We start from the raw sequence: 56,359 nt of genomic DNA, 5'->3' as shown, positions 1-56,359 counted from the left end.
CCAGTCGCTTGAACAGTTGATCTTCGATGTACACGCCGCTGGCACTGTCGGAATAAGCAACCGAGCGGGCATCGAGCAGGGTCTTTTTCAGACCGTCGACGGAGCTGATGTCTGGCTTGGGAGCACCTTCGCGTACCACCAGCCCAATTCGCGAGTCCGCCAGTTCAACCCGAGAAGCCGGGTCGACTTTGCCCTGTTTGATCAGTTCATCCAGGGCGTAACCGACCATTATCACCACGTCGGCTTTCTCACCTCTGGCCAGACGATTCGGGATCGCTTCCGGGGCTTTGCCCATGGAAGGGCCGAGAGCGGTGTCCAGGGTATTACCGGTAGACTCGGCGAATTTCGGGCCGAGGATTTTGTACGCAGCAGTGAAACCACCTGAGGTCATCACGCGGATCTCTTCGGCCTGCGCGATATTACTCAGGCCAAGGCTGGCAGCCAGCGTCAGGGTTGCAAATTTCAATAGTTTGTTCATGTCCATGTTCTCGAAAAGGGCAGGATCAAGACACCGCCGGTTGCAGGCGACCGGTCGAACGGCGATACAGATACAGCGTTGCGCCCAAGGCGCAGAGTGCGGCGAAACTCATCCAGTAACCCGGCGCGGCCTTGTCGCCGGTGTACTGAATCAGAAACGTCGACATCGCCGGCGTGAAACCACCAAACACTGCTGTTGCCAGGCTGTAAGCCAGAGAGAAGCCGGCAACTCGAACCTCACTCGGCATGATTTCGGTGAGCGCGGGGATCATTGCGCCGTTGTACAAGCCGTAAATGAACGACAGCCATAACAGCACCAGCAACATGTGCATGAAGCTCGGTGCGTTCACCAGATAGGTCAGCGCCGGATACGCGGTGGCAAGGGTCAGCAGAGCCATGGCAATCAACACCGGACGCCGGCCTATACGGTCGGACAACGCGCCCCCGATCGGCAGCCAGATGAAATTCGAGACACCCACCAGCAAGGTCACCAACAATGCATCGGATGTGCTGAGGTGCAGCACGGTTTTGCCAAAGGTCGGTGCATAGACCGTGATCAGGTAGAACGCAGTGGTGGTCAGCGCGACCATCATCATCCCGGCGAACACGATGACCCAGTTCTGTGCCAGGGTACGGAACACATCAGCCATGCTTGGCCGGTGTTTGCGCGCAGCGAATTCCTCGGTTTCTTCCAGGTTGCGCCGAAGGAAGAAAATGAACGGCACGATCATGCAGCCGACGAAAAACGGAATCCGCCAGCCCCAGTCGGCGATCATCGCGGGCGCCATCCATTGGTTGAGCCCATAGCCCAGCGCCGCCGCAACGATGATTGCTACCTGCTGGCTGCCAGACTGCCAACTGGTGAAAAAGCCCTTGTTGCCGGGGGTGGCGATCTCGGAGAGGTACACCGACACACCACCCATTTCCGCTCCGGCCGAGAAGCCTTGAAGCAATCGGCCAATCAGCACGATGGCAGGTGCGAATAACCCGATGGTTTCGTAGCCGGGCACCAACACAATCAGAATCGTGCCGCTCGCCATAATCGACAGCGTGACAATCAACCCTTTGCGCCGGCCCACGTCATCGATGTACGCACCCAGTACGACGGCTCCCAGTGGGCGCATCAGAAAGCCTGCACCAAACACGGCGAAGGTCATCATCAAGGACGCGAACTCGCTGCTGGCGGGGAAGAACACCGCAGCGATCTGTGTGGCGTAAAAGCCGAAAAGGAAGAAGTCGAACTGTTCGAGGAAGTTGCCCGAGGTGACCCGGAAAATCGCACTGGCGCGGGAGCGCCCGGTCGGGATTGATGTTGTCATTGACGTGTACTCCACCGCTTTTATGACGTGCCCGCCTGGACGCGGAGCACGGTTCTTATTGGGGCGGATAGTGGAGCAGGAAGATCGATATGATAAGTGCATTGTTGGCATGCATTGATGCGCCAAACGGATCAATGCACTTGCGGGCGGTGCCGCTACAGATGGGCCTCGATGTGAGTAAACGCTTGCGCCACGTAGCCTTCTTTCTCACCCACGGGCGCGAAATAGTGCAGTACCTCGTGCGCCGTTTCAGTGCCCTTCAAACGTGCCAGCAACCACGCGACAAGGTACTGCGCCGACAAACAACCCCCCGCCGTGGCGACATTGCCATTGGCATAAAACGCCTGATTGACCACATTGACCCCGGCCGCCTGCACCCACGGTTTGCTGATGGAATCGGTGCACGCGGGGGCGTCGCCAAGCAGCCCGAGTTTTGCCAACAGAAAAGTGCCAGAACACTGCGCAGCCAGTAGCTGGCGGCTTGGGTCGAAGCGCAGTTGGTCCATGATCGTCGAATCCTCGGCCACTTCCCGGGTCTTCCTGCCACTGCCGACCAGCACCGCATCCGCCTGACAGGCCTCGGCCAGATCAATGTGCGCGTCGATGGTCAAACCATTCATCGACGTGACCCGCGATGTCGGCGAGGCAATGCTCACGTGCCAGTCCTTGTCGCCCAGCAGCGAAACCCGGCTGAGCATGCCGTAAGCAATCAGGGAGTCGAGTTCGTTGAAACCGTCGAAAGTCAGAATGGCGATGTGCATGGCGGTTGATCCCGGGTGTTTTTACGCAGCCTACGCCGACCCGGGGCGCAACTCCCGGTACAGTGCGGGACAGAATCATCGAAACAGTCAGGCCTGAAAGCGTTGAAGCGATTGTGGGCGCCATTCCAGTGAGGCATTTAGTCACCAGCAACAATTTGCCATGGAAGGCTATTTGAAATCGTCCGCCGTTCCAGTGAGGCTTTGGGTCGAATTTATTGACTGGATGTCAGGAGCCGCTCGTTGGAAAAGAAACCGCTTTACCGCAAGGAGAATACCCGCACGTGGGGCGTTCGGTGCAACGACCAAACCGGTGCCTACCGTCACCAACGAAACACCAAGGCTGAAGTTCTGAGTGACGCGTCACGGGGTTCGATGCACGGAACTCGCCGTTACGGGTTCGATTACACGCCTTTGTTTCGGTTTCTGTTGTCCCGCGTCGGCAAGCAATGGAATGAGGTTTTCAGTGAGGCGGTAGCCCGCCTCGACAGGCATGAACCGGTGTTCTGGATGGTTGCCCTGCGTGAAAGCGAAAGGCAGGAGACAGTTCGTCTGGGAGAGTCGAGCTATTTCAGTGGCCTATATGTCGACGACCAAGGGGATTTGCAGATCGTTAACCCGAAGCTGACGGCACAAGGCATGAAGGCGAAGTGTCAATGCTGCACCCACACGTTCAACGGCATTCTTTTTGGCCAGCGCCAAGACTGATCGGGTCATTCCACCCGGCTGTGACTGTCTATCTGATCGCCCAACCGATACTGATTATTGCCACTGCGCTTGGCTTCATACATCGCCAGGTCCGCAATATGAATCAACCGGTCCATGCTCTGTGCATGGTCCGGAAACACCGCGACGCCCAGGCTGGTGCCGATGTGGCGCTGATCGTTGCCGATGGTGATCGGTGGTGACAGTTCGACGAAGATTTTCTGAGAGATAGTGCGGGCTTCTTCCTGCAGGCAGATGTTTTTGGACAAGCCTTGAAGGATGACCACGAACTCGTCACCGCCAATGCGGGCGACGGTGTCGGTTGAGCGCAAGATCGTCTTCAAACGTGTGGCGGTGGTGATCAGGACGCGGTCGCCGGCGGCATGACCGTAGTGGTCGTTGATCGCCTTGAAACCATTGAGGTCGACAAACACCAGCGCAATCCGGGTGGCGCTGATGCGTGCTTGTTCCAGCGCTTCGGACAAGCGTTCTTCGAGCACCAGGCGATTGGGCAGGCCAGTCAATGGGTCGTAGTGAGCCAGGTGTTGCAGGTAACTGGCGGAGGCTTTTTCCTCGGTGATGTCGCGCACTACACCCATCATTTTGATGGTGGCGTCGTGGTCGTTCTTGACCACATTGCCGGTTTCCCGCAGCCAGTGAATGCTGCCGTCGGGCCAGACCACGCGGTATTCTTCGTCATGGTTTTCGCCGGTTTCCAGGCAGCGCAACTCCCCGGCACGCACGCTGGCCCGGTCCTCCGGGTGTACGCAGGAACAAAACAGGGCGTAGGAGGGCGTCACTTCGCCGATCTTGAAGCCGAACATGCCGTAGATCGCATCCGACCAGTAAAGTTTTTCGGTGTCGACGTCCCAGTCCCAGGTGCCAATGCGGGCGAAATATTGGCTGCGCTTGAAGCGTTCGACATCGCCATCCTGGCGCACAGAAGGGCCCTGGGACAGGCTGGCGATCAGCGTCCGGCATTCGGCCAATTGCTTTTTCAGCGAACGTTCCCGATGGATCATCGCGATGAGCAGGGCAAGCAGGACTGAGCCGATGGCTGCGCTGGTCCAGAGCGGATTCATTCAGGGATCGCCATCATTGGGGTGTTAAACCGAGGAGGATTAGGTGTTTATGTTAGTTCACCCGGTCACCGGGTTACAGTCGCTTTCTTTGCAGCCAGCGCTAGACTTGATTGGCACGCCCTCAGCTTCGTGATCATCCACCTGCTGGAGATCATCAGCATGTCTCAGGTCAGTACTTCGCGGTCGAGGCGAAGCAGAAGGAAGACAAGAAAGTCGTGGAAATGTTGTCTCACCGAGATTAAGGCGCCTGAGTAGTTGCCAGCCGGGTGATTTTCTGGGAAAACCACGCCCCTCGAATTCCGCCAACAGATGAAACATCGTCATGAATGAAGAACTGCAAATCATCGACCTCCAGCCAGGCGACGGCAAAGCCGCTGTCAAAGGCGCGCTGATCACCACCCAATACCGTGGCTGGCTGGAAGACGGCACTGAATTCGACTCTTCCTACAGCCGTGGCAAACCTTTCCAGTGCGTGATCGGCACCGGTCGGGTTATCAAGGGCTGGGACCAAGGGATCATGGGCATGCAGGTGGGCGGCAAGCGCAAGCTGTTGGTGCCGGCGCATCTAGGCTATGGCGAGCGTTCGATGGGGGCGATCACGCCGAATTCGAATTTGGTTTTCGAGATTGAACTGCTGGAAGTGCTGACGCGGGATGATTGATTTGTTGGGTGTGGGCTGAAATGGCGAACCCCGCCATCTCTGTTAGAAGAAATGGTGGGGTTTTTATGTGTTGGGAGGGTGATTTCTGGTTTTGATTTAGCGAGTCAGGTGAACATTTCAATATCGTCGAGCGTGTCAGCAACTGTGGCTTCAAGTGCAGGGAATTTTCCTTTTACGGAATCAAGGGCGGGCATCACGGCTTGCATTTCAAGCTCACCGAATCTGCGGGCTACATGGCCGAGTGCGGTGATTGCTGCCGCAGCCACCGACTGAGTGCCACTCTCGAGATGTTTCAGGCAAATGGTCTGAGCCCAGGCACTGTCTTGCTCATTTAATCCGATGGAAATCAGCGCGGTGACAATGTTCCTTTCTAAGCCGCTATCAACGAGACTGACTGCTTCGTCATGGCTAATCGACGGATCGTGGTAGATAAGACTCACTGTTTAGCTCCCAGGATGTTTCCCTTGGTGTCGGCTTTTTTTGCCTTGATCAATACATTTTTCATATCTTGATGGAGTTTATTCCATGCTCTGACATGTCCGTGGTAATCGTCCCCTCCCGTATGATCAAAGACGACAAACTCGTTCGTTTTGGGATCAATACCAATCCTGCGTTCCGATGTAGGTTTTACCTGTACTGAATTATCCAAAGCATCCTGGCCATTCTCGGGACCCTTACTTTTAACTGGTGTATCCGTCTTTCCATGGTACCTGGCAGCATCGAATCGCAGGGAAAAGACAATGTAAAGAGGCTTGATGCCGGAATCAGCCGGAAAAACAAGGATGAAGTCCTTGTACTCAGGCGGGTAGATCGGGTTAACAATGATGCTGTCAGCCGCTGGTGTAGGCGGATAAATCCAGATTTGCGGAGCTTGTGGAGCTCCTTCTAGCGGCGGGATTCCCGAAGTGCTCGACGGATCTACGGCTGGTGTCCATATCAGCGTTACCCCGTTACCAAAGTCAGCCACTTGCTGAGAGCCTTGAGCTACAAACTGCACGACAGGAATCATTTCCCAGTCGCTGCGCTTTTGAGTGTTGTATCCGTATGCTTTCAAGGTGCCGTTGGCCTGTTGTTCTATATGCAGGCGAACTCGGGTGCGACCTTCTTTGAGTGATTTGAGCTGTTCTTCCGAATACAGAGAACTGTCCCCGAGCGTCGATGGCCAGAGCAACGCAACGACTCCCGCCAAAGCGCCAGCAACAACACCAGCCGTCACTACCCCCGCACCGCTTGCAGCCTCCCCCCGGAGCCAGCAGCTCCTACGCCACCCAAAATCAGTGTTCCGAATGAGCGAGGTAATGCGCTACCACTGATTTTTTTGAGAGGTATGTTTCCTGCTTCATCCCTTTCACTGCCATCTAAAAGCGAGAACTTTCCGTAGTCCGCCAATTTCTCGACCGGGACAAACCCGGTTGGATTGTCGTGGTTGATTACGCCGTCGGGGAGGTTGCAACTTTTGGCGAATACGCAACCCTTGGAGCTGGGCTGGTCATGTTGCTGAGGTTGCCTTATGAAACGGTCTTCATATGCCTGTTGTCGGGCCAACATGTCTTCATATGTTTTTTGCCTCGCGTCGCGTTCTGCCAGTTCGGAGGCGGTCATGTAGCGGCTGGTGATGTGGTGCCCGTCGCCTGACGGTGGGTTTTGAATCCTGGGTATGTCTGTTTTGCGGGCCATGAGCGTCCTTGTTTCATTTTTTGAAAGCGATGCGGACGCTATATCAAAGGGTATTTGAAAGATGTAGGACGGGTCCGAAGCTCCGGCTGTTGTTACAAATGGCGCTCTTCGCTGTAGATCAGTACCAACCTACATATGCAAAACTTGCGACCAAGGGATCATGGGCATGCAGGTGGGCGGCAAGCGCAAATTGCTGGTGCCGGCGCATCTGGCCTATGGCGAACGGACGATGGGCAAGATCACGCCGAACTCAAATTTGATTTTCGAGATTGAATTGCTGGAAGTGCTGACGGGGGATGATTGACTGGCATTGGGGTTGAATCGGCGTCGGTGGGTACGTTTGGAAAACCTACTCCCGCAGCCCGATGAAGAGGTCCAATTCAGTCGGTAGCTGCTCATTGAGCGCTATTGCGATTTGTTGGACCTGCCCGGCCGTCAGTAAACAGTCCCCGTCCTCGCTTTGATCAAGATTCTTCCAGCCCAGTACACACAGTATCGCGACTTCTGACTCAGGCGGAACGGTCAGTTCGTATTTTAGAAAGTCACCTGCCTGATCATCTTTTAAAAATCCGCTTATCCAAAAAAAATGAAGGGCGTCCTGAATGGTTTTCGGGTGGTCGTGGCTGTTACAGGCAGGGTGCCCGTCGACGGATGTCGGGCTTTGAACCAAAGGTGTCTCTGTTTTACGAGCCATTAGCGTTCTTGTCTCATCCTTTAAAAACGATGTAAACGCTATATCAATGGGCATTTGATAGATGTAGGAGAGTTCTGAGATTGCGGCCGTTGTTTCAATGGCTCACCCCTGAAACGCCTCCCTATACGCATACAACCCCGGCGCACCACCCGTCATCACAAACAGCACATTGTCCCCGCGCTGGAAGCGCCCGTCCCGGAGATCGGCCACTAGCCCGGCAAACGCTTTGCCGGAATACACCGGGTCGAGCAACAGGCCTTCTGCGCGAGCCATCAAGTGCACCGCCTCGCGCATGGCCGGCGTCGGGAGGCCGTAGCCATCGCCCAACTGACTGCCGTCGATGACAATATCTGAAGCCTGAACAGTGGCGCTGCTGCCCAGCAATGCCAGTATTTCCTGAGTCAGTTGCAGGGTTCGGGCCGCCGAAGTTTCTCTGTCTGATAAAACCGAGTAGGACTTCACCAGCGAGGCACTTCGATCCAGTAGCTCAAACCCGGCCGCGAGCCCGGCGTGGGTGCCGGCGCTGCCGTTCGGCACCACGACCTGGTTGAAGGTCAGGCCGAGTTCGGTTTCCTGTTGCGCGATCTCCGCCGCGCAGCGCGCATAGCCAAGGCTGCCCAGTGGTGTCGAACCACCCGTAGGAATCACCAGCACCTTGCGTCCGGAACCCCGAAGGTGTTCGGCACGATTCTCGGCTTCGGCGAGTGAATTGCTGCCGCCGGCAAGCACGCGGAGGGTGGCGCCGAATAATTGGTCGAGCAGGATGTTGCCGTTAAGTTCGTAGTCCACTTCTGTTTTGGGCACTGAACGGGTGAGGATCAGTTCGCAGGCGATGCCGAGGCGGGCGCATGCCGCGGCGGTCAGGCGCGCATGATTGGATTGAAGGCCGCCGATGGTGAAGACCGTGTCGACCCCTGCTGCCAGCGCTGCACCGAGATGAAATTCGAGTTTGCGCAGCTTGTTGCCGCCACCGCCAATCAGCATGTGGTCATCGCGTTTGACGAACAGGCCGATGCCTCGGGCCTTCAAACCCAACTGCTGTTCAAGGCGTTCAGCGCGCTGGATTGGCGTCGGGCCTTGCAAAAGGTCGGTCCGGGCAAAAGAACTCAGAGACGTGTCCAGTAGGGTTTGCATCAATGGCGCCTCGCGGGTTTTGTTGCGGTGACTCTAGGGAGAAAGCCACTCTCGATAAACGCATCGCAGGTAATTACTCCTTTAACCTGATGTAATTAATGCAAGGTAAGGTCAGAGGATTTTTCTGATCGATTTGGATAGGCTATGGCGCGTCGTATCACCAACGCAATGGCATGGGAGGGCGCGTGTCGCCAATCAACGAATACGCGGCTGTTCAGTTGCTGGACGAGGCTTATCGGCACTGGACCGGCCAGGGGCTGCCGGCCCCTGAATCACTGACCGGGCCGGAACGCTTGCATTGGTTGCACGAGCACGCGCCTTACAGCCTGTTAGCCCATGGCACTGAAGGCGATCCCCGTTTCTTCTACGCCAATGAACAGACGCTGGCCTGTTTCAAATACGATCGCGAGCAGTTCCTTGGCATGCCGTCACGGTTCAGCGCTTCGCCGTTGGACCGAGCCATGCGCCAGTCACTGCTGGAACAGGTCACGGCGAACGGAATTGCTCATGGCTATAGCGGCTGGCGGGTGGACAGGGACGGCCATGCCTTCATGATTTACGAAGGCAAGGTCTGGACCCTGATCGATCAGCACGGCGAGCATCGGGGGCAGGCGGCATTGTTCTGGCCGGATGCAGAGTGTGTCGGGTCGTTAATGGATTGACAGGTCTCATGGCGCGTCACGAAACACCGGAACCCGGCCATTCAGCGAAGGCCGATACGCCCAGGCAAACTGCTCCAGCGCAGGTCGATGCGCCAGAATCTCCCGCAGCGTCGCACTGGCAATCCCCAACGCCAATACGTGCCCCGGACAATGATGCCTTCCGGCGCCGAAGGTAAAACTGCGACGCTGCGGGCGATCCACCAGAAAGACGTCCGCACGATCATTGAGCTGCGGATCGCGATTGGCCGACGCCAACAGCAGAAGAATCACATCGCCCGAATCAAGGCTTACCCCCTCGATTTCACACGGCGCGGCGACAAACCGGCGAGTGTTCTGTACCGACGGGTCAAAACGCTGGGTTTCGGCAATCACATCTTCTGCGCGTGCCTCCAGTAGCAATGGATGTCGAATCACTGCCAATAGCGCATTACCGATCAGTCCTGCAGTGGCATCAAACGTCTGGGAAAACAATCCGATCAGATTGGCAAACAGCGTTTCGGGGTCACCCGTAAAGCGCCCGCGAATCCCGGCGAGCAGCGGGCTCTTGTTATCCGCATCGTCGAGAAGCTCAATCAAGTAACCCCGTAAATGTTCGGCGGCAGCCTGTGCGGCATTGAGTTGCGCCTGATCGCTGAGCGGTGACAGGCACGCAACAAACTCCGCCGTCAGCTCGCTGATCGCCCGACCCTGAGCCGGCGTGAATCCCAGCAACGCCGCCACTACGCACACCGGCCCGCGAAACATGGCGTTGTATAACCCATCGGCGTGCGGCGTGATCAACCGCGCGGCCACTAGCGAATTGACTTCATCCACATCAATCAGCGCTAACCCAGGCTCAATCGCCGACCTCGGACAGCGCTGCCGTTCGCCTTCATTCATGCGCATCAATTGCCCGAATACCTTGCCCGCCATACCACCGGCAATCGCCTTGGGCACCGGTTCTTGCGCCGGTCGGACATGACAATCGGGATGCGCCAGTACAGCGGCAACGGCTCGGGCAGTGCTGGCTACCCACATATTCAGTCGTTCGTGAAAAACCAGCCCGCCTTGTGCACGTAATTGCGCGTAATAGGGATAAGGGTCGGCATGAGTCGCAGCGATGATCGGGTCCATGGGCCACAGCCTTGTTCGTGTCGGGGAAAGTGTTGCTACTATCTCCAGTCCGAAAAGCCCTTGATTCGTCCGGGAGCGAAATATGAACGTAGAACAACACGACATCGGCGTTTCTCAGGTCGCGGCAGCCATCGCGGAGCCGGCCCGGACGAAAATCCTCTGTTCCCTGATGGATGGCCATGCACGCACCAGCACCGAGCTGGCGGCAATTGCCGAAGTCAGCGCCTCTACCGCCAGCGCGCACTTGGCCAAACTCAAGGAACTGGCACTGGTGCGGCTGCACGTGCAGGGCCGCCATCGCTATTACAGCCTGGCGGACAAGCGTGTGGCCCAGGCACTGGAAGCATTGATGGTGATTGGCCAGAACACTGCGCCGACGTTCAACTCGCGCACGCCGGATCGGCTGCAATTTGCCCGCACCTGTTACGACCACATGGCGGGGACGTTGGCGGTGTTGCTGCATGACCGGATGCTGGAGAAAGGCTGGTTGCTGGAAACCGATGAGCAGGCCTATCGGCTGAGCGACAGTGGCGAGGTGCTGTTCGAAGGATTGGGGATCGAGGTCAAGGACCTGAACACCTTGCGTCGTCGTTTCGCTTGCCCATGCCTGGATTGGAGCATGCGCCGGCCGCATCTGGGCGGCTCATTGGGTGCAGCGTTGCTGCAAACCGCGATCCAGCGCAAATGGGTGACGCAGGATCTGGACAGCCGGGCGTTGACGTTGACAGCGGTGGGGCGCAAGGCACTGAGTACGCGGTTTGACCTGATGTTACCGCCCTCAAGCGGATCGCCCGCTCCTGTTTATGAAACATCTCATGAAGTTGCTGTAAGACACTGATATATAAAAATATTAATAAGGTGCAGATGAAAAAAAGCCCGGTCATCCAATGGATGGCCGGGCTTTTTTACTCAAGCGTACTGCAACGTCAGATCAAACCTTGACGATCCAGCCCGCCGGCGCTTCGATGTCGCCAGTCTGCACACCGGTCAGCTCTTTGTAGAGCTTCTGGGTGACCGGGCCGACTTCGGTTTCACTGTGGAACACGTGCAGGTGATCGTTGTAGCTGATGCCGCCGATCGGGGTGATCACGGCAGCAGTACCGCAAGCGCCGGCTTCTTTGAAGTCCGAGAGCTTGTCGATGAACACGTCGCCTTCGATCACTTCCAGGCCCAGACGCGATTTGGCCAGCTCGATCAACGACAGGCGGGTGATGCCTGGCAGTACCGACGGCGAGTTCGGGGTGACGAACTTGTTGTCGTGGGTGATCCCGAAGAAGTTGGCCGAACCGACTTCCTCGATTTTGGTGTGGGTCATCGGGTCCAGGTAGATGCAGTCGGCGTAGTGCGCTTTCTTGGCCTGGGAGCCTGGCATCAGGCTGGCGGCGTAGTTGCCACCGACCTTGGCCGCGCCGGTGCCTTGTGGGGCTGCACGGTCGAAGCTGGAGATCAGGAAGTTGTGCGGGGTCAGGCCGCCCTTGAAGTAGGCACCAACCGGAATGGCGAAGATCGAGAAGATGAACTCGGGCGCGGTACGCACGCCGATGTTGTCACCCACGCCGATCACGAACGGACGCAGGTACAGCGCGCCGCCGGTGCCGTAAGGCGGGATGAAACGTTCGTTGGCGCGGACCACGGCCTTGCACGCTTCGATGAACTGTTCGGTTTCGACGAACGGCATCAGCAGACGTGCACAGCTGCGCTGCATGCGCAGGGCATTCTGGTCCGGGCGGAACAGGTTGATCGAACCGTCCTTGCAACGATAGGCCTTCATGCCTTCGAAGCATTGCTGGCCATAGTGAAGGGCGGTGGAGCCTTCGCTGATGTGCAGCACGTTGTCTTCGGTCAGGGTGCCTTTGTCCCACTCGCCATTGCGCCAGTACGACAAGAAACGCTTGTCTGTCTTGATGTAGTCAAAACCCAGCTTGTCCCAATTAATGCTTTCGTTACCCATGACACCCTCTATCACTGAACAACCGTCGAAACGGTTCAAGGCTTCTGACGTTTTTTGGATGGGGACAACAATACTTCATTCCGGACCCATTTCGCAGCCTGCAATTCGATCTCTGCGACCATCGATACGTCCCGGTGTAGCAGCTGTCGAGCCCCGCGAGGCAGCGTCCGGCGACGAAGTCGTCGTAATCCGGCTGGCTCGGTGTGCCTGACAGCACTGGGTCGCAGGTCTTGCGACGACTTCGTCGCCGGCCGCTGCCTCGCGGGGCTCGTCAGCTGCTACAAGGTATTGCGTACGGTTTTACAGGTGCAGCGCGTGGCCAAGGGCTCGCAACGCTGCTTCCTGCACGGCCTCGCCCAAGGTCGGATGCGCGTGGATGGTGCCGCCGATGTCTTCCAGGCGCGCGCCCATTTCCAGGCTCTGGGCGAAGGCCGTGGACAGCTCGGAAACCCCGACGCCCACCGCTTGCCAGCCGACAATCACATGATTGTCCCGACGAGCGACCACCCGCACGAAGCCGCTTTTCGATTCCAGCGTCATCGCCCGGCCATTGGCCGCGAACGGGAAGCTCGAAACGATGCAGTCCAGACCCGCCGCCTTGACCTCGTCCGGGGTCTGGCCGACCACCACCAGTTCCGGGTCGGTAAAGCACACGGCGGCAATGGCGGTAGGGTTGAACTCGCGGGTTTTACCGCTGATCAGTTCAGCCACCATCTCGCCCTGAGCCATGGCCCGGTGCGCGAGCATTGGTTCGCCGCTCAGGTCACCGATGGCGTACACGTTGCGCATGCTGGTCTGGCAGCGGTTGTCGATCTTGATCGCCGAGCCGTTCATGTCCAGGTTCAGCGCTTCGAGGTTCCAGCCCTGGGTGTTCGGTTTGCGACCCACGGCGACCAGCACCTGATCGGTTTCCAGGTTCAGGGTGTCGCCGTTTGGATCAAGAACTTGAATAGAATTGTTCGAGGAATCAAAGCCTTGAACGCTATGCTTCAAGTAAAGCTTCACGCCGAGTTTTTTCAGTTCGTCGTGTACCGACTGAGTCAGTTCAGCGTCGTAAGCCGGCAGGATCCGCTCCTGTGCCTCGACTACGCTGACGTCGGCGCCGAGCTTGCGATAGGCAATCCCCAGTTCCAGACCGATGTAGCCGCCACCGACCACGGTCAGTCGCTTGGGCACGGACGTCGGCGCCAGGGCTTCGGTGGAGGAGATGATCGGACCGCCAATCGGCAGCATCGGCAGGTTCACGCTTTTCGAACCGGTGGCCAGCACCAGGTGCTCGCACTGAATGCGCGTGTCGCCAACCTCGACGGTTTTACCATCGATCACCTTGGCCCAGCCTTGAATGACCTGGACCTTGTTCTTTTTCAGCAGCGCCGCGACGCCAGTGGTCAGGCGATCAACGATGCCGTCCTTCCACTCGACGCTCTTGCTGATGTCGAGGGTTGGTGCCGAAACGCTGATGCCCAAGGCTGAATGCTGGCTGTGGTGTTGCGTCTGGTGAAACTGCTCAGCGACGTGGATCAGCGCTTTCGACGGGATGCAGCCGATATTCAGGCATGTACCGCCCAGCGATTCACCTTCCACCAGAATGGTCGGGATTCCCAACTGACCGGCTCGGATCGCGGTCACATAACCGCCGGGGCCGCCGCCGATGATCAGCAATGTTGTGTTCAAAGTCTGCATGCCTTACTCCACAAACAGGGTAGCGGGTTGTTCGAGCAGGCCACGAACGGCCTGGATGAATTGCGCCGCGTCCATGCCGTCGACCACACGGTGATCGAAGGAACTGGAGAGGTTCATCATCTTGCGGATCACGATCTGGCCTTTGACGACCATTGGGCGCTCGACGATTTTGTTGACGCCGACAATCGCCACTTCCGGCAGGTTCAACACCGGGGTGCTGACAATGCCGCCCAACGCACCGAGGCTGGTCAGGGTGATGCTCGAACCGGACAGTTCATCGCGGCTGGCCTTGCCATTGCGTGCGGCGGTGGCCAAACGGGAGATTTCAGTCGCGCTGTCCCACAGGCTGCGGGCTTCGGCATGACGCACCACCGGCACCATCAAGCCGATGTCGGCCTGGGTGGCGATGCCCACATGCACCGCGCCGAGGCGGGTGATGACTTGGGCTTCGTCGTCATAACGGGCGTTGATCTGCGGGAAATCACGCAGGGCAACGACCAGGGCACGGACCAGGAACGGCAGCAAGGTCAGCTTGCCGCGAGTCGCACCGTGTTTTTCGTTCAGGTGCGCGCGCAATTCTTCGACGGCGGTGACGTCGATTTCTTCAACATAACTGAAGTGTGCGGCACGCTGGGTGGCGTCCTGCATGCGCTGGGCGATCTTGCGGCGCATGCCGATGACCGGGATTTGTTCTTCGTCGTTACGCTGGGCGTATGCAGAGGGCACGGTCGATGCATTCGACTGACCCTGCGCCAGATAGGCGTCGAGGTCATCGTGCAACACGCGTCCGGCAGGGCCGCTGCCACGCACCAGACGCAATTGAATGCCGAGGTCCAGCGCGTGTTTGCGCACGGCCGGGGAGGCCAGCGGGCGTTCGTCGGCCTCGCGTGCCACCATTGGGCCCTGGCAGGCAGCCACTCGCGGCGCTGCGGCAGCGACGGGTTTGCTGGCGATAACGGGTTCAACTTTAGGGGCTGCAACCGGTGCTTCTTTAACCGGGGCCGGCTGGGACGACTCTTTAACGTTGCCCGCGCCTTCCACTTCGATGCTGATCAGGATGCTGCCAACCGCCATGACTTCGCCAGGCACACCGCCCAGCGCAATCACCTTGCCGTGGACCGGGGAAGGGATGTCGACCATCGCCTTGTCGGTCATGACATCGGCCAATACCTGATCTTCGACGACCAGATCGCCGACCTTGACGTGCCACTGTGACAATTCAACTTCTGCAATGCCTTCACCAATGTCCGGCATTTTAATAACGTGCGTGCCCATTCAGACCTCCATAACCCGATGCAAAGCCGCGCCCACACGGGACGGACCAGGGAAATACGCCCACTCTTGTGCGTGCGGGTAGGGGGTGTCCCAACCGGTGACGCGTTCGATAGGCGCTTCCAGGTAGTGGAAGCAATGCTCTTGCACCAGGGCGACCAGTTCGGCGCCGAAGCCGCAGGTGCGGGTCGCTTCGTGAACGACTACGCAGCGTCCGGTTTTCTTCACCGATTTGACGATGGTCTCCAGGTCCAGCGGCCAAAGGCTGCGCAGGTCGATGACTTCAGCGTCGATGCCGGTTTCTTCAGCGGCCACTTGCGAGACGTAAACGGTGGTGCCGTAGGTCAGGATGGTCACGTCCTTGCCCGGACGGGCGATGGCGGCGACGTCCAGCGGCACGGTGTAGTAGCCGTCCGGCACTTGTGCGGCCGGGTGTTTCGACCATGGGGTAACCGGGCGGTCGTGGTGGCCGTCGAACGGGCCGTTGTACAGGCGTTTTGGCTCAAGGAAGATCACCGGGTCATCGTTTTCGATGGAGGCAATCAGCAAGCCCTTGGCGTCGTATGGGTTGGACGGCATGACCGTGCGCAGACCGCACACCTGAGTGAACATCGCCTCGATGCTCTGGCTGTGGGTTTGGCCGCCGTAGATACCGCCGCCGCAAGGCATGCGCAGGGTCATCGGTGCGGTGAACTCACCGGCCGAGCGATAGCGCAGGCGGGCGGCTTCGGAAATGATCTGGTCCGATGCCGGGTACACGTAGTCGGCGAACTGAATCTCGGCCACCGGGCGCAGGCCATAGGCGCCCATGCCCACGGCGACACCGACGATGCCGCTTTCGGAGATCGGCGCGTCGAACACCCGGGAGGTGCCGTACTTGGTCTGCAGGCCTTCGGTGCAACGGAACACGCCGCCGAAGTAACCGACGTCCTGGCCGAAGACCACGACGTTGTCGTCACGCTCAAGCATCACATCCATGGCCGAGCGCAGGGCCTGGATCATGGTCATGGTGGTCGTGGTCATGGCAGTTTCCGGCTTGATATTGTTGTTGTGGTCGTTCATGTCAGATCCCCAACTCTTGACGCTGGCGCTTCAAGTGCTCCGGCATCTCTTTGTAGACGTCTTCGAACATGGTCGCGGCGCTTGGAATCTGGCCACCGGCGAGGGTGCCGTACTGTTCGGCTTCTTTCTGCGCGGCGATGACCTGGGCTTCCAGTTCGGCGCTGACGGCGGTGTGTTCCTCTTCGGACCAGTGACCGATCTTGATCAGGTGCTGCTTGAGGCGGGCAATCGGGTCGCCCAGCGGGAAGTAGCTCCAGTCGTCGGCAGGACGGTACTTGGACGGGTCATCGGAGGTGGAGTGGGGGCCGGCGCGGTAGGTGACCCATTCGATCATGGTCGGGCCGAGGTTGCGGCGGGCGCGTTCGGCGGCCCAGGCAGACGCCGCATAGACTGCGACGAAATCGTTGCCATCAACCCGCAGGGAGGCAATGCCACAACCGACGCCACGACCGGCGAACGTGGTGGCTTCACCACCGGCAATCGCCTGGAAGGTGGAGATCGCCCACTGGTTGTTGACCACGTTGAGGATCACCGGCGCACGGTACACGTGGGCGAAGGTGAGGGCGGTGTGGAAGTCTGATTCAGCGGTGGCTCCGTCACCGATCCAGGCCGAAGCGATTTTGGTGTCGCCCTTGATCGCCGAGGCCATGCCCCAGCCCACACCCTGTACGAATTGGGTGGCGAGGTTGCCGGAAATGGTGAAGAAACCGAAGTCTTTGACCGAATACATGATCGGCAGCTGACGGCCCTTGAGCGGATCGCGCTCGTTGGACAGCAGTTGGCAGATCAGGTCCACCAGCGGCACGTCTCGTGCCATCAGGATGCTTTGTTGGCGGTACGTCGGGAAGCACATGTCATCAACGTTCAGCGCCAGGGCCTGGCCGCTGCCGATGGCTTCTTCGCCGAGGCTCTGCATGTAGAACGACATTTTTTTCTGACGCTGGGCGACCACCATGCGGTTGTCATAGATCCGCGTCTTGAGCATGGCACGCATGCCCTTGCGCAGGATCTCGACCGGTACGCCTTCAGCCCACGGACCGAGGGCATTGCCCTGGTCGTCGAGCACGCGAATGAGCCCTTTGGCCAGGTCGGCGGTGTCGGCGGGTTCGACGTCGATGGAAGGTTTGCGCACCGTGCCGGCGTCGGTCAGACGCAGGTAGGAGAAGTCGGTTTTGCAGCCAGGACGGCCCGATGGTTCGGGAACGTGCAGTTGCAGCGGTTCGTACGCTTGGTTCATGGCTTCTACGCTCGATCTTGTGAATTTCTTGTAGTGAGCTGACCGTCATTCTTCTGTGGAAGAAATCTTGTCCTACAACAATCATAGGCCCGGCGAAGAAGAATATTTATCTCTGTTTCGTTGCACTGGAGATCATTTGGGGATAAAAAATCTGCATATACAAAAAAAACAGGTGGTTTTGTCTCATGCGCAAATTGGACCGTACCGATATCGGCATTCTCAACAGCCTTCAGGAGAATGCGCGCATCACCAACGCCGACCTCGCACGCTCGGTCAACTTGTCGCCGACACCGTGCTTCAACCGGGTCAAGGCGATGGAAGAACTGGGCTTGATTCGTGAGCAAGTGACGCTACTGGATGCCGATCTGCTTGGGCTGCACGTCAATGTGTTCATTCACGTGAGCCTGGAGAAGCAGGTGGAAGAAGCGTTGCAACATTTTGAGGAGGCGATCTCGGATCGCCCGGAAGTGATGGAGTGCTATTTGATGGCTGGCGACCCGGACTATTTGATCCGGGTGCTGGTGCCTACCATTCAGTCGCTGGAGCGCTTCATGATGGATTTCCTGACCAAAGTCCCTGGCGTTGCGAACATCCGTTCAAGCTTTGCCCTCAAGCAAGTGCGCTACAAAACCGCACTGCCATTGCCGGCCAACGGCCTGACCCTTTCGAGCTGACCCCGTCCCCGTAGCAGCTGACGAGCCACGCGAGGCAGCGTCCGGCGGCGCAGCCGTCGCAAACCTGGCCATCGAGTTTTGTCAGGTAAACCGCAGACGCAGCCTCGCGGTGCTCGACAGCTGCTACGAAGGGTGGGGAGTCAGCGTGGAAGTAATCGAACGTCAGAGTTTGTTGATGGGGATTTTCAGGTACGTCACGCCATTGTCCTCAGGCGGCGGCAGATTCCCGGCCCGCACATTCACCTGAATCGCCGGCAGCAGAAGGTTCGGCATGCCCAACCCGGCGTCGCGGCGCGTGCGCATTTCAACGAAGGCGGTCTCATCAATGCCGTCATGCACGTGAATGTTGCTTTTACGCTGTTCGCCGACCGTGGTCATGCACTGGGATTCGCGGCCTTCGGGCGGGTAATCGTGACAGATGTAAAGACGCACGCTGGCCGGAAACGCCAGCAATTTCTGGATCGAGGTAAACAACTGATTCGCGTTGCCGCCGGGAAAGTCGCAACGCGCGGTGCCCACATCCGGCATGAACAGGGTGTCGCCCACCAGAATCACATCGCCGTCGACCAGGTAAGCCATGTCCGCCGGCGTGTGGCCGGGTACGTGCAGGGCGGTGGCCTTGAGGTTGCCGATCATGAACGACTCATCCGGTGCGAACAGATGATCGAACTGCGAGCCGTCAATGCGAAATTCCGGCTCCAGGTTGAACAGGTTTTTGAACACGCCCTGAACCAGGCTGATCGACTGGCCAATCGCAATGTTGCCGCCCAGCTCGCGGCGCAGGTAAGGCGCGGCAGACAAGTGATCGGCATGGGCGTGGGTTTCCAGCAGCCATTGCACCTGCAAATGATGTTCACGAACAAAGGCGATGATCTTGTCGGGTTGGGTGGTCGCGGTCCGCCCGGCCGCCGGGTCGTAATCGAGCACCGGGTCGACGATGGCGCAGTGGCCGCCATCGGTTTCATAAATCACGTAGCTATAGGTCGACGAGGCGGGGTCGAGGAAGGCTTTGATCAGGGCAGGCATGGTGAGCGTTTCTTACTGGGCGAGTGCTGAGGGTAGATTCATTTTCCCCGCATTGGCCAGCCCGGATTAATTCAAATGATGAAAAAATCTGCGCGGGCTCTATCCTGTCAGTCATCGATACCGGGCGGTCCCGGCTTTTTTTCGCAGATCACGAGTGGTTTATGTTGCTGGCGAGTTTTTTTGGGGTGGTCATGGGCCTGGTCCTCGGGTTGACCGGGGCCGGTGGCGGCATTCTTGCGGTGCCGGCCCTGGTATTGGGGCTGGGCTTGACCATGACCCAAGCGGCACCCGTCGCCTTGTTTGCCGTGGGCAGTGCGGCGGCGGTCGGGGCGATTGACGGATTGCGGCATGGCCTGGTGCGTTATCGCGCGGCGTTGCTGATCGCGTTACTCGGCGCGGTGTTTTCACCGGTCGGCATTTACTTCGCCCATCAGTTGCCGGAAAAAATCCTGATGGTCCTGTTCAGTATGCTGATGGTCATGGTTGCCTGGCGGATGCTGCGACGTGAACGCAAGGACGAAGGGCCAAGCGATCACGGCCACGCCAACTGGGGCCAGAAAAACTGCATGCTCGATCAGCAGACCGGGCGTTTTTCCTGGACTGCCAAATGTACGGCGACCTTGGCCGCGCTCGGCGCGGTTACCGGTGTGGTGTCGGGGCTGCTTGGGGTGGGCGGCGGTTTTCTGATTGTCCCGGCGTTCAAGCAGCTCACTGATGTGCAGATGCGCGGCATCGTTGCCACTTCCTTGATGGTGATCAGCCTGATTTCCGCCATCGGCGTGATCGGTGCGTTTCATGCCGGCGTGCGAATCGACAGTCTCGGCGCAATCTTCATCGTCGCCAGCATCGCCGGCATGATCGTTGGCCGCAAGCTTTGTGCGCATGTGCCGGCCCGGGCGCTGCAGGTGGGCTTTGCCAGCATCTGCATGGTGATTGCGGCTTATATGCTGTTCAGAGTAGGCGTTTAGCCAGTACTGAGGTCTATGACTTCCAAGTGGGTCAACAGACCTACACCTTGAGTTCCGGGCCGTGCCGACGGCCGGTCTTACACCGTAGTTGTCATGCGTTCCCGGCCCTGCCAAAGCACTTGAGCACCGCTCCCAAGGCAGCGTATGGCGCCGCCGGTCACCTTTCGATAATCGCTTCCGACACCTCGTCCCCTGTCGCGGAGCGCGCCATGTACAACAATAAGAACGTCAAGCATCGCTTTTTACCCCTCTTCATCGCCAGCCTGTCCGGCCTTGGCCTGAGCTCAATGGCCGAGGCCGAGATCATGCTGTATGACAAGGACCAGACCACATTCTCGACCGACGGCTACATCAACGCATTTTATGTGAACAGCGATGTCGACCGTGCCGGTGATCAGTTCGACCGCCGACAGGCGCGGGTAAAGATGGGGTTTCTGCCCAACTACCTGGGCTTCAACATGGGCAAGCAGGTCGATGACCTGAAGCTCGGTGCCCGGGCCTCGTTTTGGGTGACCATCAACGACAGCCAAACCAACGGCACCGACACCGCCATCGATGTGCGGCAGTTCTACGGTACGGTGGCAAACGCTGAGTGGGGTGAAGTGCTGATCGGCAAGGACTTCGGCCTGTTTGCCCGCTCCAACATCCTGCTCGATGAAATGCTCGCCGGTTACGGTCAGGTCAGCGATACCTTGGGGTTGGTGGATGGCGGCGGCGTCTCGTTCGGCAACATCGGCACCGGGTATCCGTATCCGTTCCCGACATCGCAGATCACCTACCGCACGCCGGTCATGGACGGTTTGCGCGTAGCGGTCGGGATCATGGACCCGGTTGATACCAACGACAGCAGCCCGACGGGCAAGGCTTATCAGGAAAACCCGCGCACCGAGAGCGAGATCACGTACCAGTTCGACGTCGCCGGGGCGAAGATCTACAGCTGGGTCAATGGCAGTTACCAGACTTCGGACAATACCGACTCCACCGTCAACACAGTCACCTCTAAAGGGGTTGGCTATGGCGTGCAGGCGAAGATGGGCGGGTTGTCACTCACCGGGTCCGGGTTCCAGGCCAAAGGCATCAATCCGTTCTTCACCAACAACGCCGGCGAGCCAACCTTGCGCAACGTCGACAGCGACGGATACCTGCTGCAAGGCTCCTACAAACTGGGCAAAAACCGCCTGGCCCTGTCCTACGGCAAGACCAACGATGATGGCAATGGCGTGGTCGGCAGTGGCGCGGACTACGAAACGCGCGGTATTGCGCTGTTCCATGACGTGAATGACAACCTCAAACTTGTCGCCGAGTACAACCAGTTCGAAATCAACGGTCATGACACCAGCGCCCAGAACGAAAACACCGATACCGTTGCGGTGGGGGCCGTGTTGACCTGGTAACCCTTGGTCGTGACCCTGGCTGTGCGCATCGCAGCCGGGGTCTCGACCCTTCTCATCCCATCGAAGTGGTTACCCGCTACCCAAGTAGCATTCGTTACGACCCACAGGCTTCGTACACTCATGCCTCATATCTACGCACCTGCGGGGGGCGATCATGGAGCAGGCCCAAGGCGCAGGCATTGTCAGCGCAATGTCCCAAGCCACCGATGCCCGGCAAGTGGCGCAAGAACTGGCGCGGCAATTGTTGCACCCGCATCTGGGTTTCGTGCTGTTTTTCTGTTCCGCCGAGTATGACTTGCAGGCGCTAGGGCAGGCCTTGCAACACAGCTTCGGCGGTATTCGTCTGGTGGGTTGCACCAGCGCCGGGGAAATCACCCCGCTGGGCTATGGGCGCAATTGCGTGACGGCAGTGGGTTTTGATCATCGGCACTTCTCCATTGCGGTCGAGCTGATCGACGAAATGGAACACTTCAGCCTGATCGATGCCCAGCAAATGGTCGAGCGTCTGGTCAGTGGCTGTCGCAGTAACACCCTGGCCCCGATCAAGGGCAACAGCTTTGCCCTGACGTTGCTCGATGGTTTGTCCAGCCGTGAAGAAATGGTCCTCGCGGCGCTCAGTGCCGCGTTGGGCGACATTCCGCATTTTGGCGGTTCGGCCGGTGACGACAATTACCTGACCCATACCCACGTTTACTTCGACGGCGAATTCCACAGCGGCGCGGCAGTGGTGGTGCTGGTCAATACCTGGCTGGATTTTGAAGTGTTCACCACCCACCACATTCTGCCCAGGGCCGAAAAACTGGTGGTCACCGGGGCCGACAGCGCCTCGCGCCGAGTCTATGAACTCAACGCCGAACCGGCCGCCGCCGAGTACGCCAGGCACATTGGCGTTCCGGTTGATGAGCTGGATCACCGGATCTTCGCTGCACACCCCTTGGCCGTGCGCATCAACGAACAGTATTACGTGCGCGCCATTCAGCAGGTGCACCCGGACTTGAGCCTGAGTTTTTACTGCGCCGTGGAGAACGGCATCGTGCTCACCGCCATGACCCCAGGCCCGATGTTGCCGAACCTGCAAAACCTGTTCGAGGGGTTACAGGAGCGCTTGGGCGACTTGTTGCTGACCATCGGTTGTGACTGCTTTCTCAGGCGTCTGGAGCTGGAAGACGACGGCAGTCTCGACGCAATCGGAACGTTTTTGCGCGAGCAGCGGGTGATGGGTTTCAACACCTACGGAGAACAGTTCAATGGCATGCACATCAACCAGACCTTCACCGGCGTTGCCATTGCCCGAGGCCGGTCCCCGGGGCACCGCTGAACTCCAGGCAGAAGTCGCCAGCCTGCTGCACGATAACCACAAACTTCAACGCATCAACGCGGCGCTGATCGAGCGCATCGAGTCCGGCATCACGCGCGGCAACGATCCATATGCGGCGTTCCAGCACTCAGTGGTGCTGGCCGAGCAGGTGCGTGAGCGCACCGATGCCTTGAACCAGGCCATGGCCGAACTCAAGGCTGGCAATCATTTGCTCAGTGAGGCACGCCTGCGCGCCGAAACGGCGCATCGACATCTGATCGATGCCATCGAGAGCATTTCCGATGCCTTTGTATTGTTCGACGCCGACCAGCGAATTGTCTTGTTCAACAGCCGCTTCAAGGCGTTCTGGAGCAACAGCCGGGTGCGGATCAACGCGGGCATGCGCCTGACCGAGGTCAAGCGCCTGATGATGAACAACGGGTTGTTCACCGAAGAACCGCGCGGCAATGCTGACGAGAGCCTGCTCTATCGCCTGCTGAACGGACGTTGGCTGCAGGTCAGCGAGCGGCCGACTCAGGAAGGCGGGCGGGTCATCCTGTTCACCGACATTACTGACGTCAAACTCAGCGAAACCGTGCGCCGCGAGCAGGCCGTGGCGCAGAAATCGCATTTGTTGCAGCGGGCGGTCGATAACCTGTCCCAAGGGGTCGCCATGGTCAACGCCGACGGCATCCTGGAGTTGTGGAACCGGCGTTTCCTCGAATTGAGCGGCCTGGCACCGGTTGCTGCCCATCGACCGTTTGCCGAAGTGATTGCCGACACGGAGTTGAATTTGCTCACCCCGGCCAGTCGCGATGGCAACGGCCGGCCTGTACAGGAATGCGAACAACGCCTCTATGACGGCCGGGTCCTGGAGATCCGCACGCATCCGCTGCCCACTGGCGGATTCGTCAACACCTTCACCGACATCACCGAGCGCTACCAGCACGCCGAGGCACTGAGTGAAAGCGAGCGCTGGATTCGCCTGATCACTGACCACGTCCCGGCGCTGATCGCCTACCTCAATGCCGATCTGGTTTACGAGTTCACCAACAAAGTTTACGAAGAGTGGTACTGCTGGCCCCGTGGCGTGATGCTCGGTCAGAGCCTGCGTGAAGTGCACAGCGAACAGCATTACCAGCGCCTGGAGTCTTACGTGGCCCGGGCGTTGGCCGGTGAGAGCGTCACGTTCGAGTTCGCCGAGACCAACGTCAATAATCAGGAACGCTACATGCTGCGCTCCTATGTGCCCAATCGACTGGCGACAGGGGAGGTGGTGGGGATTTTCGTGTTGATTCGCGACATCACCGAACGCCGCCGTACCGCCGAGGCGTTGCACCAGGCGTACCAGAATCTTGAGCTGCGGGTGTGTGAGCGCACCGCAGAACTGACCACCCTCAATGACCAGTTGTTGCGTGAAATCGATGAGCGTCGTCGGGTGGAATCCCGTTTGCGCGAGGCCAAGCTTGAAGCCGAGCAGGCCAACCTGTCGAAGACCAAGTTTCTGGCGGCGGTCAGCCATGACCTGTTGCAACCGCTGAACGCCGCACGATTGTTCACCAGTGCATTGATGGAGCGGCGCGAGCCCATCTCCAACGAAATTCTGGTGCGCAATGTCAGTAACTCCCTGGAAGACGTGGAAAACCTGTTGGGCACGCTGGTGGATATTTCCAAGCTCGATGCCGGGGTGATCAAGGCCGATATTGCGCCGTTCGCCCTGAGCGAACTGTTGGAAAACCTGGCGGCTGAATACACCCAGGTGGCGCGCAGCGAGGGCCTTGAACTGCGCTTTGTTGCCTGTTCGGCCTTGGTGCGCAGTGACATCCAGCTATTGGCGCGCATCCTGCGCAATTTGTTGAGCAATGCGATTCGTTACACCTACAGCGGTCGTGTGGTTTTGGGCTGCAGACGCCATCACCAGCGGTTATTGATTCAGGTCTGGGACACGGGCATGGGCATCGCCGAACATCGCCTGGAAGAGATTTTTCAGGAGTTCAAACGCGGTGACGTGCAGCGTCCGGATCAGGATCGCGGCCTGGGACTGGGCCTGGCGATTGTCGAGAAAATTGCCGGCATTCTCGGGCATCGCATCCAGGTGCGCTCCTGGCCGGGCAAGGGTTCGATGTTCTCGGTCGAAGTGCCGTTGAGTGCAACAGCGCCCAAGCCTCAGCCGACATTGCAGATGAGCGAGCCGATGCTTGAGCGCTTGCGCGGCGCGCGGGTATGGGTGCTGGACAACGACGCGACCATTTGCGCCGGTATGCGCACGTTGCTGGAAGGGTGGGGTTGTCGGGTGGTCACGGCGCTGTCGGAAGAGGATCTGGCCCGGCAAGTGGACAACTACCACGCCGAGGCCGACCTGCTGATCGCGGACTACCATCTGGACAACGATCAGAACGGTGTCGACGCCGTCGCCCGGATCAATGCCCGTCGGGCTTCACCGATCCCGGCAATGATGATCACGGCCAACTACAGCAATGAACTCAAACTGCAAATCCGTGAGTTGGGCCATACCCTGATGCACAAACCGGTGCGGCCAATGAAACTCAAGACCGCGATGAGCCATCTACTCGGCAGGCCTTGAAGGCTTGCTCCCATAAGGGTCGCGTTGTACCTGTGGGAGCGAGCTTGCTCGCGATGGGGGCGACGCGGTCCATCGGTTGCCCCTAATTTCAACGCCGCAAATAAGACCCGAAATCAATATCCCCGGCACTCAAGATCGCCTGCACCCGGTTGTGCACGTTGAGTTTGCGCAGGATCGCCGAGACGTGGGCCTTGACCGTGGTTTCGGCAATTTCCAGGGTGTAGGCGATCTGTTTGTTCGACTCACCTTTGGTCATGCGCTCAAGCACCTGCAATTGCTTGCGGGTCAGGGCCTGGAGCAGTTCGGGCGGGAAGCTCGGGGTGTCGTTCATCCGCCGGTGAGTGCTGCTTTTGGTCGTGCGAATGATGTCCGGGGGCAGGTAGACATTGCCGTTGAGGATTTGCTGGATGGCGTCGGTCATCTGCGTGCGCGGCGAAGACTTGGTGATGAAGCCCACGGCGCCGTAAGTGATGGCTTGCAGGACGATCTGTTTGTCCTGCTCGGCGGAGACAATCACCACCGGAATGGTGGGCGCCTCGTTGCGCAGGTTGATCAGGCCATTGAGACCATGCATGCCGGGCATGTTCAGGTCGAGCAGGATCAGGTCCAGGTCGTCGTGTTCCTGAGTGAGCGCCAGGGCACTGTCGAGGTCGGCCGTTTCCATGACTTCGCTGTTCGGGAAACCATCGCTGATGACGTTATGAATTGCTTCGCGGAACAGCGGGTGATCGTCGGCAATCAGAATTTTGTACATAGCCTTTCACCTCATTATTTTGATTATGGTGTGGCAACAACACGCCAGCGTAAAGGTCAGGGGAAAGGTTCGGGCCGGGCGGGCTTCACGGGCAGGTTTGCCGCTTGCCAGGCGTCCAGGCCGTCGCGATACCAATACAACGTCTTATAGCCCATGGTGGCGGCACGTTTAACCGCGTTCCAGCTCAACCAGCAGTCGGAGCGGCAATAGAAGACCAGCGGTTGCGCCGGATCGCCGGCGGTCAATGCCTTCAGGTTTCGCGCAAAGTAAGCCTGCCAGTCGGGCGTCAGGTTGCCGTCGCCGGTATTGGCCAGCCAATGACTGCCGGGCAGGTTTTCATGGGGCTGGTCTTCGATAAAACGCCCTTGCAGCCATTGGCGGCGATAGACGTCGATCAGAATCGGGGCAGGGGTTTGACTGAGCAGGTCTTGCAGGGCAGGGGTGTCAATCAGCGTCGCGCCTTGCAGGCTGTTGGGCGTCGGGCTGCGGTACAGGTCGATGCGATAGCCATCGGGCGAAAACAGCGCTGGCTCAGCCTGCGCGGTGCCCAGCAACAGGCTCAGCGACAGCGCAGCGAGAGTAGGGCGCAACAGACAACGTCGGGCACGCGGCATGGGTTCAATCCTTATAGTTATGAACCTATTACATGCCAGTCGGGGTGCGTTGGGAATGAGACGATAGACAGGTAAACCCGTACTAAAGTAGTAATTTTGCCGTGTTCAATGAAGATCAACGGTGCGGCGCTGTGTCATTAGCCGGCTTTGCGCAAGGCCGCATGCTGCGGGTTGAAGGTGAGCACGGCGAGTAACGTGAACATCACGGTCAGCCCCCCACACACCGCCAGTGCGAGCGGATTGAAGCGTTCATAAAGGGCAAACCGCACCAGCTCCACCGCATGAGTGAACGGGTTCACCGCGCACAGCCAGTACAACCACTCGTTGGCCTCACGCATTTTCCACAGCGGATACAGCGCCGATGAGAGGAAAAATAGCGGGAAGATCACGAAATTCATCACCCCGGCAAAGTTCTCCAACTGGCGAATGGCGTTCGACAGCAACAGGCCCAGTGCGCTGAGCATCAACGCCACCAGCAACAGCGCGGGCAGGGCAATCAACAAACCCATGGCCGGTGGCTGCACGCCGTAAACCCAGGCAATCGCCAAAAAGGCATAGACCTGCAGCAGTGAAATCAGTGAAGTGGCCAACAGCTTGCTGCACAGCAGAAAGGTTCGCGGCAGCGGGCTGGTCAGCAGCACGCGCATGCTGCCCATTTCGCGGTCGTAAACCATCGACAGCGAGCCTTGCATGCCGTTGAACAGCAGAATCATGCAGGCAAGGCCAGGGATGATGTAGACCTCGTACGGAATGTAGGTGTCGTAGGGCTCGATGATCGCGATGCCCAGGGCCGCCCGGAAACCGGCGGCGAACACGAGTAGCCACAACAGCGGCCGTACCAGCGCACTGAGAAATCGCGTGCGCTGCAACACAAAGCGCAGCCATTCGCGCAACACGATGCCGCTAAAACATTGCCAGTAAGCATTCATCGAGCAACTCCTGTGGTCGCCAACGTGGTCAGGCGGGTGAAGACTGAGCCGAGGTCTGCGCCGTATTCCAGGCTCAATTCACTGGCCTGTCCGCTGGCCACCAACCGGCCCAGATGGAGAATCAGCAAATCGTCGCCGGCCTGCACTTCGTCCAGTAAATGAGTGGCCCAGAGCACGCTGATGTGGTGCTCGCGGCACAGGTTGCGAATGTGCTGGTTGAGCGCCAGGCGACTGGCGGGATCGAGCCCTGCACTGGCTTCGTCAAGCAGCAACAGGCGCGGCTCATGCAATAGGGCGCGGGCGATTTCCACCCGACGGCGATGACCGCCATTGAGTTCGCGCACCCGTTCGTGGCGGCGTTCAGTCAGGGCTTGACGGGTCAACTCGGCGTCGACACGAATGCCGGTCTGGCGCCGCGACAAGCCGTGCAACGCCGCGTGATAACGCAGGTTCTGCTCAACGCTGAGGTCCAGGTCCAGCGTGCTTTGCTGAAACACCACACCTAACTGCTTGAGTGCCGGGCGAGGTGCCTGGCGCAATGAATTCCCACCGACCCGGATGTCACCGTGTTGCAGGTCATAGAGCCGGGTCAGCAGGGCGATCAGGGTCGATTTGCCGGCGCCGTTGGGGCCCAGTAAAGCGGCGAAACGCCCCGGTTCCAGGCTGAAATTCAAATGGCGCAAGGCTTCCCGGGGGCCGTAGGCGAAGCTCAGGTCGCTGACTTCCAGGGCGTTCATGGCGTCACCACCACGCCCCACGGGTAGCGTCCGACTTTCACCGATTTGCTCACCTTCAGGCTGTCGACATCGATGATCGACACATCACCGCTGACGCCATTGGTGGCCAGCAGTTGTTTTTGGTCCGGTGTGAATGCCAACTGCCAGACACGCCGGCCCACCAGCAGGTAGTCGAGGATGTCGAATGTCTTGGCATCGATGACCGCCACATGATTGGCCGGGCCGAGTGCGACGAAAGCGTACTTGCCATCGGCGCTGAGCTTGATCCCCACCGGCTGGACCTTGTCCGGGTGCACGCCTTTGATCTGGAAGTTCAGGGTCTTGAGGATCTTGCGGCTGGCCACATCGAGAATCGTCACCGTGCCGCCAATTTCCGCTGAAGCCCAAAGCTGTGAACCGTCCTGATTGAACTCGACAAAGCGCGGTCGCTGGTCCACCAGGGTGCTGTCGGCGAGGGTCTGGGTGCTGGTGTCGATCCAGTGCAGCATGTTGGTGGTTTCGCTGGTGTTCACCGCCCACTTGCCGTCGGGGCTGACGGCCATGCCTTCGGGCTCGACGCCGACGTTGATCTGGCCGAGCACTTTGGAGGTTTCGGTGTCGATCACGGTGACCAGCGCATCGTCTTCGTTGGAGACGTACAACCAGCGGTTGTTGGGGTGCAGGGCGAATTGTTCGGGGTCTTTGCCTGAAGGCAGTTCCTTGATGATCTTGCGCGTGGCTACGTCCATCACCTGGACCCGGTCCGAGTCGCTGGCGCAGATGTACAGCAGCTTGTTGTCATGGGACAGCAGCAGGCCGCGCGGGCGCTGGCCGACGGGCAAGGTGTCGGTGACTTGCTGAGTCTGCATGTCGATCAGGCTCAGGGTGTTGTCCTTTTCGTTGGAGACCCAGGCGGTACTGGCAGCGGCATGGCCGGCGGCGAGCAGCAGGGCGCATGAAAGCAGGGTGCGGCGCATGGCGGATTCCTTGTTGTTGTAATTATCGAGTCAGGGAAAGCGGCAGCTGACCTCGGGCTTGTCGTAGCCCAGGCTGTCCATTTCGTTGAAGGGGTGCAGAAATCCGTCCTGCGGTGAGGTACTGACCAGTGCCCGGGGCTGGACGATGGGGATCGGCTGGCGCAATTGGCCGTTCCATGGGCGATAACTGAGCTTGCGTCCTTTGAAACCGTCCAGCGGCAGTTGATCGCTGATTTCAAGCGTCCGGATCGCCATCGGCTCGGTCTGCCCCAGTTTGCTCACGGCGCTGGCGATGCTGCGCACGGCGATCCACGCAGCGAAATCGCGGTCGTTCATCCAGCGTCCGGCCAGGGCTTCAAAACGCTTTTGCAGCTGCGCAGCGCCGTAGGTTTCCACGGTCTTGTGCCAGCCCACCGGGGTCAGGCCCTGAGTGCCGGCGACCGGGCGCGGGAACCAGGTCTGGTAGGGCACGTATTCACCGAAGTCGCCGCGTTCATCGGCCACCAGCACCACGTCATATTCGGCGGTCTGGGTGAAGAGCGGCATGTCGGCTTGGGCGCTGCGGCGTTGATCGTTATCGAAGCTCCAGGGTTTTTCCGCGACCAGTTGCAGACCGAAGCGCTTGGCGGCGCGGCGCAGGGCGGCGGCATAGGCTTGATCGTCAGGAGTCGGGCCGACAATCAGCAGCGCCCGTTGCCATTTGCGCACCACCAGAAATTGCGCCAGGGCATCGGCGAGCATCGCCCGACTCGGCAAGGTGTGCAGCACGTTCGGCAAGCAATCGGTGGTGCGCAAGCGGTCGTCGGGACTGCCGGCGTTGAATAGCAGGCTGTCGGGCAGGGCGGCGCTGAGTTGGCGCAAGGTGTCGACCGGAGCGTTCACCACAAACAGACGCAGGCCCTGTGCGTGCTGGTTTTTGGCCGCTTCAAGCAAGGCTTGCGGGTTGTCGACGCTGGCGCTGAGCAGGCTGTAACCATGGTTGAGAAAACGCCCGGTGCTGTTGCTGTCGGTGATCGCCAGTTCGGCGCCGCGCAGCCCGGCATCAGCCGGCTCGGGAATGACGTTCGACAACAGTGGCCCCGGATCGGGGCGATACCCCAGGTAGCCGATTCGCACCTGCAATGGCGCGTCTGCCGCCTGGCTGTGGGTGGCCACGCCCGCAGCGCAGGCAATCGCCAGCAGGTAGAGCAAGGCGTAAGGGGCAAGCTGGCGCATAGGGCACTCCTTTACAGGTAGCGCCAGCATAGGAAGCCCGTCGAGCTGGGGAAATATGCAGAAAGTACCGGTCGGCCAGTACCAAGGTAGTAACTCGCCCCGTGCGGCGCGGCTCTAGCATGGGCTGCAACGGTCATCGCCCGGGAGGAGAACGTCCATGCGAATTATCAAAGCGCTGCTCCTGCCTTTTTTGCTGATTTTGACCCTGATCGGCGTCGACCGGCTTCACGGCCCGCATCCACTGCCGTTACCCGTGTTGCCCACCACCCCGGGTCGCTAGGGCTGCTCCCGGTGTCGATCCATCGCCTTACTACCAAGGGACTAGGCGGCGAACACCAAAGCAGCATGGGGTGAATGCGAAGCCGTTTCTAAGATGGGTGCCATAGCCTCTGCCAAGAGGTTTTGCGTGCAATCCAGAGGGCATAACAATGACAACAAAACGCAACGCCTTACTTATCGCCGGGCTGCTGGCCGGTGTTATCAGTGCAGGTTCCGTATGGGCTCACGGCAACGTGGTGCCTCAAGCCGTGGAAACAAAAGGCCTGACGCCCATCAAGGACGCCGGTGTTCAGGTCGATGGCGATGGCTGGGCGGCAGTGAACCCCTACCGCACCTCCCCGGAGCACGACAAAGCGCTGGAAATCGGCTCGTCGGCCTACAACCAGAACTGTGCGGCGTGCCATGGCCTGGAAGCCAAGTCCGGCGGGATTGCCCCTGACTTGCGCATGCTGGATGTCGCTGAGTCGGGAGATGAGTGGTTTGTCGAACGCGTCCGTCATGGCGCAGTGCGTGACGGCCGGGTCTACATGCCGAAAATGGCTGACTACTTGAGCCAGGAAGCGTTGTGGGCGGTGCGCACTTATCTGGACAGCGTTCACGTCGAGGAGTAACCCCATGCGTCTGCTCGCGGTATTGATCAGCGCTGTGTGGCTGTGCTGCCAGGCGGTGCAGGCGCAGGTTCGCAATTACGACGAAATGATCGCCGCCGGGGAACTGAAAGTGGCGGTCTACAAAGACTTCGCCCCTTACAGTTTTGAGCAAGCCGGCCAGCCCCGAGGCGTTGATGTAGAACTCGCCGAGGCGTTGGCCAAGGCACTCGGTGTGCGCTTGACGCTGATGTGGGCGCCTGCCGGTGAAAAGCTCGACGACGATCTGCGCGATTACATATGGCGCGCCAGTGCTCTGCACAACCAGCAACTGGCCGACCTGATGATGCGGGTGCCCTACGACCGTGACTACGCGCAAAGGCGCAACGAATTGGGCGAACTGGAAAACGGCCATGTGGTGATGTTCGGCCCCTACCAGAACGAACAATGGCAAGTGGCTTACGATCGTCGCCGACTGGACAAGGTCGCCAGCGTTGCAGTGTTCGAGCACCACCCGATTGGCGTCGAGGTCGACAGCGTGCCGTCGTTCTACCTGACCTCGGTGTTCAACGGCATGCTCGCCGGCAAAACCCACCACTACCCAGGCGTACCCCAGGCATTTGCGGCCATGAAGGCCGGAGAGGTCGACGCGGTGATGGCCATGCGTGGCGAAATTGACTGGCAGGTGCATGAAGCGGCCGACCCGCAAGTGGCACTGGCGGAGAACGCCTATCCGAACATGGGCAAACAGCTTTGGGAAATCGGCATGGCGGTGCACGAAAGCAATCGGCAATTGGCCTATGCCGTGGAAGAGGCACTGGAAGGCCTCATCCGCGACGGCTCGGTGAAAACGATCTACAGCCATTACGGCCTGCGGTATGACGTGCCCGAGATGTATCAATAGGAGCAGTTGATGAGCTGGCGAGTGACATGTCTGTTGGCCTGCTGGTTTCCCTGGATCGTTCAGGCCGCGAATATCGATCCGGGCAAGGACCCGGTGCCGTCGGTGATGTGGGGCTTCTATCACAAGCAGATGCTTGGTGATGCCCCCTTTGTTTTTGATGAGCGAGTGAAGCTGCTGGCGCCGCCGTTTGCCGAAGATGCCCGGCAAGTGCCGCTGGAAATCGATGCCCGCTCGTTCAAGGGCGAGGTGGTGAAAATCCTCGCCTGGGCCGAGCTCAACCCGCTGCCGAAAATTGTCGACTTCCAGCCGCTGGACCGTGTGCTGCCGTGGCTGTCGGTGCGGATTCGCATCGAACAGGCCACGCCGTTGCGCGCGGCGGTATTGACCCGTGATGGGCTATGGCACGTCGGTTCGACCCTGATCGACGCGGCGGGCGGTGGCTGCACCGCGCCGAGCGTCGTGCGCACCCAGCCAGGCTGGGAGGACCACATCGGCGAAGTGCTGGGTGGCCGCTATCCACGCAGTGAGTTCAGCCGATTACGTGTGCAGGTGGCGCATCCGATGGACAACGGCATGGTCAGCGGTATCCCGGAATTTTTCATCAACCATGCCGAATTGAAGGACCAGGACGGTCAGGTGTTGGCCCGGCTTGAGTTGTTTCCCGCCGTCAGTGAAAACCCCAACCTGACCTTCGACATCGAAGGGGCAGGGCAGACACGCCTGTTCGTGCGGGACACCAGCGGCAACGAATTTGATGCGGCCATTCCCTGACCCAAAGGAGCGTTTCATGCGCTGGATACTGCTGATTGTGTTTAGCGTCAGTCTGTCGGCATTGGCCGACCTTGAATATTCACTCAAGCCCCGACAGATCGCCCAGGACACCTGGTTGCTGGAGGGCAGCACCGATAATTTTGCCAAGGATAACGGCGGCAACATCGTCAACACCGCCTTCATCGTCACCGAGCGCGGCGTGGTGGTCATCGACACCGGGCCGTCGAAACGTTATGGCGAAGCGATGCGCAAGGCGATTGCCGCCACCACCGATAAGCCGGTGATCCAGGTGTTATTGACTCACCATCACCCGGACCATGTGCTGGGCAATCAGGCCTTCACCGACGTGCCGATCGGTGCCTTGGCCGGCACCACCGAGTTGTTGCATCAACAAGGTGATGCGATGGCCGAGAACCTGTATCGAATGGTGGGGGACTGGATGCGCGGCACCGAAGTGGTGTTGCCTCGCCAAGAATTGACGCCGGGTCTCTACAGTTTTGGGAATCACGATTTGCGCTTGCTGAGCCTGGGTGGGCACTCAGGGGCGGATCTGGCTATTCTCGACCAGCAAACCGGCGTGCTGTTTGCCGGGGACCTGGTGTTTTATCAACGGGCCCTGACCACCCCCAACAGCCCCGGGTTGTCGGTGTGGCTGGCGGACATCGCCACGCTGCAGGACTTGCCATGGACACTGATCGTGCCCGGCCACGGCCCGGTGGCCAGCGACTCAGGCCCCTTTGAGCAAATGCGTGACTACCTCACCTGGCTCGATCAACTGCTGCGCGACGGCGCGGCTAACGGCAGCGACATGGCCGAGATCATCCGCAGCCCCATCCCTGAACGTTTTGCCGGGATCAATCTGAGCCGTTATGAATTGATCCGCAGCGTTAGTCATTTGTACCCGCGTTACGAGCGTGGGCAGATGACCCGGGTCGATTCCGGCGCAAGCCGGTAAGGCCTGTACGAATTCGACCCGCTACTAAGGGATTAGGAATCTCCTTATTGCGGGTAATTGTTGTCGCGGCAGTGGCGCCCAAGAATCTGCACTACACCGGGAAACTTTCCCGCTAATAACAAAAACCGCAGAGGTAGCCGTCATGACTCAACCCGTACGTCGCCAGCCCTTCGTCTTGAGCCTGCTGCTCAGTGCCATGCTGTTGTCCGGCCAGGCATTGGCCGCCGTCTCCGACCAGGACATTCTCCAGGACCCGAAAAACCCGGAGCAAGTCGTCACCAACGGCCTGGGTGTCCAGGGGCAGCGCTACAGCCCGCTGGACATTCTCAACGTCGATAACGTGAAGGAATTGCGGCCGGCCTGGGCGTTTTCCTTCGGTGGTGAAAAACAGCGTGGCCAGCAAGCGCAGCCGATGGTCAAGGACGGCGTGATGTACATGACCGGCTCGTACTCCCGGGTGTTCGCCGTGGATGCACGCACGGGCAAAAAGCTTTGGCAATACGATGCACGTCTGCCGGATGACATCCGCCCGTGCTGCGACGTCATCAACCGGGGTGTTGCGTTGTATGGCGACCTGGTGATTTTCGGCACCCTCGACGCCAAGCTCGTGGCGCTGAACAAGGACACCGGCAAGGTGGTCTGGAGCAAGAAAGTCGCTGACCACAAGGAAGGCTATTCGATCAGTGCCGCGCCGCTGGTGATCAACGGCAAACTGATTACCGGCGTGGCTGGTGGCGAGTTCGGCGTGGTCGGCAAGATTGAAGCCTATGACCCGAAAAACGGTGATCTGCTGTGGACCCGTCCCACCGTCGAAGGCCACATGGGTTATGTCTACAAGGACGGCAAAGCCGTGGAAAACGGCATCTCTGGCGGCGAGGCGGGCAAGACCTGGCCGGGCGACCTCTGGAAAACCGGTGGCGCCGCCCCTTGGCTGGGTGGCTACTACGACCCGGAAACCAATTTGCTGCTGTTCGGCACTGGCAACCCCGCGCCATGGAACTCGCACCTGCGCCCTGGCGACAACCTCTATTCGTCGTCGCGACTGGCGCTAAATCCAGACGACGGCACCATCAAATGGCACTTCCAGAGCACGCCCCATGATGGTTGGGACTACGACGGCGTGAACGAACTGGTGTCGTTCAACTACACCGAGGGTGGCAAAGAAATCAAAGCGGCGGCCACCGCTGACCGCAACGGTTTCTTCTATGTACTGGATCGCACCAACGGCAAATTCATCCGCGGCTTCCCGTTCGTGGACAAAATCACCTGGGCCACCGGGCTCGATAAAAACGGCCGGCCCATCTACAACGAAGCCAGCCGTCCGGGTGCCCCGGGTTCTGAGGCCAAGGGCAGTTCGGTCTTCGTAGCGCCAGCGTTCCTCGGCGCGAAAAACTGGATGCCGATGGCTTACAACAGGGACACCGGGCTGTTTTACGTGCCGTCCAACGAGTGGGGCATGGACATCTGGAACGAAGGCATCGCCTACAAAAAAGGCGCGGCATTCCTCGGTGCCGGCTTCACCATCAAGCCATTGAACGAAGACTACATCGGCGTGCTGCGCGCCATTGACCCGAAAACCGGCAAGGAAGTCTGGCGCCACAAGAACTACGCGCCGCTGTGGGGCGGGGTGCTGACCACCAAGGGCAACCTGGTGTTCACCGGCACGCCGGAAGGTTTCCTGCAGGCGTTCAATGCCAAGACGGGCGAGAAAGTCTGGGAGTTCCAGACGGGCTCCGGCGTACTCGGCTCACCCGTGACCTGGGAAATGGACGGCGAACAATACGTGTCGGTCCTCTCCGGCTGGGGCGGCGCCGTGCCGTTGTGGGGCGGGGAAGTGGCCAAGCGGGTGAAGGACTTTAACCAGGGCGGCATGCTCTGGACCTTCAAGCTGCCAAAAGACCTCGTCGCCAAGCACTGATCGACGTCACCTACTACCAAATAACGAGAGTCCCCCTGCCAACGGCGCATTCGTCTGGTACGCGGGGCTCTCTAGTATCGGTTCATCGCCTGTTGGTACGACAGGCATCGACCCAGACAGAGGCCCACCATGATCTACGCACAACCCGGAACCCCAGGCGCCGTCATTACCTTCAAACCACGCTACGGCAACTTTATCGGTGGCGAGTTTGTCGCGCCGATCAATGGCGAGTATTTCACCAACACCTCGCCCGTCACCGGTGAGGTGATTGCCGAGTTCCCGCGCTCCAGCGCCGCTGACATCGACAAGGCGCTCGACGCCGCCCATGCCGCGGCTGATGCCTGGGGCAAGACCTCGGCTCAGGACCGCTCACGGGTGCTGCTGAAAATTGCCGATCGCATCGAACAAAACCTGGAAATCCTTGCCGTCACCGAAACCTGGGACAACGGCAAGGCCGTGCGCGAAACCCTGAACGCCGACGTGCCGCTGGCCGCCGACCACTTCCGTTACTTCGCTGGCTGCATTCGGGCCCAGGAAGGCGGGGCTGCCGAGATCAACGAACTGACCACCGCCTATCACTTCCACGAGCCGCTGGGTGTGGTCGGGCAAATCATTCCGTGGAATTTCCCGCTGCTGATGGCGGCCTGGAAACTCGCCCCGGCCCTGGCCGCCGGCAACTGCATCGTGCTCAAGCCTGCCGAGCAAACGCCGCTGTCGATCATGGTCTTCGCCGAGCTCATCGCCGACCTGCTGCCGGCAGGGGTGTTGAACATCGTTCAAGGCTTCGGTCGCGAGGCCGGCGAAGCACTCGCCACCAGCAAGCGCATCGCCAAGATCGCCTTCACCGGCTCCACCCCGGTGGGCGCGCACATCATGCATTGCGCCGCCGAGAACATCATCCCGAGCACTGTCGAGCTGGGCGGCAAGTCGCCGAACATTTTCTTTGAAGACATCATGAACGCCGAGCCACAGTTCATTGAAAAAGCGGCCGAAGGTCTGGTGCTGGCGTTCTTCAACCAGGGCGAAGTGTGCACCTGCCCATCGCGAGCGCTGGTGCAGGAATCGATCTACGAGCCGTTCATGGCCGAGGTGATGAAAAAGATCGTCAAGATCAAGCGCGGCAACCCGCTGGACACCGACACCATGGTCGGCGCCCAGGCGTCGGAGCAGCAATACGACAAGATTCTCTCGTACCTGAAAATTGCTCAAGAGGAGGGCGCCGAGCTCCTCACCGGTGGTGCCGCCGAGCGCCTTGAAGGTGACCTGTCCAGCGGCTATTACATCCAGCCGACCCTGCTCAAGGGCCACAACAAAATGCGCGTGTTCCAGGAAGAAATCTTCGGCCCGGTGGTGGGTATCACCACCTTCAAGGACGAAGCCGAAGCCCTGGCGATTGCCAATGACAGCGAGTTCGGCCTCGGTGCCGGCCTCTGGACCCGCGACATCAACCGCGCCTACCGCATGGGCCGGGCGATCAAGGCCGGGCGCGTCTGGACCAACTGCTATCACCTGTACCCGGCGCACGCCGCGTTCGGGGGCTACAAGAAGTCCGGCGTCGGTCGGGAAAACCACAAGATGATGCTCGATCACTACCAGCAGACCAAAAACCTGCTGGTGAGTTACGACATCAATCCGTTGGGGTTCTTCTGATTCCGCAAGAACACTGAAAAACCTGTGGGAGCGGGCTTGCCCGCGATGAGGCCAGCACATTCAACATTGATGTTGAACGTCAGGCCGCCATCGCGGGCAAGCCCGCTCCCACATTGGTTTTCTGTATCCCGATCCATGTGCAACACCCCCTACCAAATCACCCCCAAAACTCCTTCGAAAGTAGCATTCGGGCACTCAACGCCCCGTGCATTAATGGCTCTACCGGAATCGCCCGGCACAAGAAGAGGATTGACCCATGTGGACTAAACCCGCGTTTACCGATCTGCGTATTGGCTTCGAAGTGACGATGTATTTCGCCAACCGTTGATTGATCACCCGGCCAGCCGTCGCGTTGGTCGGGCCTGCCTTCAGGAGCCTCCACCATGCACATTCGCGTTCTCGGTTCCGCCGCTGGTGGTGGGTTTCCACAGTGGAACTGCAACTGCCGCCAGTGCGCCGGTGTGCGCAATGGCAGCCTGCGAGCACAGCGTCGTACGCAGTCGTCGATTGCCCTGAGCGACAACGGGGTGGACTGGGTGCTGTGCAACGCATCGCCGGACATTCGTGCGCAACTCGAGAGTTTCCCGCTGTTGCAACCGGCCCGTCAGTTGCGCGATAGCGCCATCGCGGGCGTCGTGCTGCTGGACAGCCAGATCGATCACTGCACCGGCCTGCTGAGCCTGCGCGAAGGCTGTCCGCATGCCGTTTGGTGCACCGAGCGGGTGCATCAGGACCTGAGCAGCGGCTTCCCGTTGTTCAACATGCTGCGGCACTGGAATGGCGGGTTGCAGTGGCAGCCGATTGGTCTGGATCGCCAGCCGTTCAGTCTGCCGGCCTGCGAGCACCTGCAATGGCGGGCGATTCCCTTGGTCAGCAATGCACCGCCGTACTCGCCCAATCGCGGCAATCCGCAACCGGGCGACACCATTGGCTTGTTCATTGAAGACCTGCGCAGCGGTGCCTCGCTGTTCTATGCGCCGGGCCTTGGGCAAGTCGACGATGAAGTGTTGGGCTGGATGCAACGTGCCGATTGTCTGCTGCTGGACGGCACCCTGTGGCGTGATGACGAAATGCGCATCTGCGAAGTCGGCCAGAGCCTGGGCAGCGAAATGGGGCATCTGTCTCAAAGTGGCCCCGGCGGCATGCTGGAAGTGCTGGAAGGTTTTACCCGCCAGCGCAAGGTGCTGATCCACATTAACAACACCAACCCGATCCTTGATGAAGACTCGGCCGAGCGCGCCTTGCTGGAGCGACGCGGGATCGAAGTGGCTTATGACGGCATGAGTATTGAGCTGTAGCGAAGGACGCCTTCGCGGGCAAGCCCGCTCCCACAATGGATTTCTGCTGTACATGAAATGTGTGTTCACACCGAACACCTGTGGGAGCCGAGCTTGCTCGCGATGAGGCCGAACCAGACGCCGCAGAACTTCCCGGAGAACCGCAATGACTGACAACGCAATGACCCCCAGCGAATTCGAAGCCGCCTTGCGTGCCAAAGGCGCCTACTACCATATTCACCATCCCTTCCATCAAGCCATGTATGCCGGGCGTGCCAGCCGCGAGCAGATCCAGGGCTGGGTGGCCAATCGTTTCTACTACCAGATCAACATTCCGCTGAAGGACGCCGCGATTCTGGCCAACTGCCCGGACCGTGACGTGCGCCGGGAATGGCTGCAACGGATTCTCGACCACGACGGCGTCCCCGGCAGCGAGGGCGGTATCGAAGCCTGGCTGCGCCTGGGTGAAGCGGTGGGGCTGGATCGTGAGCAGATTCTGTCCCAGGAATTGGTGCTGCCCGGGGTGCGCTTTGCGGTGGATGCCTACGTCAATTTCGCCCGTCGCGCCTGCTGGCAGGAAGCGGCCAGCAGTTCGCTGACCGAACTCTTTGCCCCACAGATCCATCAGTCGCGACTCGACGCCTGGCCGACCCATTACCCGTGGATCGAAGCCGCCGGCTACGACTATTTCCGCACGCGCCTGAGTCAGGCCAGACGCGATGTCGAGCACGGTTTGCGCATCACCCTGGCGCACTACGTGACCGCCGAGGGGCAGCAACGCATGCTGCAGATTCTGCAATTCAAACTCGACGTGCTGTGGAGCATGCTTGATGCCATGAGCATGGCCTACGAGTTGGAACGCCCGCCGTATCACACGGTCACTGCCGAGAACGTCTGGCACCGGGGGATTGCCCTGTGAGCCTGATCAACCGCCAACAGTCACCGGCCTTGCGTCGTGGTTTTCGCCTGCAATGGGAGCCTCGCCAGGATTGCCATGTGCTGCTGTACCCCGAAGGCATGATCAAACTCAATGGCAGTGCCGGTCAGATCCTCGGTCTGGTGAACGGTCAGCGCAGTGTCGCAACGATCATCGATCTACTGGCCGCGAATTTTCCCGGTGTGCCGGGAATTGACGAGGATGTGCTGGCGTTTCTGGAGGTGGCCCATGCGCAATTCTGGATCGAGTGAGACCCCGCCGGGACCGCCGTTGTGGCTGCTCGCCGAGCTGACCTACCGTTGTCCGCTGCAATGCCCCTATTGCTCCAATCCATTGGATTTTGCCCGGCATGGCGAGGAACTGAGCACGGAAGAATGGATTCGCGTATTCCGCGAAGCGCGGGACATGGGCGCCGCTCAATTGGGCTTTTCCGGTGGCGAGCCGCTGGTACGTCAGGACCTCGCCGAGCTGATCAAGGCTGCCCGGGACATGGGTTACTACACCAACCTGATCACCTCGGGCATCGGCCTGACCGAGCAGAAAGTGCGCGACTTCAAGGTGGCCGGGCTGGACCATATCCAAATCAGCTTCCAGGCCGCTGACGAAGCGGTCAATAACATGCTCGCCGGTTCGCGCAAGGCCTTCGCCCAGAAACTCGCCATGGCCAGGGCGGTGAAAGCCCAGGGCTACCCGATGGTCCTGAACTTCGTCACCCATCGGCACAACATTGACCGGATCGCGCAGATCATCGAATTGTGCCTGGAACTGGAAGCGGACTTCGTCGAATTGGCCACCTGCCAGTTCTACGGCTGGGCTGAACTCAATCGCGTCGGCCTGTTGCCCACCCGCGAGCAATTGCAGCGTGCCGAGCGCGTCACCAACGAATATCGCCAACGTCTGGAAGCCCAGGGCCACCCGTGCAAGTTGATCTTCGTCACCCCGGACTACTACGAAGAGCGTCCCAAAACCTGCATGAACGGCTGGGCCAATCTGTTTCTCGACATCACCCCCGACGGTACTGCCTTGCCTTGCCACAGCGCCCGGCAGTTGCCTGTGCAGTTTCCCAACGTGCGTGAACACAGCCTCTCGCACATCTGGAATGACTCGTTCGGCTTCAATCGTTTTCGCGGCGATGACTGGATGAAGGAGCCGTGCCGCTCCTGCGACGAAAAACACAAGGACCTGGGCGGCTGCCGCTGCCAGGCCTTCATGCTGACCGGCGATGCCAGCAATGCCGACCCGGTGTGCAGCAAGTCCGCGCACCACGGTGTGATCCTCAAGGCTCGCGAAGAGGCCGAGGCGCCGGGGTTGGGGGTGGAGCACCTGACGATGCGCAACGAGAAGGCTTCACAGTTGATCTATCGCGGCTAGTCTGGCGACACAAATCCCCTGTGGGAGCGGGCTTGCCCGCGATGAGGGTGGCACATTCAACATCGATGTCGACTGTCAGGCAGCTATCGCGGGCAAGCCCGCTCCCACAGGGGGAGTACACCGCAGGTAGGGCTACCCATTGGTCTGATTGCATTCGCAGCTGGATGGTTTAGTGTGGTTTCTACCTTCCAAAACAATAAAAACAGGCTTTCCAATGAGCCAGAGTCTCAACCAGCTGCGTAAATTCGTTTCGCCTGAAATCATCTTCGGTGCCGGTAGCCGGCACAGTGTCGGTAATTACGCCAAGACTTTTGGCGCGCGCAAGGTGCTGGTGGTCAGTGATCCCGGTGTGATTGCCGCCGGCTGGGTCGCGGATGTCGAAGCCAGCCTGCAAGCCCTGGGTATCGAATACTGCCTTTACAGCGATGTCTCACCGAACCCTCGGGTCGAAGAAGTGATGCTCGGTGCCGAGATGTACCGGGAAAACCACTGCGACGTGATCGTCGCCGTCGGTGGCGGCAGCCCGATGGACTGCGGAAAAGGCATCGGCATCGTCGTCGCCCATGGCCGCAGCATCCTGGAATTCGAGGGGGTGGACACCATCCGCGTACCCAGCCCGCCGCTGATCCTGATTCCGACCACCGCCGGCACCTCGGCCGACGTCTCGCAATTCGTGATTATTTCCAACCAGCAGGAGCGCATGAAGTTCTCCATCGTCAGCAAGGCTGTGGTGCCGGATGTTTCGCTGATCGATCCGGAAACCACCCTGAGCATGGACCCGTTCCTGTCGGCCTGTACCGGCATCGACGCGTTGGTGCATGCCATCGAAGCCTTCGTGTCCACTGGCCACGGGCCGCTGACCGACCCCCACGCGCTGGAGGCTATGCGCCTGATCAATGGCAACCTGGTGCAAATGATCGCCAACCCGACCGACATCGCCCTGCGCGAGAAAATCATGCTGGGCAGCATGCAGGCCGGGTTGGCGTTTTCCAACGCCATCCTGGGCGCGGTGCACGCCATGTCCCATAGCCTCGGCGGCTTTCTCGATCTGCCCCATGGCTTGTGCAATGCGGTGCTGGTGGAGCATGTCGTTGCCTTCAATTACAACTCGGCACCGGACCGCTTCAAGGTGATTGCCGAGACCTTCGGCATCGACTGCCGAGGCCTGAATCACCGCCAGATCTGCGGGCGTCTGGTCGAACACCTGATCGCCCTCAAGCACGCCATCGGCTTTCACGAAACCCTCGGTTTGCATGGCGTCAGGACCTCGGACATTCCGTTCCTGTCGCAGCATGCCATGCACGATCCGTGCATCCTGACCAACCCGCGTGAATCCAGTCAGCGTGATGTCGAGGTCGTCTATGGCGAAGCCCTCTGACGAGCAGCAACGGGCTCTGGCGGGGCTACTCGGGTTAGGCAGCCATTCGGCGCGCAAGAGTCATTACCCGGAATTGGCCGCGCGGCTCGACGAACTGGAAGCCGAGCGCAATCGCTACAAATGGCTGTTCGAAAACGCGGTGCAGGGAATTTTTCAGGCCAGCCTGCAAGAAGGCATGCGGGCCGCCAACCCCGCGCTGGCGCATATGCTTGGTTATCAGGACCCGCAGGAGGTGCTGTTCTCCCTGACCGACCTGGCCAGTAACCTGTTCGTCGACGGCGCGCAGGAGTTGGAAAACATCGGCGAAATCCTCAGGCACCAGTGCAGCCTCCATGGCTATGAGACCCGTCTGCGCCGCAAGGACGGCAGCCACCTCGATGTGTTGATGAACCTGCTGCTCAAGCCCGGTCAGGAGGGACTGGTGGAAGGCTTCGTCGCCGATATCACCGAGCGAAAACTGGCGCAGCAACGCCTGCAGCAACTCAACGACGAACTGGAGCAACGCGTCACCGCGCGCACCGATGAATTGTTGGAAGCCAACCGCAACCTGCAACAGCAGATTACTCAGCGTAAACAGATTGCCCGCGCCCTGCGCGATGCCCGCGACGCCGCCGAGGCGGCCAACCGCAGCAAGGACAAATACCTCGCTGCCGCCAGTCACGACCTGCTGCAACCACTTAACGCCGCGCGCTTGCTGATATCGACGTTGCGTGAACGCAAACTGCCCGACGTCGAGCAGGTACTGGTCGAGCGCACCCATCAGGCGCTGGAAGGCGCGGAAGATCTGCTCACTGATTTGCTGGATATTTCCCGACTCGATCAAGCGGCGGTCAAACCAGACATCGGTCTGTATCGTCTGGACGAATTGCTCGGGCCGCTGGTTTCCGAGTTTCAGTCGGTCGCCGAAGCGGCCGGTCTGAATCTGCGGGTGCATGTGGGCGATTACGCCATCAGCACCGATTTGCGCCTGATGACCCGCATCCTGCGTAATTTTCTCAGTAACGCCTGCCGCTACACCGATGAGGGTAGCGTTCTGCTTGCGGCCCGCCGACGGGGAGCCATGCTGCGCCTGGAAGTCTGGGACACCGGGCGCGGCATCGCTGCGGACCGACTGGATTCGATTTTCCTGGAGTTCAACCAACTCGACGTCGGACGTGCTGCCGACCGCAAAGGCGTGGGGTTAGGACTGGCCATCGTTGAACGCATCGCCAATATTCTGGGTTATCAGGTTCGGGTTAAATCGTTGCCAGGGCGTGGTTCGCTGTTCAGCATCGACGTCCCGATTGCCCATGAGGTGCCGCTACCGATCAGTCAGGCCACACCTCAGTTGAGCACGGGCAATCCCTTGCCTGGCCGACGTTTGCTGGTGCTGGACAACGAAGTGAGCATTCTCGAGAGCATGAGCGCGCTGCTTGGGCAGTGGGGGTGCGAGGTGGTCACGGCCACCGACGAATCCTCCGCGCTGGCGGCCCTGCGCGGGCAACCACCGGAGCTGATTCTGGCGGACTATCACCTCGATCACGGCATTGTCGGGTGCGATGTGGTCAGGCATTTGCGCGAGCATTTCGGCCAGGCTATTCCGGCGGTGATCATCACGGCGGACCGTACGGACCAGTGTCGACGCTCATTGCAGAGACTCGGCGCACCGCTGCTGAACAAACCGGTGAAACCCGGCAAGCTGCGCGCGGCGCTGAGTCAAATGCTCGGATAGTGGCGTTATCAGAGCGCACGATACTGCAGGCTGAACCCGAGCTCAGCCGACTGGCCTTGCTCCAGCAAGCGCAAACCTGGCCGACCCGGCAGGTGATGTGCGTTGACTGGGTGGCTCACCGGTTCGATGCAGAAAAACCCCAGGTCGACCGGGCAGTACAGCAGGTAGTAGTCGCTGCCGGTGGCCTGGCATTCAAGCGCATAACCGAGGTCGGGTTGCTGGATCAGGCAATGGCCGTCCCAGTGACAGAAACCGTTGTCGACCAGCGTCGCGGGTAATGCGCCCGGTTGCTGAAAGTCCCAGGCGGCGGGCAGCTCAATCAACTCGGTCGGCAGTTTCGAGCTATCGCACAACCAGACTTGCTCGGCCTTGGCCTGTAGCTGCGTGTTGGCGGTGCGTGGAAAGTAGGGGTGCAGACCGAGCCCATGCCAGGCAGCGCGGTCGGCCAAATGAGTGACCTGCAATTCGACGCTTAATCGACCCTTGCTCAGATGGAAGCGTTGGCGGGCGCGATAGGCGAACGGCGTGGTGCTGTCGAGTTGCAGGATGACTTCGTCGACGGCGTGCGACACCACCTGCCACGGTTGTTGCCAGGCACTGCCGTGAATGGGCAGCGGATCGGTGAGGCTGTTGGGCGTCAGGGCCAGCCAGCCATCGGGGCAGTCGAAGCCGCCTTCGGCGATTCGGTTGGACCATGGCACCAGGGGATAGCAGCCGAGTTTGCCCGGCAAACCGGTGTTCAGCGCTTGGGCATCGTTGTGACGCAACAGCGGTTGCCCCGTGCTGTGAACCGTCCAGTTGACGATGCTGCCGCCGTGCTCGGGGGCGAGGGTGAGGCGGGTGAATTCGTCTTCGAGCTCTAGAATCTTTGGCGTCATCTAAATGGGTTCCAAATATGAGAACACTAACCTTGTAGCAGCTGGCGAAGCCTGCGTTCGGCTGCGCAGCAGTCGTAAAACCATATTGCACGGTGCATCAGAAAGACCGCATTCACCGGATTGACGACTGCTGCGCAGCCGAACGCAGGCTTCGCCAGCTGCTACAGGTGATCGGCGGTGGTTCATGCGTTGAACTGAGGTTCGGGCAACCCGGTAACGCCAGGATTGAGTGCGAACACCCCCCCCGCCAGTGACTGCTCATCCTGGTCGTCACCGGGGCGGATCGAGGTCACGAACAGCGTGTCCAGTCGACTGCCACCGAAGGCGCACATGGTCGGTTTTTTCACCGGGACGGCGAGCGAGCGATCCAGGCGGCCGTCCGGGGTAAAGCGGTGAATCAGCCCGGCGTCATTGCCGCAGATCCAGTAGCAGCCATCGGCATCGACAGCGGCACCGTCGGGGCGGCCGGGGAGCTGCTGCATGTCGACGAACAGCCGCCGATTGGACGGTATGCCGCTGCCGACGTCGTAGTCAAAGGCCCAGATCTGCTGGACCGAAGGATGAGAGTCAGAGAGGTACATCGTGCGACCATCCGGGCTGAAACCCAGGCCGTTGGGGACGATAAACCCGCCGAGTTGCGCCGCAAGTGGCCCGCGTTCACCGGCGCTGTAGCGATAAAGCGCGCCATCGGCCGCGTTGGCACCCATGTTCAGCACCATGCTGCTCGCCCAGAAACGGCCCTGGCGATCGCAGCGCCCATCATTCAAACGCATGTCGGTCCGGGCATGGTCGACATGCGCCAACAAGCGACTGTCGAGGCTGCCGTCGTTGTGCGTGTGCAAATGGAAAAAACCGCTTTCCATCCCTGCCGCCCAGCCACCGTCGCGGTGGCGGGTGATGCACGCGAGCATCTCCGGTGCTGTCCACGTATGGACATCACCGCTCGCGGCACTCCAGCGTTGCAGGCTCCCGGCAGGAATATCCACCCAGTACAGGGCGTTTTCCTCGTGGACCCACACCGGGCATTCACCGACGGCGTTACGGGCATCGACAATCAATTCGGCTTGCATGGCGCCTCATTCCCTTGGGTTTTTGTAGTGGGGTTCAACCGGGGAGCAGGGCGTCAGTCACCAAACGGGCCGGCCGCGCAAAAGGCGCCGCCCTGGAAGACACGGGCCGGATCATCGGCGGCTGGCATCGGCTGGGTTTCGACTTTTTCGCGGAACACTTCGGAAGTGTCGTTCGGGGCATAGCCCAGGTGCGCAGCGTAGCGGTTGTCCCACCAGATGTCCTTGTTGTCGGACATGCCGTAGACCACGGTGTGGCCGACATTCGGAGTGTACAAGGCTTGTTCGAGCAATTGGGTCAGGTCGTCGAAGCTCAGCCAGGTGCTCATCATCCGGCGGTTGTGCGGTTCCGGGAACGAAGAGCCGATCCGCACGCTGACGGTTTCGATGCCATAGCGATCGAAGTAGAAGGTGGCCATGTCTTCGCCGTAGGATTTGGACAAACCGTAATAGCTGTCCGGACGGTGAGGCGAGCGGGCGTCGATGACTTCGTCCTGCTTGTAGAAGCCGATGACGTGGTTGGAGCTGGCGAAGATCACTCGCTTGACGCCATGACGGCGTGCCGCTTCATAGATGTGGAATACGCCGCAGATGTTGGCGCCGAGGATCTGCTCGAACGAGTGCTCGGTCGACACGCCACCGAAGTGCAGGATCGCGTCCACGCCTTCGACCAGTTGATGCACCGCTTGCTTGTCGGCGAGGTCGCACGGCACGACTTCTTCACGGTCATCAATAGCCGGGGCGATGTCGGCGATGTCCGACAGGCGAATGACATTGGCGTAAGGGCGCAAGGTTTCGCGCAAGACTTTACCCAGGCCACCGGCGGCGCCGGTCAGCAGCAGGCGATTGAAAGGGGAGCGGGCGGTTGAAGTGGTCGTCATGGGGAATCCTGGGCAATCAGATTGTTGTTATTGATTCGTTGTAGGTTGTCATACGACTGTGCAGAAGTATCGTAAGGCTTTCCGGGTGTTGTCAACGTGACGTTGGTTGAAATGGACGGAGGGTTGTTTCCTCCTGCACAAACGCTAAACCTCCCGACTGGAAAGCCACCCCTGTAGGAGCAAAGCTTGCTCGCGATTGCGGTAGTTCAGTCAACTCATTTGCTGACTGAAAGATAGCCATCGAGAGCAAGCTCGGCTCCCACAGGGGTGGGGTAATTACTGAAAACGTCGGTGTTACAACAACGAAATCGGGTAGTTGATGAAGATACGGTTTTCATCAAATTCGTTGGTGCTGAAGCTCTTGCGGATGGAAGCGTTGCGCCACTTGATGTTGAGGTTTTTCAGCGGGCCGCTTTGCACGGTGTAGGCCAGTTCCGATTCGCGACCCCATTCTTCACCGTCGGTGATCTTTCCGGTGTGCACGTTATCGCCGCTGATGTAGCGGTTCATCATCGTCAGGCCGGGAACGCCCAGGGCGACGAAGTTGTAGTCGTGGCGCACTTGCCAGGATTTTTCCCTGGCGTTGTCGTAGCTGGAGTTGTAGCTGTCGTTCGCCAGAGTGCCGCCGCTCGTGCCGTTGACGCGCATCCATTGATCGTCACCGGTCAGTTTTTGCAGTCCGACGTAGAAGGTGTTGCCGCCGTATTTGGCAGAGAGCAAGGCGAATGCAGTTTTGTTGTCGAGGTCGCCGGCCAGGGCGCTGCCGTTTTCTTTGCCGATGAAATAGCCCAGGTTGGCGCCGAGGGTCCAGTCGCCGATTGGCTGGCTGTGGCTCAGGTTGAAATACTGTTGCTGGTAGATATCGCTGAGTTCCGCGTACCAGACGCCGACCTGGGTGCGCTTGTCGTTGAACGCGTATTCACCGCCACCGAAGTTGAAGCGGTCCGAGGTGATCGCCGCCGATTTGCCGTTCATGAACATGTCTTCCATGCTCGCATCGTTACGCGGGCTATTTTGCTGGAACTGGCCGCCGTACAGCGTCAGGCCGCTGATCTCGGTGGACGTCAACTGGCCACCGCGGAAGGTTTGCGGCAGCGAACGACCGTCGTCCGAACGCAGGATCGGCAGCACCGGCATCCACTCGCCGACCTTCACTTCGGTTTTACTCACTTTCATCTTCCCGGCCACCGCCAGACGACCAAAGTCATCAACTGGGCGGCCGTCGCTGCCAATCGGCAGCAATTGGGTGCCGCCCGTGCCTTTGCCGCCATCGAGCTTGATCGACAACAGACCCAGCGCATCGACGCCAAAACCCACCGGGCCCTGTGTGAACCCGGACTTGGTGTCGAGAATAAAGTTTTGCGTCCACTCTTCAGCCTTGCCCTGCGGATACGCCGGGTTGACGTAGTTGCGGTTGAAGTAGGCGTTGCGCAAATTGAGCGTCGCCTTGGCGTCATCGGCAAAACCTTCGGCATGACTGGTCATCGGCAGGGCAAGGGCCAGGCCGCTGCATCCAATGAGGCTTAGGGTATGACGGCGTTTAAAAGTCGGACGTGGGGTGCAGGCGGACGAATTGCGGGCGAGCTTGCTCACTGTGACGCTCCCTTACTTCTTGTTGTTTTTATTTTTGTCATACGTCGTCGTACAACATTGGCGGCGATTATTTGCGAGGCCTCGACGGGTTGTCAATTAGAAGTTGTACGACGACATGGCCGGTCGTCGCGGATGTCGACGAAACCGTGGGAGGGTGTCAGCTGGAAATCATGGGGGGCAGGGTGCCCAAGAGGGAGACGGTGGCGACAGCGCCAATCCCCAGCAGCCATTCGAGGATTACGCTGGTTTTCAGGGTTGCCAGGCGCTGCTCGCAATCGTCTATGCGCAGGCGATTGAACAGTGCCAGGCCCAGCATTACGGCAATCAGCACCACCTTGATCAACAGAATCAACGCGAAACCGGTGAACAGGGGTGTGGGCCAAATGACGCCGGTAAGGACTCGAACATTGATCAATCCGGTGATCAGCAACCCCGCCACCAAGGCGTAACCGACACCACTGAAACGCAGCAGAATCGCTTTGATGGGCTGTGCTGCCGGTTGGCGCAAGATCATCACCAACAGCAACAACCCGCCGAGCCAGGCGCCCACGCAGCTCAGGTGCACGACTTGGTTGAGGATCAGCAATTGGCCGTTGAGGCCGTCCAGCATGCCACCGTGACCGACCGGGGCGAGGGTTGCCAGCAACAGGCTGGCGAGGCCGATTTGCAGAGGGGTGTGCGCCCGCCACGGCGACATCAGCAGCGCTACCAACAAAGCGTTGAGCAGCAAATGCCAGCGCCAGACTTGACCGAAAAACGTATTGCCCAGCACCAGGTGCAGGGTCGACGGATCAACCGCCGCTTCCCAGGCACCGGCCATGCTTGCGGTACTCAGCAGCAACCAGGCCACGCCGCTGACCAACGCCACTGCTGCCAGCCAGCGACTTGCCGTCGTCAGCCGTCGATCAAGGTGTTCAGCGCTGCCATTGAGCAGCAGTGGCCTGAACACCCACGCTCCAAACAGCATCAGCACCACGGTGAAATGCACAAAGCGACACAGCACCATCGCGCTGATCATGAATTACTGGCCGACCTTGAAGGCGTAGGCGCCTTCGCTTTTGTGGGTGTCGACCGAGACCGCGTGCCATTCGACTTTATAGGTGCCCGCCGTCAGCGGTTCGGCAGGCGTGACGATCAGGGTCTTCTTGTCGCTGCCTTCGCTGGTGAGGCTCTTCACGGGCACGGCGGCACCGTCCTTGCTGAGCATGACCTTGGTGAAGCTCGCCTCGACACCTTCGGAAAACTCCAGACGCAGCATCGATGGCGCGCTTACGGTGCTGTCGGCCGCCGGGGTCTGGCTTTTCAGATGAGCATGGGCAAACACCGACGAAGCGCCAAGCAGCGAGGAGAGCAGGGCGGTGGTGACCAGGGCTTTCTTGAGCATCGTGAATTCCTATGAGTCGAGTTCGGAGACAAATTCGGAGGCAGGTTTGAAGTGGCGTCAGTTTAGCCGTCGGAAGCCTGGTGTACAGAGTTTCGTTTTAGCCTGTCGCCGCGACGTAGAGCGGATGCTAGTCTTGGTCAACGCAGGTGTCGGGGAGCCCATATGGGCAATCACAAGATCGGGATTCGTCGCAGTAACGTCGAGAAAATTCTGCTGGGGGCGGAAAAGGTCTTCGCCGAAAAAGGTTTTGGCGGCACCGCCATGGCTGATATCGCCGCGCAGGTGCAATTGCCGCGATCCAACCTGCATTACTACTTCAGCACCAAGACCGAACTGTACAGCGCAGTGCTGTTCGACCTGCTGGAAGTCTGGAAACAGGATGCGTTGTGCTTCGAGATGTTCGACGATCCCCGCGTGGTGCTCAGCAGCTACATCCGCGCCAAGATGAACCACTCGCGCAGCCGGCCTTACGGTTCGAAAGTGTGGGCCAACGAAATCATCCACGGCGCACCGACATTGGGTGAGGCCCTGGACGCCAGCCTTTACGACTGGGCCAAGATGAAAGAAGCGAAAATTCGCCAGTGGGTGGACGATAAACGCATCTTGCCGGTGGAGCCTTCGAGCCTGCTGTACATGATCTGGGCGTCGACCCAGCATTACGCGGACTTTGATCATCAGGTGAACATTCTCAATGACCATCAGCCGTTATCGGACATGCAATTCGAGCGGGCGGTGCAGACGGTGACCAGTGTAATTTTGCGCGGGATCGGGCTGGAGCCTTGAGATTTTCTGTGAGGCTGCTGGCCTCATCGCGGGCAAGCCCGGCTCCCACTGATCCTGTGGGAGCCGGGCTTGCCCGCGATGGCGTCAATTCAACCACCGCCTGCTTCAAGGTGAGACATGGTACGGATTCCTCGGATCATGATTCCAATCCAGAAACGGCTTGCCCGTGTCCATCGGCACCATCTCGATACAGTCCTGCACCGGGCAGGTGATCTGGCACAAATTGCAGCCCACACACTCCTCATCGATCACGGCATATTGATGCGTCCCGTCTGCCTGCTTCAGGCTGGCGATCGCCTGATGCGACGTGTCCTCGCACGCGATGTGGCAGCGCCCGCAACCGATACACGCCTCCTGATCGATTTTCGCGATCACCTGATAATTGATATCGAGGTACTTCCAGTCCGTGGTATTGCCCACCGCGCGCCCCGTAAATTGCGAAACACTGGTGTAACCCTGACTGTCCATCCAGCGTGACAAGCCGTCCTTCATCTCCTCGACAATCCGGAAACCGTGCAGCATCGCCGCCGTGCACACCTGCACCGAGCCACTGCCCAGCGCAATGAATTCCGCCGCGTCGCGCCAACTGCCAATGCCGCCAATGCCGGAGATCGGCAGGCCTTGAGTCTGCGGATCACGGGCGATTTCGGCGACCATGTTCAGCGCAATCGGCTTCACCGCCGAACCGCAGTAACCGCCATGAGTGCTCTGGCTGCCCACGATCGGGTTGGCGACCATGCGCTCCAGATTGACACTGGTAATCGAGTTGATCGTATTGATCAGCGACACCGCATCTGCGCCACCGCGATGGGCCGCGCGGGCGGCGACGCGGATGTCGGTAATGTTTGGCGTGAGCTTGACGATCACCGGCAGTGAGCAATACGTCTTGCACCAGCGAGTGACCTGTTCGACGTACTCCGGCACCTGGCCGACCGCCGCACCCATGCCACGTTCCGGCATACCGTGGGGGCAACCGAAATTCAGTTCGATGCCATCGGCGCCGGTGGCCTCCACCAGCGGCAGAATGTGTTTCCAGGACTCTTCGACACAGGGCACCATCAGCGACACGATCAGCGCGCGGTCGGGCCAGTCCTTTTTGACTTGGGTGATTTCCCGCAGGTTGATCTCCAGCGAACGGTCGGTGATCAACTCAATGTTGTTGAAACCCACCACCTCACGGTTGGCGCCGAAGTGCGCCGAATAGCGCGACGATACGTTGACCGCCGCCGGGTCTTCACCCAGGGTCTTCCAGACCACGCCACCCCAGCCAGCTTCGAAGGCGCGGACCACGTTGTAGGCCTTGTCGGTGGGTGGTGCGGAGGCCAGCCAGAACGGATTGGGGGCTTTGATGCCGGCAAAGACAATCGAGAGATCGGCCATTTACGCAGCCTCCACATTGAGCTTGAGTTGAGCGTTGATCGCCTCGGCGGCACGCTTGCCGTGCTGCACGGCTTGCACGGTGAGGTCCTGATCGAGGCTGGTGCAGTCGCCACCGGCATACACGCCGGGGATGCTGGTGCGCAGGTGTTCGTCCACTTCGATGCGCTCACCCTGGCGCTTGAGTTCGCGAGCCAGCGGGTCGGCCAGGGCGCTGCCGTCAAAGGCCTGGCCGATGGCTTTGAAGATGGCGTCGGCGGCCAGTTCGAAGGTTTGTCCGGTGGTGTGCAGGCGACCGTCTACCAAATGGGTGCGGGCAAAGCGCATGCCGCGCACGTTGCCTTGATCATCGAGCAACACTTCTTCCGGTTGGGCCCACGTCAGCAAGCGCACCTGATTGGCTTTGGCGATGTCCTGTTCGTGACCGGTAGCGCCCATGTCTTCAACGCCACGGCGGTACACCAGGTTCACATCGTGAGCGCCCAGACGCGCCATTTGCACGGCCATGTCGATGGCGGTGTTGCCGGCGCCGAGGACGATGCAATGATCCGCCAGCGGCAGTTGAGTCAGGTCATCGGCCTGGCGCAGTTCACGAATGTAATCGGTGGCGGCCAACAGGCCAGGCGCCTCTTCGTGGGGCAGGCCAAGTTGTTTGCTGGCGTTCAGGCCAAGGCCGAGAAACACTGCGTCGAATTGCTGATGCAGTTCGCTCAAGGTCAGGTTGTCGCCGAGTTTTTGCCCGTGGCGAATCTCGATTCCGCCGATCTGCAACAGAAAATCCAGCTCCTTCTGTGCGTAATCGTCCACCAGTTTGTATTTGGCGATTCCATATTCGTTGAGGCCGCCAGCCTTTTCCCGGGCTTCGAAGATCACCACGTCATGGCCATGCATCGCGCTGCGGTGGGCGCAGGACAAACCGGCCGGGCCGGCACCGACCACGGCAATGCGTTTGCCGGTGGCGGCAGCGCGCTGGAAGGGATGTTCGCTGAAGTGCGCGTTGTCGACCGCGTAGCGTTGCAGCAGGCCGATCAGCACCGGGGCGCATTCATGGTCGTTGTTGCGCACGCAGGCTTGCTGACAGAGGATTTCGGTGGGGCATACCCGGGCGCAACTGCCACCGAGGATGTTCGCCGAGAGGATTTTTTTCGCCGCGCCCTGAACGTTTTCCTGATGGATGTTGCGGATGAACGACGGAATATCGATTTCGCTCGGGCAGGCGTTCACGCACGGCGCGTCGTAGCAATACAGGCAACGCGAGGCTTCCAGATGCGCCTGGCGATCGTTGAGTGGCGGCGCCAGGTCGGTGAAATGACCGGCGAGGGCGGCCGCATTCTCATAGGGATGCGGGAGGTGGTTCAGGGTCTTGATCACGGTATTGGCCTCACGGTGATGGAGGTGCTGCCTCTGGTGGGCATTGTTTTTGTGTTGTCAGGGCTGACGCCATCGCGGGCAAGCCCGCTCCCACAGTTGAAATGCGTACCCTTGTAGGAGTCGGGCTTGCCCGCGATAGGCCGAAGGCCGCTCTCAGCGTTTCACAGCAGCTGGCTTATTCAACTCAGCCCGCTTGCTCAGCAATTCAAACACCGCCGGATACGCCGGCCGTTCGACATACCGCCCCGCACCGCGCTCGGCGCGCAAATCGCCATCGGCCCAGACCACACGGCCCTGGCTGATGGTGTGGCTCGGCACACCGCGCACGGTCTTGCCTTCGAAGATGTTGAAGTCGACCTGCTGGTGGTGCGTCTTGGCTGAAATCGTCCGCGTACCTTGCGGGTCCCACAGCACCAGGTCCGCATCCGCGCCGACCCGAATCGCGCCTTTGCGTGGGTAGAGGTTGAAGATCTTCGCGGTATTGGTGGAGGTCAGCGCGACGAAATGCTGCATCGACAGACGTCCGGTGTTCACCCCTTCATCCCAGAGCACGGCCATGCGGTCTTCGATGCCGGCGGTGCCGTTGGGGATTTTGCTGAAGTCGTCGCGCCCGGCGGCTTTTTGCTCAGCGCAGAAGCAGCAGTGGTCGGTCGCGGTGGTGTGCAGGTTGCCCGATTGCAGGCCGTGCCACAGAGCCTCTTGATGACCGCGAGGACGGAAGGGGGGACTCATCACGTAACCGGCGGCGGTTTGCCAATCCGGGTGTTGATAGACGCTGTCGTCCAGCAACAGATGCCCGGCGAGCACTTCGCCGTAGACTTGCTGGCCTTTGCTGCGGGCGTAGGTGATTTCGTCGAGGGCTTCTTTGGTCGAGACATGCACCAGGTACAGCGGCGTGCCCAGGGTCTCGGCGATACGGATCGCCCGGCTGGCCGCTTCACCTTCAACCTGCGAAGGCCGTGACAGGGGGTGTGCTTCAGGGCCGGTGATGCCCTGGGCCATCAACTTGCGTTGCAGGTGATAAACCAGCTCGCCGTTTTCGGCATGCACGGTGGGCACCGCGCCGAGTTCCAGGCAACGTTCGAAACTCGCCACCAGCGTATCGTCGGCGGCCATGATCGCATTCTTGTATGCCATGAAATGCTTGAAGCTGTTGACGCCATGATGGTTAACCAGCTCAGCCATGTCCTCGCGCACCTGTTCGCTCCACCAGGTGATCGCCACATGGAAACCGTAATCCGACGCTGACTTTTCAGCCCAGCCGCGCCACTGGTGAAACGCCTCCATCAGCGATTGCTGCGGATTGGGAATCACGAAGTCAATGATCGACGTGGTGCCACCGGCCAGTCCTGCCGCCGTGCCACTGAAAAAGTCTTCACTGGCCACGGTACCCATGAAGGGCAGTTGCATGTGCGTGTGCGGATCGATGCCGCCGGGCATCAAGTACTGGCCGCTGCCGTCGAGCACTTCGGCACCCGCCGGAACGTCAAGATTGTCGCCGATGGCTTTAATCACGCCGTCGGCGCAATAGACGTCGGCGCGATAACTTTCATCATGGGTAATAACGGTGGCGCCACGGATCAACAGAGACATTCCGAGTTCCTCGCAGGCAATGACCGGCTTGGGCCGGTTCTAACTGTTTTATATAAATCGGCGTCAACAGGTGTATTCCTGTCAACGCTGTCAAGAATTGAAGCTAGTCTGAGTTTATGAATTCAGCAAGAATATTTTTTATAAGCTTATAGCCAGTTTAACCAGTTGATTAATAAAGATTAAATGTGCAAATCACCAAAATGGTGAGGCTGCTCACCAATTTGACGCACTTGACAGGATGGGAAAATGGTCAAGATTTTCTATGTGAAATCAACTGTTTGAACAGGGTCTATGATTGATGCGCCTCGATTGAAAAAAAAGCGGTGCACCCGTTTGAGGCCTGATGTTTCGGACAACTTGCCTGGCATTCGGCCTGAGTGAACGGGCAAGTCACCGAGGACTCAGCGGGTATATAAATAAAACTGATAAACATCAGTTGGTTGCAAGGTTTTATGGAACTGCCCGATGCGCAATCGGGGACGTTCGGCATGCTTATTGATGCCATCCGCCCTTGATGAGCAAAAAAATAATTCAAAGAACAGTGGAGCGGCCATGCAACAGATCAGATCGCAAGTGACCGAGCGCGACGGCTTGTACGAGCTCGAAGCCGGCAGTGACGTCCTCGACAGTCTCCGTTATAACCACGACATCGCCCCGACCAAGGTGGCCGAACGAACCTGGAACAAATGGCACATCACCGCGTTGTGGGTCGGCATGGCGATTTGTGTGCCCACTTACACCCTTGGCGGTGTGCTGACTGCCTACTTCGGCCTGAGCGTCGGTGAAGCGCTGTTGGCGATTCTGTTTGCCAACATCATCGTGTTGATTCCCCTGACCCTGAACGCCTTTGCCGGCACCAAGTACGGCATTCCGTTTCCGGTGCTGCTGCGTTCGTCCTTTGGCGTCCTCGGTTCCAACATTCCCTGTCTGATCCGTGCCGTGGTGGCGTGCGGCTGGTTTGGTATCCAGACGATGTTCGGCGGCCTGGCGATTCACCTGTTCCTCGGTTCGGTGTTCGAGGGCTGGAAGTCGTTGGGTGGCACCGGCGAGGTCATCGGC

Annotated in this window: 54 protein-coding genes and 2 pseudogenes (2 of these 56 only partly in view); 26 read left to right on the top strand and 30 right to left on the bottom strand. The window is 59.6% G+C overall.

The window, feature by feature from the left end; translation table 11 throughout:
* The 3 genes from C7534_RS14485 to C7534_RS14475 all read right to left on the bottom strand — a co-directional run.
* Positions 1-478: the 5' portion of a substrate-binding domain-containing protein gene (locus C7534_RS14485; RefSeq protein WP_109786164.1), read on the bottom strand. Its footprint begins 299 nt before the window's first position; the window shows 478 of its 777 coding nt (coding positions 1-478); the start codon lies at positions 476-478; its stop codon lies beyond the left edge, outside the window.
* Between the two features lie 25 nt (positions 479-503).
* Positions 504-1,796, bottom strand: coding sequence for an MFS transporter (locus C7534_RS14480; RefSeq protein ID WP_046031452.1), 1,293 nt, complete (start codon positions 1,794-1,796; stop codon positions 504-506).
* A 155-nt stretch (positions 1,797-1,951) separates the two neighbouring features.
* The gene (locus C7534_RS14475; RefSeq protein WP_109786163.1) at positions 1,952-2,557 is read right to left on the bottom strand and encodes a DJ-1/PfpI family protein; all 606 of its coding nucleotides are present in this window, start codon (positions 2,555-2,557) and stop codon (positions 1,952-1,954) included.
* Between the two features lie 240 nt (positions 2,558-2,797).
* Here C7534_RS14475 and C7534_RS14470 point away from each other — a divergent pair, with 240 nt between their 5' ends.
* Positions 2,798-3,262, top strand: a complete 465-nt coding sequence (locus C7534_RS14470) for a hypothetical protein (RefSeq protein ID WP_109786162.1) — start codon at positions 2,798-2,800, stop codon at positions 3,260-3,262.
* A 5-nt stretch (positions 3,263-3,267) separates the two neighbouring features.
* Here C7534_RS14470 and C7534_RS14465 read toward each other — a convergent pair whose 3' ends face one another.
* Entirely contained in the window at positions 3,268-4,341 is a 1,074-nt protein-coding gene (locus tag C7534_RS14465; RefSeq protein WP_109786161.1) for a sensor domain-containing diguanylate cyclase, read from the bottom strand.
* 322 nt (positions 4,342-4,663) lie between these two features.
* On the opposite strand from C7534_RS14465, the gene C7534_RS14460 reads away from it, so the two are divergent.
* Positions 4,664-5,002, top strand: a complete 339-nt coding sequence (locus tag C7534_RS14460; RefSeq protein WP_109786160.1) for an FKBP-type peptidyl-prolyl cis-trans isomerase — start codon at positions 4,664-4,666, stop codon at positions 5,000-5,002.
* 104 nt (positions 5,003-5,106) lie between these two features.
* On the opposite strand, the gene C7534_RS14455 is transcribed toward C7534_RS14460, so the two are convergent.
* Both C7534_RS14455 and C7534_RS14450 read right to left on the bottom strand, forming a co-directional pair.
* A complete protein-coding gene (locus C7534_RS14455) occupies positions 5,107-5,442 on the bottom strand; it encodes a hypothetical protein (protein WP_109786159.1) in 336 nt (111 codons plus the stop codon).
* A pseudogene (locus tag C7534_RS14450) lies at positions 5,439-6,679 on the bottom strand (S-type pyocin domain-containing protein). The gene C7534_RS14455 and the pseudogene C7534_RS14450 overlap by 4 nt, the downstream one beginning before the upstream one ends.
* Positions 6,680-6,818: 139 nt before the next feature.
* Between C7534_RS14450 and C7534_RS14445 the strand changes: the two are divergent.
* Positions 6,819-6,983 (top strand): annotated as a pseudogene (locus C7534_RS14445) (FKBP-type peptidyl-prolyl cis-trans isomerase); the annotation flags it as partial.
* 45 nt (positions 6,984-7,028) lie between these two features.
* Here the strand turns inward: C7534_RS14445 and C7534_RS14440 are convergent.
* Positions 7,029-7,373: a pyocin S6 family toxin immunity protein gene (locus tag C7534_RS14440; protein ID WP_309475387.1), complete on the bottom strand. Its 345-nt coding sequence runs from the start codon at positions 7,371-7,373 to the stop codon at positions 7,029-7,031.
* 102 nt (positions 7,374-7,475) lie between these two features.
* Positions 7,476-8,507, bottom strand: coding sequence for a D-cysteine desulfhydrase family protein (locus tag C7534_RS14435; RefSeq protein WP_109786158.1), 1,032 nt, complete (start codon positions 8,505-8,507; stop codon positions 7,476-7,478).
* A gap of 185 nt (positions 8,508-8,692) precedes the next feature.
* On the opposite strand from C7534_RS14435, the gene C7534_RS14430 reads away from it, so the two are divergent.
* Positions 8,693-9,169 (top strand): MEKHLA domain-containing protein, encoded by a 477-nt coding sequence (locus C7534_RS14430; protein WP_256594773.1) that lies wholly within the window; start codon positions 8,693-8,695, stop codon positions 9,167-9,169.
* A gap of 6 nt (positions 9,170-9,175) precedes the next feature.
* Here C7534_RS14430 and C7534_RS14425 read toward each other — a convergent pair whose 3' ends face one another.
* Positions 9,176-10,282 (bottom strand): cytochrome P450, encoded by a 1,107-nt coding sequence (locus tag C7534_RS14425; RefSeq protein ID WP_109786157.1) that lies wholly within the window; start codon positions 10,280-10,282, stop codon positions 9,176-9,178.
* A gap of 82 nt (positions 10,283-10,364) precedes the next feature.
* On the opposite strand from C7534_RS14425, the gene C7534_RS14420 reads away from it, so the two are divergent.
* Entirely contained in the window at positions 10,365-11,120 is a 756-nt protein-coding gene (locus C7534_RS14420; RefSeq protein ID WP_046031444.1) for an ArsR/SmtB family transcription factor, read from the top strand.
* Between the two features lie 93 nt (positions 11,121-11,213).
* Here the strand turns inward: C7534_RS14420 and C7534_RS14415 are convergent, their stop codons facing one another.
* The 5 genes from C7534_RS14415 to C7534_RS14395 all read right to left on the bottom strand — a co-directional run bounded on the left by C7534_RS14415 (position 11,214) and on the right by C7534_RS14395 (position 17,487).
* Positions 11,214-12,233, bottom strand: coding sequence for a branched-chain amino acid aminotransferase (locus tag C7534_RS14415; RefSeq protein ID WP_007948490.1), 1,020 nt, complete (start codon positions 12,231-12,233; stop codon positions 11,214-11,216).
* Between the two features lie 300 nt (positions 12,234-12,533).
* Entirely contained in the window at positions 12,534-13,916 is a 1,383-nt protein-coding gene (gene lpdA / locus C7534_RS14410) for a dihydrolipoyl dehydrogenase (protein WP_109786156.1), read from the bottom strand.
* 3 nt (positions 13,917-13,919) lie between these two features.
* Positions 13,920-15,191, bottom strand: a complete 1,272-nt coding sequence (locus tag C7534_RS14405; protein WP_109786155.1) for a dihydrolipoamide acetyltransferase family protein — start codon at positions 15,189-15,191, stop codon at positions 13,920-13,922.
* Positions 15,192-16,250, bottom strand: coding sequence for an alpha-ketoacid dehydrogenase subunit beta (locus tag C7534_RS14400; protein ID WP_109786154.1), 1,059 nt, complete (start codon positions 16,248-16,250; stop codon positions 15,192-15,194).
* 1 nt (position 16,251) lies between these two features.
* Entirely contained in the window at positions 16,252-17,487 is a 1,236-nt protein-coding gene (locus C7534_RS14395) for a 3-methyl-2-oxobutanoate dehydrogenase (2-methylpropanoyl-transferring) subunit alpha (protein WP_046031440.1), read from the bottom strand.
* Positions 17,488-17,672: 185 nt separating this feature from the next.
* Between C7534_RS14395 and bkdR the strand changes: the two genes are divergently transcribed.
* The gene (gene bkdR / locus C7534_RS14390; RefSeq protein WP_027923281.1) at positions 17,673-18,161 is read left to right on the top strand and encodes a Bkd operon transcriptional regulator BkdR; all 489 of its coding nucleotides are present in this window, start codon (positions 17,673-17,675) and stop codon (positions 18,159-18,161) included.
* A gap of 162 nt (positions 18,162-18,323) precedes the next feature.
* Here the strand turns inward: bkdR and C7534_RS14385 are convergent, their stop codons facing one another.
* Positions 18,324-19,187 carry an MBL fold metallo-hydrolase gene (locus tag C7534_RS14385; protein ID WP_109786153.1) on the bottom strand — a complete coding sequence of 288 codons (864 nt, stop codon included), beginning with the start codon at positions 19,185-19,187 and terminating at the stop codon, positions 18,324-18,326.
* Positions 19,188-19,348: 161 nt separating this feature from the next.
* On the opposite strand from C7534_RS14385, the gene C7534_RS14380 reads away from it, so the two are divergent.
* The 4 genes from C7534_RS14380 to nahK all read left to right on the top strand — a co-directional run bounded on the left by C7534_RS14380 (position 19,349) and on the right by nahK (position 25,430).
* The gene (locus C7534_RS14380) at positions 19,349-20,155 is read left to right on the top strand and encodes a sulfite exporter TauE/SafE family protein (RefSeq protein ID WP_109786152.1); all 807 of its coding nucleotides are present in this window, start codon (positions 19,349-19,351) and stop codon (positions 20,153-20,155) included.
* A 209-nt stretch (positions 20,156-20,364) separates the two neighbouring features.
* Positions 20,365-21,549, top strand: coding sequence for a porin (locus tag C7534_RS14375; protein WP_046031437.1), 1,185 nt, complete (start codon positions 20,365-20,367; stop codon positions 21,547-21,549).
* 154 nt (positions 21,550-21,703) lie between these two features.
* The gene (gene nosP / locus C7534_RS14370; RefSeq protein ID WP_046031436.1) at positions 21,704-22,867 is read left to right on the top strand and encodes a nitric oxide-sensing protein NosP; all 1,164 of its coding nucleotides are present in this window, start codon (positions 21,704-21,706) and stop codon (positions 22,865-22,867) included.
* Positions 22,836-25,430, top strand: coding sequence for a hybrid sensor histidine kinase/response regulator NahK/ErcS' (gene nahK / locus C7534_RS14365; protein ID WP_109786151.1), 2,595 nt, complete (start codon positions 22,836-22,838; stop codon positions 25,428-25,430). The genes nosP and nahK overlap by 32 nt, the downstream gene beginning before the upstream one ends.
* A gap of 88 nt (positions 25,431-25,518) precedes the next feature.
* Here the strand turns inward: nahK and C7534_RS14360 are convergent, their stop codons facing one another.
* From C7534_RS14360 to C7534_RS14335, 6 genes are all read right to left on the bottom strand, one after another.
* Complete coding sequence (locus C7534_RS14360; RefSeq protein ID WP_046031434.1) at positions 25,519-26,184, bottom strand: response regulator transcription factor; 666 nt, start codon at positions 26,182-26,184, stop codon at positions 25,519-25,521.
* Positions 26,185-26,240: 56 nt separating this feature from the next.
* Positions 26,241-26,798 carry a PQQ-dependent catabolism-associated CXXCW motif protein gene (locus C7534_RS14355; protein ID WP_109786150.1) on the bottom strand — a complete coding sequence of 186 codons (558 nt, stop codon included), beginning with the start codon at positions 26,796-26,798 and terminating at the stop codon, positions 26,241-26,243.
* 137 nt (positions 26,799-26,935) lie between these two features.
* On the bottom strand, positions 26,936-27,727 hold the full coding sequence (locus C7534_RS14350) for an ABC transporter permease (RefSeq protein WP_109786149.1): 792 nt from the start codon (positions 27,725-27,727) through the stop codon (positions 26,936-26,938).
* Entirely contained in the window at positions 27,724-28,464 is a 741-nt protein-coding gene (locus tag C7534_RS14345) for an ABC transporter ATP-binding protein (RefSeq protein WP_109786148.1), read from the bottom strand. Before C7534_RS14345 ends, C7534_RS14350 begins: the two co-directional genes overlap by 4 nt.
* Positions 28,461-29,420, bottom strand: a complete 960-nt coding sequence (locus C7534_RS14340; protein WP_109786147.1) for a YVTN family beta-propeller repeat protein — start codon at positions 29,418-29,420, stop codon at positions 28,461-28,463. The genes C7534_RS14345 and C7534_RS14340 overlap by 4 nt, the downstream gene beginning before the upstream one ends.
* Positions 29,421-29,450: 30 nt before the next feature.
* Positions 29,451-30,635 (bottom strand): ABC transporter substrate-binding protein, encoded by a 1,185-nt coding sequence (locus tag C7534_RS14335; protein WP_046031429.1) that lies wholly within the window; start codon positions 30,633-30,635, stop codon positions 29,451-29,453.
* Positions 30,636-30,792: 157 nt separating this feature from the next.
* Here C7534_RS14335 and C7534_RS32815 point away from each other — a divergent pair, with 157 nt between their 5' ends.
* The 14 genes from C7534_RS32815 (at position 30,793) to C7534_RS14260 (ending at position 44,373) form a co-directional block, all read left to right on the top strand.
* The gene (locus tag C7534_RS32815; RefSeq protein ID WP_256594772.1) at positions 30,793-30,915 is read left to right on the top strand and encodes a hypothetical protein; all 123 of its coding nucleotides are present in this window, start codon (positions 30,793-30,795) and stop codon (positions 30,913-30,915) included.
* A gap of 148 nt (positions 30,916-31,063) precedes the next feature.
* On the top strand, positions 31,064-31,525 hold the full coding sequence (pedF, locus tag C7534_RS14330; protein WP_109786146.1) for a cytochrome c-550 PedF: 462 nt from the start codon (positions 31,064-31,066) through the stop codon (positions 31,523-31,525).
* A 4-nt stretch (positions 31,526-31,529) separates the two neighbouring features.
* Positions 31,530-32,405, top strand: coding sequence for a substrate-binding periplasmic protein (locus C7534_RS14325; RefSeq protein WP_046031427.1), 876 nt, complete (start codon positions 31,530-31,532; stop codon positions 32,403-32,405).
* A 9-nt stretch (positions 32,406-32,414) separates the two neighbouring features.
* Positions 32,415-33,176, top strand: a complete 762-nt coding sequence (locus C7534_RS14320; protein WP_109786145.1) for a quinoprotein dehydrogenase-associated SoxYZ-like carrier — start codon at positions 32,415-32,417, stop codon at positions 33,174-33,176.
* Positions 33,177-33,192: 16 nt separating this feature from the next.
* Entirely contained in the window at positions 33,193-34,131 is a 939-nt protein-coding gene (locus tag C7534_RS14315; protein ID WP_109786144.1) for a quinoprotein relay system zinc metallohydrolase 1, read from the top strand.
* Positions 34,132-34,273: 142 nt separating this feature from the next.
* A complete protein-coding gene (locus tag C7534_RS14310) occupies positions 34,274-36,049 on the top strand; it encodes a PQQ-dependent methanol/ethanol family dehydrogenase (protein WP_046031424.1) in 1,776 nt (591 codons plus the stop codon).
* Between the two features lie 129 nt (positions 36,050-36,178).
* A complete protein-coding gene (exaC, locus tag C7534_RS14305) occupies positions 36,179-37,699 on the top strand; it encodes an acetaldehyde dehydrogenase ExaC (RefSeq protein ID WP_046031423.1) in 1,521 nt (506 codons plus the stop codon).
* Between the two features lie 256 nt (positions 37,700-37,955).
* A complete protein-coding gene (gene pqqA / locus C7534_RS14295) occupies positions 37,956-38,027 on the top strand; it encodes a pyrroloquinoline quinone precursor peptide PqqA (protein ID WP_003253598.1) in 72 nt (23 codons plus the stop codon).
* Between the two features lie 55 nt (positions 38,028-38,082).
* Positions 38,083-38,997, top strand: coding sequence for a pyrroloquinoline quinone biosynthesis protein PqqB (pqqB, locus tag C7534_RS14290; RefSeq protein ID WP_046031422.1), 915 nt, complete (start codon positions 38,083-38,085; stop codon positions 38,995-38,997).
* A gap of 145 nt (positions 38,998-39,142) precedes the next feature.
* Complete coding sequence (pqqC, locus tag C7534_RS14285) at positions 39,143-39,895, top strand: pyrroloquinoline-quinone synthase PqqC (protein ID WP_046031421.1); 753 nt, start codon at positions 39,143-39,145, stop codon at positions 39,893-39,895.
* Positions 39,892-40,164 carry a pyrroloquinoline quinone biosynthesis peptide chaperone PqqD gene (gene pqqD, locus C7534_RS14280; protein ID WP_109786142.1) on the top strand — a complete coding sequence of 91 codons (273 nt, stop codon included), beginning with the start codon at positions 39,892-39,894 and terminating at the stop codon, positions 40,162-40,164. The genes pqqC and pqqD overlap by 4 nt, the downstream gene beginning before the upstream one ends.
* Positions 40,142-41,284, top strand: a complete 1,143-nt coding sequence (gene pqqE / locus C7534_RS14275) for a pyrroloquinoline quinone biosynthesis protein PqqE (protein ID WP_109786141.1) — start codon at positions 40,142-40,144, stop codon at positions 41,282-41,284. The genes pqqD and pqqE overlap by 23 nt, the downstream gene beginning before the upstream one ends.
* Before the next feature lie 214 nt (positions 41,285-41,498).
* Positions 41,499-42,662, top strand: a complete 1,164-nt coding sequence (ercA, locus tag C7534_RS14265; protein ID WP_109786140.1) for an alcohol dehydrogenase-like regulatory protein ErcA — start codon at positions 41,499-41,501, stop codon at positions 42,660-42,662.
* The gene (locus C7534_RS14260; RefSeq protein ID WP_109786139.1) at positions 42,646-44,373 is read left to right on the top strand and encodes a PAS domain-containing hybrid sensor histidine kinase/response regulator; all 1,728 of its coding nucleotides are present in this window, start codon (positions 42,646-42,648) and stop codon (positions 44,371-44,373) included. Before ercA ends, C7534_RS14260 begins: the two co-directional genes overlap by 17 nt.
* A gap of 8 nt (positions 44,374-44,381) precedes the next feature.
* Here the strand turns inward: C7534_RS14260 and C7534_RS14255 are convergent, their stop codons facing one another.
* The 6 genes from C7534_RS14255 to copC form a co-directional block, all read right to left on the bottom strand.
* A complete protein-coding gene (locus C7534_RS14255) occupies positions 44,382-45,251 on the bottom strand; it encodes an aldose 1-epimerase (RefSeq protein WP_109786138.1) in 870 nt (289 codons plus the stop codon).
* A 182-nt stretch (positions 45,252-45,433) separates the two neighbouring features.
* Entirely contained in the window at positions 45,434-46,321 is an 888-nt protein-coding gene (locus C7534_RS14250) for an SMP-30/gluconolactonase/LRE family protein (protein ID WP_109786137.1), read from the bottom strand.
* 53 nt (positions 46,322-46,374) lie between these two features.
* On the bottom strand, positions 46,375-47,199 hold the full coding sequence (locus C7534_RS14245) for an NAD-dependent epimerase/dehydratase family protein (protein WP_109786136.1): 825 nt from the start codon (positions 47,197-47,199) through the stop codon (positions 46,375-46,377).
* A 294-nt stretch (positions 47,200-47,493) separates the two neighbouring features.
* Positions 47,494-48,792, bottom strand: a complete 1,299-nt coding sequence (locus C7534_RS14240; RefSeq protein ID WP_046031413.1) for an OprD family porin — start codon at positions 48,790-48,792, stop codon at positions 47,494-47,496.
* Positions 48,793-48,949: 157 nt separating this feature from the next.
* The gene (gene copD, locus C7534_RS14235) at positions 48,950-49,810 is read right to left on the bottom strand and encodes a copper homeostasis membrane protein CopD (RefSeq protein ID WP_109786135.1); all 861 of its coding nucleotides are present in this window, start codon (positions 49,808-49,810) and stop codon (positions 48,950-48,952) included.
* A 3-nt stretch (positions 49,811-49,813) separates the two neighbouring features.
* Entirely contained in the window at positions 49,814-50,176 is a 363-nt protein-coding gene (gene copC / locus C7534_RS14230) for a copper homeostasis periplasmic binding protein CopC (RefSeq protein WP_109786134.1), read from the bottom strand.
* A gap of 162 nt (positions 50,177-50,338) precedes the next feature.
* Between copC and C7534_RS14225 the strand changes: the two genes are divergently transcribed.
* Positions 50,339-50,959 (top strand): TetR/AcrR family transcriptional regulator, encoded by a 621-nt coding sequence (locus C7534_RS14225; protein ID WP_046031410.1) that lies wholly within the window; start codon positions 50,339-50,341, stop codon positions 50,957-50,959.
* A 105-nt stretch (positions 50,960-51,064) separates the two neighbouring features.
* Here the strand turns inward: C7534_RS14225 and preA are convergent, their stop codons facing one another.
* From preA to hydA, 3 genes are all read right to left on the bottom strand, one after another.
* On the bottom strand, positions 51,065-52,339 hold the full coding sequence (gene preA, locus C7534_RS14220; RefSeq protein ID WP_109786133.1) for an NAD-dependent dihydropyrimidine dehydrogenase subunit PreA: 1,275 nt from the start codon (positions 52,337-52,339) through the stop codon (positions 51,065-51,067).
* On the bottom strand, positions 52,340-53,707 hold the full coding sequence (locus C7534_RS14215; RefSeq protein ID WP_109786132.1) for an NAD(P)-dependent oxidoreductase: 1,368 nt from the start codon (positions 53,705-53,707) through the stop codon (positions 52,340-52,342). It lies immediately after the preceding gene.
* Between the two features lie 153 nt (positions 53,708-53,860).
* Positions 53,861-55,300, bottom strand: coding sequence for a dihydropyrimidinase (hydA, locus tag C7534_RS14210; RefSeq protein WP_109786131.1), 1,440 nt, complete (start codon positions 55,298-55,300; stop codon positions 53,861-53,863).
* 552 nt (positions 55,301-55,852) lie between these two features.
* Here hydA and C7534_RS14205 point away from each other — a divergent pair.
* Positions 55,853-56,359: the beginning of an NCS1 family nucleobase:cation symporter-1 gene (locus C7534_RS14205; RefSeq protein WP_046031406.1), read on the top strand. Its footprint extends 978 nt past the window's final position; the window shows 507 of its 1,485 coding nt (coding positions 1-507); its start codon is at positions 55,853-55,855; the stop codon falls past the right edge of the window.

It is taken from the genome of Pseudomonas sp. OV226 (genome assembly GCF_003148705.1).
In the GTDB taxonomy this organism is placed as follows: Bacteria; Pseudomonadota; Gammaproteobacteria; order Pseudomonadales; family Pseudomonadaceae; genus Aquipseudomonas.
Note: the sequence above shows the minus strand (reverse complement) of the source record. Positions and strands in the feature narration are given on the sequence as shown.

What these genes read in the sequence shown, in the direction of transcription:
- C7534_RS14385 (WP_109786153.1), bottom strand. Translation starts at nt 19,187, where the DNA reads ATGCCTGCCCTGATCAAAGCCTTCCTCGACCCCGCCTCGTCGACCTAT.
- preA (WP_109786133.1), bottom strand. Translation starts at nt 52,339, where the DNA reads ATGGCCGATCTCTCGATTGTCTTTGCCGGCATCAAAGCCCCCAATCCG.
- hydA (WP_109786131.1), bottom strand. Translation starts at nt 55,300, where the DNA reads ATGTCTCTGTTGATCCGTGGCGCCACCGTTATTACCCATGATGAAAGT.
- C7534_RS14375 (WP_046031437.1), top strand. Translation starts at nt 20,365, where the DNA reads ATGTACAACAATAAGAACGTCAAGCATCGCTTTTTACCCCTCTTCATC.
- nosP (WP_046031436.1), top strand. Translation starts at nt 21,704, where the DNA reads ATGGAGCAGGCCCAAGGCGCAGGCATTGTCAGCGCAATGTCCCAAGCC.
- C7534_RS14325 (WP_046031427.1), top strand. Translation starts at nt 31,530, where the DNA reads ATGCGTCTGCTCGCGGTATTGATCAGCGCTGTGTGGCTGTGCTGCCAG.
- C7534_RS14475 (WP_109786163.1), bottom strand. Translation starts at nt 2,557, where the DNA reads ATGCACATCGCCATTCTGACTTTCGACGGTTTCAACGAACTCGACTCC.
- C7534_RS14425 (WP_109786157.1), bottom strand. Translation starts at nt 10,282, where the DNA reads ATGGACCCGATCATCGCTGCGACTCATGCCGACCCTTATCCCTATTAC.
- C7534_RS14465 (WP_109786161.1), bottom strand. Translation starts at nt 4,341, where the DNA reads ATGAATCCGCTCTGGACCAGCGCAGCCATCGGCTCAGTCCTGCTTGCC.
- C7534_RS14335 (WP_046031429.1), bottom strand. Translation starts at nt 30,635, where the DNA reads ATGCGCCAGCTTGCCCCTTACGCCTTGCTCTACCTGCTGGCGATTGCC.
- C7534_RS14250 (WP_109786137.1), bottom strand. Translation starts at nt 46,321, where the DNA reads ATGCAAGCCGAATTGATTGTCGATGCCCGTAACGCCGTCGGTGAATGC.
- C7534_RS14460 (WP_109786160.1), top strand. Translation starts at nt 4,664, where the DNA reads ATGAATGAAGAACTGCAAATCATCGACCTCCAGCCAGGCGACGGCAAA.
- C7534_RS14310 (WP_046031424.1), top strand. Translation starts at nt 34,274, where the DNA reads ATGACTCAACCCGTACGTCGCCAGCCCTTCGTCTTGAGCCTGCTGCTC.
- C7534_RS14320 (WP_109786145.1), top strand. Translation starts at nt 32,415, where the DNA reads ATGAGCTGGCGAGTGACATGTCTGTTGGCCTGCTGGTTTCCCTGGATC.
- C7534_RS14345 (WP_109786148.1), bottom strand. Translation starts at nt 28,464, where the DNA reads ATGAACGCCCTGGAAGTCAGCGACCTGAGCTTCGCCTACGGCCCCCGG.
- pqqC (WP_046031421.1), top strand. Translation starts at nt 39,143, where the DNA reads ATGACTGACAACGCAATGACCCCCAGCGAATTCGAAGCCGCCTTGCGT.
- pedF (WP_109786146.1), top strand. Translation starts at nt 31,064, where the DNA reads ATGACAACAAAACGCAACGCCTTACTTATCGCCGGGCTGCTGGCCGGT.
- C7534_RS14395 (WP_046031440.1), bottom strand. Translation starts at nt 17,487, where the DNA reads ATGAACCAAGCGTACGAACCGCTGCAACTGCACGTTCCCGAACCATCG.
- bkdR (WP_027923281.1), top strand. Translation starts at nt 17,673, where the DNA reads ATGCGCAAATTGGACCGTACCGATATCGGCATTCTCAACAGCCTTCAG.
- ercA (WP_109786140.1), top strand. Translation starts at nt 41,499, where the DNA reads ATGAGCCAGAGTCTCAACCAGCTGCGTAAATTCGTTTCGCCTGAAATC.
- C7534_RS14225 (WP_046031410.1), top strand. Translation starts at nt 50,339, where the DNA reads ATGGGCAATCACAAGATCGGGATTCGTCGCAGTAACGTCGAGAAAATT.
- C7534_RS14245 (WP_109786136.1), bottom strand. Translation starts at nt 47,199, where the DNA reads ATGACGACCACTTCAACCGCCCGCTCCCCTTTCAATCGCCTGCTGCTG.
- C7534_RS14415 (WP_007948490.1), bottom strand. Translation starts at nt 12,233, where the DNA reads ATGGGTAACGAAAGCATTAATTGGGACAAGCTGGGTTTTGACTACATC.
- pqqB (WP_046031422.1), top strand. Translation starts at nt 38,083, where the DNA reads ATGCACATTCGCGTTCTCGGTTCCGCCGCTGGTGGTGGGTTTCCACAG.
- C7534_RS14315 (WP_109786144.1), top strand. Translation starts at nt 33,193, where the DNA reads ATGCGCTGGATACTGCTGATTGTGTTTAGCGTCAGTCTGTCGGCATTG.
- C7534_RS14435 (WP_109786158.1), bottom strand. Translation starts at nt 8,507, where the DNA reads ATGCAAACCCTACTGGACACGTCTCTGAGTTCTTTTGCCCGGACCGAC.
- C7534_RS14260 (WP_109786139.1), top strand. Translation starts at nt 42,646, where the DNA reads ATGGCGAAGCCCTCTGACGAGCAGCAACGGGCTCTGGCGGGGCTACTC.
- C7534_RS14420 (WP_046031444.1), top strand. Translation starts at nt 10,365, where the DNA reads ATGAACGTAGAACAACACGACATCGGCGTTTCTCAGGTCGCGGCAGCC.
- C7534_RS14380 (WP_109786152.1), top strand. Translation starts at nt 19,349, where the DNA reads ATGTTGCTGGCGAGTTTTTTTGGGGTGGTCATGGGCCTGGTCCTCGGG.
- lpdA (WP_109786156.1), bottom strand. Translation starts at nt 13,916, where the DNA reads ATGCAGACTTTGAACACAACATTGCTGATCATCGGCGGCGGCCCCGGC.
- C7534_RS14440 (WP_309475387.1), bottom strand. Translation starts at nt 7,373, where the DNA reads ATGGCTCGTAAAACAGAGACACCTTTGGTTCAAAGCCCGACATCCGTC.
- C7534_RS32815 (WP_256594772.1), top strand. Translation starts at nt 30,793, where the DNA reads ATGCGAATTATCAAAGCGCTGCTCCTGCCTTTTTTGCTGATTTTGACC.
- C7534_RS14480 (WP_046031452.1), bottom strand. Translation starts at nt 1,796, where the DNA reads ATGACAACATCAATCCCGACCGGGCGCTCCCGCGCCAGTGCGATTTTC.
- pqqE (WP_109786141.1), top strand. Translation starts at nt 40,142, where the DNA reads ATGCGCAATTCTGGATCGAGTGAGACCCCGCCGGGACCGCCGTTGTGG.
- C7534_RS14340 (WP_109786147.1), bottom strand. Translation starts at nt 29,420, where the DNA reads ATGCGCCGCACCCTGCTTTCATGCGCCCTGCTGCTCGCCGCCGGCCAT.
- exaC (WP_046031423.1), top strand. Translation starts at nt 36,179, where the DNA reads ATGATCTACGCACAACCCGGAACCCCAGGCGCCGTCATTACCTTCAAA.
- C7534_RS14350 (WP_109786149.1), bottom strand. Translation starts at nt 27,727, where the DNA reads ATGAATGCTTACTGGCAATGTTTTAGCGGCATCGTGTTGCGCGAATGG.
- C7534_RS14255 (WP_109786138.1), bottom strand. Translation starts at nt 45,251, where the DNA reads ATGACGCCAAAGATTCTAGAGCTCGAAGACGAATTCACCCGCCTCACC.
- C7534_RS14405 (WP_109786155.1), bottom strand. Translation starts at nt 15,191, where the DNA reads ATGGGCACGCACGTTATTAAAATGCCGGACATTGGTGAAGGCATTGCA.
- copD (WP_109786135.1), bottom strand. Translation starts at nt 49,810, where the DNA reads ATGATCAGCGCGATGGTGCTGTGTCGCTTTGTGCATTTCACCGTGGTG.
- copC (WP_109786134.1), bottom strand. Translation starts at nt 50,176, where the DNA reads ATGCTCAAGAAAGCCCTGGTCACCACCGCCCTGCTCTCCTCGCTGCTT.
- C7534_RS14355 (WP_109786150.1), bottom strand. Translation starts at nt 26,798, where the DNA reads ATGCCGCGTGCCCGACGTTGTCTGTTGCGCCCTACTCTCGCTGCGCTG.
- C7534_RS14400 (WP_109786154.1), bottom strand. Translation starts at nt 16,250, where the DNA reads ATGAACGACCACAACAACAATATCAAGCCGGAAACTGCCATGACCACG.
- C7534_RS14360 (WP_046031434.1), bottom strand. Translation starts at nt 26,184, where the DNA reads ATGTACAAAATTCTGATTGCCGACGATCACCCGCTGTTCCGCGAAGCA.